The organism is Dyella choica, assembly GCF_003977665.1.
In the GTDB taxonomy this organism is placed as follows: domain Bacteria; phylum Pseudomonadota; class Gammaproteobacteria; order Xanthomonadales; family Rhodanobacteraceae; genus Dyella_B; species Dyella_B choica.
The window spans coordinates 56,534-97,723 of sequence record NZ_RYYV01000018.1 but is presented as its reverse complement, the minus strand read 5'-3'; the positions used below and the strand labels follow the sequence as shown (position 1 = coordinate 97,723).

The 41,190-nt window shown below is 61.9% G+C and carries 38 protein-coding genes (1 of these 38 running past the window's edge); 18 read left to right on the top strand and 20 right to left on the bottom strand.

What is annotated here, in order from left to right:
- Together EKH80_RS24245 and EKH80_RS19050 are read right to left on the bottom strand one after the other, a co-directional pair.
- Positions 1 to 234, bottom strand: a 234-nt coding sequence (locus EKH80_RS24245) for a helix-turn-helix domain-containing protein (RefSeq protein WP_268991923.1), incomplete at its 3' end; no start/stop codon positions are given.
- Positions 235 to 430: 196 nt separating this feature from the next.
- On the bottom strand, positions 431 to 1,813 hold the full coding sequence (locus EKH80_RS19050) for an L-serine ammonia-lyase (protein ID WP_126686376.1): 1,383 nt from the start codon (positions 1,811 to 1,813) through the stop codon (positions 431 to 433).
- 76 nt (positions 1,814 to 1,889) lie between these two features.
- On the opposite strand from EKH80_RS19050, the gene EKH80_RS19045 reads away from it, so the two are divergent.
- A complete protein-coding gene (locus EKH80_RS19045) occupies positions 1,890 to 2,120 on the top strand; it encodes a glutaredoxin family protein (protein WP_126686375.1) in 231 nt (76 codons plus the stop codon).
- Positions 2,121 to 2,159: 39 nt separating this feature from the next.
- Here EKH80_RS19045 and EKH80_RS19040 read toward each other — a convergent pair whose 3' ends face one another.
- The 3 genes from EKH80_RS19040 to EKH80_RS19030 are packed head-to-tail and all read right to left on the bottom strand — an operon-like array spanning position 2,160 to position 3,975.
- Positions 2,160 to 2,714, bottom strand: coding sequence for a YceI family protein (locus EKH80_RS19040; RefSeq protein WP_230473822.1), 555 nt, complete (start codon positions 2,712 to 2,714; stop codon positions 2,160 to 2,162).
- A complete protein-coding gene (locus tag EKH80_RS19035) occupies positions 2,711 to 3,292 on the bottom strand; it encodes a cytochrome b (protein ID WP_126686374.1) in 582 nt (193 codons plus the stop codon). Before EKH80_RS19035 ends, EKH80_RS19040 begins: the two co-directional genes overlap by 4 nt.
- On the bottom strand, positions 3,289 to 3,975 hold the full coding sequence (locus tag EKH80_RS19030; protein ID WP_230473821.1) for a YceI family protein: 687 nt from the start codon (positions 3,973 to 3,975) through the stop codon (positions 3,289 to 3,291). Before EKH80_RS19030 ends, EKH80_RS19035 begins: the two co-directional genes overlap by 4 nt.
- A 100-nt stretch (positions 3,976 to 4,075) precedes the next feature.
- Here EKH80_RS19030 and EKH80_RS19025 point away from each other — a divergent pair, with 100 nt between their 5' ends.
- Positions 4,076 to 7,687 carry a hybrid sensor histidine kinase/response regulator gene (locus tag EKH80_RS19025; RefSeq protein WP_230473819.1) on the top strand — a complete coding sequence of 1,204 codons (3,612 nt, stop codon included), beginning with the start codon at positions 4,076 to 4,078 and terminating at the stop codon, positions 7,685 to 7,687.
- Between the two features lie 65 nt (positions 7,688 to 7,752).
- Here the strand turns inward: EKH80_RS19025 and EKH80_RS19020 are convergent, their stop codons facing one another.
- Together EKH80_RS19020 and EKH80_RS19015 are read right to left on the bottom strand one after the other, a co-directional pair.
- The gene (locus EKH80_RS19020) at positions 7,753 to 8,175 is read right to left on the bottom strand and encodes a DNA polymerase III subunit chi (protein WP_126686373.1); all 423 of its coding nucleotides are present in this window, start codon (positions 8,173 to 8,175) and stop codon (positions 7,753 to 7,755) included.
- 62 nt (positions 8,176 to 8,237) lie between these two features.
- Positions 8,238 to 9,728: a leucyl aminopeptidase gene (locus EKH80_RS19015; RefSeq protein WP_126686372.1), complete on the bottom strand. Its 1,491-nt coding sequence runs from the start codon at positions 9,726 to 9,728 to the stop codon at positions 8,238 to 8,240.
- A 97-nt stretch (positions 9,729 to 9,825) separates the two neighbouring features.
- On the opposite strand from EKH80_RS19015, the gene lptF reads away from it, so the two are divergent.
- From lptF to EKH80_RS19000, 3 genes are read left to right on the top strand one after another with little or no spacing between them, the layout of a single operon-like run.
- Complete coding sequence (lptF, locus tag EKH80_RS19010; RefSeq protein WP_126686371.1) at positions 9,826 to 10,929, top strand: LPS export ABC transporter permease LptF; 1,104 nt, start codon at positions 9,826 to 9,828, stop codon at positions 10,927 to 10,929.
- On the top strand, positions 10,929 to 12,032 hold the full coding sequence (gene lptG / locus EKH80_RS19005; protein WP_126686370.1) for an LPS export ABC transporter permease LptG: 1,104 nt from the start codon (positions 10,929 to 10,931) through the stop codon (positions 12,030 to 12,032). Before lptF ends, lptG begins: the two co-directional genes overlap by 1 nt.
- A 1-nt stretch (position 12,033) precedes the next feature.
- Positions 12,034 to 12,480, top strand: coding sequence for a putative toxin-antitoxin system toxin component, PIN family (locus tag EKH80_RS19000; protein WP_126686369.1), 447 nt, complete (start codon positions 12,034 to 12,036; stop codon positions 12,478 to 12,480).
- Positions 12,481 to 12,584: 104 nt separating this feature from the next.
- On the opposite strand, the gene EKH80_RS18995 is transcribed toward EKH80_RS19000, so the two are convergent.
- Entirely contained in the window at positions 12,585 to 13,256 is a 672-nt protein-coding gene (locus EKH80_RS18995) for a hypothetical protein (RefSeq protein WP_126686368.1), read from the bottom strand.
- Between the two features lie 412 nt (positions 13,257 to 13,668).
- Between EKH80_RS18995 and ltaE the strand changes: the two genes are divergently transcribed.
- Positions 13,669 to 14,682: a low-specificity L-threonine aldolase gene (ltaE, locus tag EKH80_RS18990; protein WP_126686367.1), complete on the top strand. Its 1,014-nt coding sequence runs from the start codon at positions 13,669 to 13,671 to the stop codon at positions 14,680 to 14,682.
- Positions 14,683 to 14,782: 100 nt separating this feature from the next.
- On the opposite strand, the gene EKH80_RS18985 is transcribed toward ltaE, so the two are convergent.
- Both EKH80_RS18985 and EKH80_RS18980 read right to left on the bottom strand, forming a co-directional pair.
- The gene (locus EKH80_RS18985) at positions 14,783 to 16,054 is read right to left on the bottom strand and encodes a polyhydroxyalkanoate depolymerase (RefSeq protein WP_126686366.1); all 1,272 of its coding nucleotides are present in this window, start codon (positions 16,052 to 16,054) and stop codon (positions 14,783 to 14,785) included.
- Between the two features lie 136 nt (positions 16,055 to 16,190).
- Positions 16,191 to 16,667 carry an RDD family protein gene (locus EKH80_RS18980; protein WP_126686365.1) on the bottom strand — a complete coding sequence of 159 codons (477 nt, stop codon included), beginning with the start codon at positions 16,665 to 16,667 and terminating at the stop codon, positions 16,191 to 16,193.
- Positions 16,668 to 16,768: 101 nt separating this feature from the next.
- On the opposite strand from EKH80_RS18980, the gene xerD reads away from it, so the two are divergent.
- From xerD to EKH80_RS18945, 7 genes are all read left to right on the top strand, one after another.
- On the top strand, positions 16,769 to 17,692 hold the full coding sequence (gene xerD / locus EKH80_RS18975) for a site-specific tyrosine recombinase XerD (RefSeq protein ID WP_126686364.1): 924 nt from the start codon (positions 16,769 to 16,771) through the stop codon (positions 17,690 to 17,692).
- Positions 17,693 to 17,798: 106 nt separating this feature from the next.
- A complete protein-coding gene (locus tag EKH80_RS18970; protein ID WP_126686363.1) occupies positions 17,799 to 18,578 on the top strand; it encodes a disulfide isomerase DsbC N-terminal domain-containing protein in 780 nt (259 codons plus the stop codon).
- Between the two features lie 166 nt (positions 18,579 to 18,744).
- Positions 18,745 to 22,605, top strand: coding sequence for a phosphoribosylformylglycinamidine synthase (purL, locus tag EKH80_RS18965; RefSeq protein WP_126686362.1), 3,861 nt, complete (start codon positions 18,745 to 18,747; stop codon positions 22,603 to 22,605).
- Positions 22,563 to 23,348 carry a hypothetical protein gene (locus EKH80_RS18960; RefSeq protein ID WP_126686361.1) on the top strand — a complete coding sequence of 262 codons (786 nt, stop codon included), beginning with the start codon at positions 22,563 to 22,565 and terminating at the stop codon, positions 23,346 to 23,348. The genes purL and EKH80_RS18960 overlap by 43 nt, the downstream gene beginning before the upstream one ends.
- A gap of 120 nt (positions 23,349 to 23,468) precedes the next feature.
- Positions 23,469 to 24,335 carry a glycosyltransferase family 2 protein gene (locus EKH80_RS18955; protein WP_126686360.1) on the top strand — a complete coding sequence of 289 codons (867 nt, stop codon included), beginning with the start codon at positions 23,469 to 23,471 and terminating at the stop codon, positions 24,333 to 24,335.
- On the top strand, positions 24,332 to 25,228 hold the full coding sequence (locus EKH80_RS18950) for a DMT family transporter (protein WP_268991922.1): 897 nt from the start codon (positions 24,332 to 24,334) through the stop codon (positions 25,226 to 25,228). The genes EKH80_RS18955 and EKH80_RS18950 overlap by 4 nt, the downstream gene beginning before the upstream one ends.
- Before the next feature lie 340 nt (positions 25,229 to 25,568).
- On the top strand, positions 25,569 to 26,171 hold the full coding sequence (locus tag EKH80_RS18945; RefSeq protein WP_126686359.1) for a hypothetical protein: 603 nt from the start codon (positions 25,569 to 25,571) through the stop codon (positions 26,169 to 26,171).
- Positions 26,172 to 26,209: 38 nt separating this feature from the next.
- Here EKH80_RS18945 and EKH80_RS18940 read toward each other — a convergent pair whose 3' ends face one another.
- The 4 genes from EKH80_RS18940 to EKH80_RS18925 all read right to left on the bottom strand — a co-directional run bounded on the left by EKH80_RS18940 (position 26,210) and on the right by EKH80_RS18925 (position 29,771).
- A complete protein-coding gene (locus tag EKH80_RS18940; RefSeq protein ID WP_126686358.1) occupies positions 26,210 to 26,692 on the bottom strand; it encodes a DUF2127 domain-containing protein in 483 nt (160 codons plus the stop codon).
- Between the two features lie 210 nt (positions 26,693 to 26,902).
- Positions 26,903 to 27,388 carry a DUF2127 domain-containing protein gene (locus tag EKH80_RS18935; protein WP_126686357.1) on the bottom strand — a complete coding sequence of 162 codons (486 nt, stop codon included), beginning with the start codon at positions 27,386 to 27,388 and terminating at the stop codon, positions 26,903 to 26,905.
- A gap of 121 nt (positions 27,389 to 27,509) precedes the next feature.
- Complete coding sequence (locus EKH80_RS18930; protein WP_126686356.1) at positions 27,510 to 27,698, bottom strand: YbdD/YjiX family protein; 189 nt, start codon at positions 27,696 to 27,698, stop codon at positions 27,510 to 27,512.
- 3 nt (positions 27,699 to 27,701) lie between these two features.
- Positions 27,702 to 29,771, bottom strand: coding sequence for a carbon starvation CstA family protein (locus EKH80_RS18925; RefSeq protein WP_126686355.1), 2,070 nt, complete (start codon positions 29,769 to 29,771; stop codon positions 27,702 to 27,704).
- Between the two features lie 194 nt (positions 29,772 to 29,965).
- On the opposite strand from EKH80_RS18925, the gene def reads away from it, so the two are divergent.
- Entirely contained in the window at positions 29,966 to 30,505 is a 540-nt protein-coding gene (gene def / locus EKH80_RS18920) for a peptide deformylase (protein WP_126686354.1), read from the top strand.
- A 117-nt stretch (positions 30,506 to 30,622) separates the two neighbouring features.
- Here def and EKH80_RS18915 read toward each other — a convergent pair whose 3' ends face one another.
- The 5 genes from EKH80_RS18915 to ettA all read right to left on the bottom strand — a co-directional run bounded on the left by EKH80_RS18915 (position 30,623) and on the right by ettA (position 37,362).
- On the bottom strand, positions 30,623 to 31,453 hold the full coding sequence (locus tag EKH80_RS18915) for an undecaprenyl-diphosphate phosphatase (RefSeq protein WP_126686353.1): 831 nt from the start codon (positions 31,451 to 31,453) through the stop codon (positions 30,623 to 30,625).
- Between the two features lie 223 nt (positions 31,454 to 31,676).
- Entirely contained in the window at positions 31,677 to 33,629 is a 1,953-nt protein-coding gene (locus tag EKH80_RS18910; protein ID WP_230473817.1) for a S1 family peptidase, read from the bottom strand.
- A gap of 184 nt (positions 33,630 to 33,813) precedes the next feature.
- A complete protein-coding gene (locus tag EKH80_RS18905; RefSeq protein WP_126686351.1) occupies positions 33,814 to 34,779 on the bottom strand; it encodes an MBL fold metallo-hydrolase in 966 nt (321 codons plus the stop codon).
- 37 nt (positions 34,780 to 34,816) lie between these two features.
- Positions 34,817 to 35,635: an orotidine-5'-phosphate decarboxylase gene (gene pyrF, locus EKH80_RS18900; protein ID WP_126686350.1), complete on the bottom strand. Its 819-nt coding sequence runs from the start codon at positions 35,633 to 35,635 to the stop codon at positions 34,817 to 34,819.
- 65 nt (positions 35,636 to 35,700) lie between these two features.
- Positions 35,701 to 37,362, bottom strand: coding sequence for an energy-dependent translational throttle protein EttA (ettA, locus tag EKH80_RS18895; protein ID WP_126686349.1), 1,662 nt, complete (start codon positions 37,360 to 37,362; stop codon positions 35,701 to 35,703).
- A 215-nt stretch (positions 37,363 to 37,577) separates the two neighbouring features.
- Here ettA and EKH80_RS18890 point away from each other — a divergent pair, with 215 nt between their 5' ends.
- From EKH80_RS18890 to nrdR, 4 genes are all read left to right on the top strand, one after another.
- The gene (locus EKH80_RS18890; protein ID WP_230473816.1) at positions 37,578 to 38,453 is read left to right on the top strand and encodes a DUF817 domain-containing protein; all 876 of its coding nucleotides are present in this window, start codon (positions 37,578 to 37,580) and stop codon (positions 38,451 to 38,453) included.
- 239 nt (positions 38,454 to 38,692) lie between these two features.
- A complete protein-coding gene (gene glyA, locus EKH80_RS18885) occupies positions 38,693 to 39,946 on the top strand; it encodes a serine hydroxymethyltransferase (RefSeq protein ID WP_126686348.1) in 1,254 nt (417 codons plus the stop codon).
- Positions 39,947 to 40,123: 177 nt separating this feature from the next.
- Entirely contained in the window at positions 40,124 to 40,399 is a 276-nt protein-coding gene (locus EKH80_RS24470; protein WP_158628882.1) for a four helix bundle protein, read from the top strand.
- A gap of 4 nt (positions 40,400 to 40,403) precedes the next feature.
- The gene (gene nrdR, locus EKH80_RS18875; protein ID WP_126686346.1) at positions 40,404 to 40,940 is read left to right on the top strand and encodes a transcriptional regulator NrdR; all 537 of its coding nucleotides are present in this window, start codon (positions 40,404 to 40,406) and stop codon (positions 40,938 to 40,940) included.
- Between the two features lie 47 nt (positions 40,941 to 40,987).
- Here nrdR and cysK read toward each other — a convergent pair whose 3' ends face one another.
- Positions 40,988 to 41,190 carry the final stretch of a cysteine synthase A gene (cysK, locus tag EKH80_RS18870; protein ID WP_126686345.1) on the bottom strand. Its footprint extends 772 nt past the window's final position, so the window shows 203 of its 975 coding nt (coding positions 773-975); its start codon lies beyond the right edge, outside the window; it ends in the stop codon at positions 40,988 to 40,990.

Sequence of the window (41,190 nt, the reverse complement as noted above, 5' to 3'; positions counted from 1 at the left end):
GTGCAGGCGCCGTGCCCGCCGGCCCGCTCGGCCGGCATCATAGCCACCGGCGATCCGCGGGCGACCCATCGGGCCGCACGTCTGAGGCGCCTTATAGCCGTTGCGGCGCAGCTCCCGCGTAATGGTGCTGGGCGAGCGTCCCAGCGCCCGCGCGATCGCCCTGCCACTGGCGTGATGAAGCTTCATCGCCATAATCGTGCCGCGTTCTTCGGCATTCAGGTGCTCATACTGCACGCCCATGGCCTTCTCCACTCCAGTGATGCACTTGAGTTTAGAATCCGCCGTTACTTTTCTTTGGGCCAGCAAAGAAAAGTGACTCGGGCGCCTACGGCGTCCGAAAGCGCCGCAGGCAATGCGGCCATCTGCTAAATGCAGCAACAGTGCGGGAACGAAAAACGGGGGGCTGTTGGGGGTGCATCCCCAACCCGCCTCAGCATTCGATGACGTTGACCGCCAACCCGCCCCGCGACGTTTCTTTGTATTTGTCCTTCATATCGAGCCCCGTGTCGCGCATCGTCTTGATCACCTTGTCAAGCGATACGCGGTGCTTGCCGTCGCTCTTGAGCGCCATGCGGCTGGCATTGATGGCTTTGACGGCGCCCATGGCATTGCGTTCGATGCAGGGAATTTGCACCAAGCCGCCGATGGGGTCACAAGTGAGGCCGAGGTTGTGTTCCATGCCGATCTCGGCGGCGTTTTCGATCTGATGGATCGTACCGCCGAGCGCGGCGGTCAGGCCGCCGGCGGCCATCGAGCAGGCGACGCCCACTTCGCCCTGGCATCCGACTTCCGCGCCGGAGATCGATGCATTCTCCTTGTAGAGGATGCCGATGGCCGCCGCCGTGAGCAGAAAATCAACCACGCCGTGTTCGTCGGACTTGGGACAGAAGCGATGGTAGTAATGCAGCACGGCCGGCACGATGCCCGCCGCGCCGTTGGTGGGGGCCGTAACTACGCGTCCACCTGCGGCGTTTTCCTCATTCACCGCCAGCGCGTAGAGATTCACCCAGTCGAGGATGGTGAGCGGATCCTTGAGCGAAGCCTCGGGCTGGTTGCGCAGTTCCGTCGCCATGGCGGGGGCGCGGCGCGCCACCTTGAGTCCGCCGGGTAAGGTGCCCGGCGAGCGCAGTCCGCGCTCTACGCAACCCTGCATGGTCTTCCAGATATTCAGCAGGCCGGCGCGCACTTCCGCCTCCGTACGCCACACCTTTTCGTTTTCCATCATCAGCTGGGCGATGCTTATGCCGTGCTGCTCGCACAACGCCAGCAGATGTTCGCCCGTGTGGAAAGGGTAGGGTTGTTCGGTGGTGTCGGCGACGATGCGGTCTTCCGCCGCCTCGTCGTGGTTGACCACGAAACCTCCGCCTACGGAGTAGTAATCGCGTGTGGCCAATTCATGGCCTTCCGCATCATAGGCAGTGAAGCGCATGCCGTTGGTGTGAAACGGCAATTTCTGGCGCTTGTTGAACACCAGGTCGCGCTTTTCGTCGAACTCGACCTCAAGCTTGCCTAGCACGCGCAGGCGGTACGTGGTACGGACTCGCTTGAGGATATCGGGAATCCGATCGGGATCGACCGTATCCGGATGCTCACCCTCGAAGCCGAGAATGACGGCCTTGTCGGTACCATGTCCCCGGCCGGTCATCGCCAGTGATCCGTACAGCTCCGCCCGCACGCGTGTGACGCGGTCCAATACGCCCTTTTCCTCCAGCCAGCGCTCGGAAAAACGCGCGGCAGCCCGCATGGGGCCTACGGTATGGGAAGAAGAGGGGCCAATGCCGACCTTGAAGATATCGAAAGCGCTGACAGCCATGGGCACGCTGCGGAGACGGGGATGAACCAGCTATTCTACGCGGGCGTTACCGCCGGAGCATTCTGCAAGCACACGTATGGCCGATTTCGTGCTTTATCAACGCGATTACTGTCACCTGTGCGACCTCGCGCTGGCGGTGCTGGCCCAGGCGCGCGTGCCGGATTTCGACACTGTGTGGGTCGAGGACAGCGAGGAGCTGGAGGATCGCTATGGTACCCGCGTGCCGGTGCTGTGCGATGCGCGCGACGGACGGGAACTGGACTGGCCGTTCGATGCCCAGACGATAGCCCGCTGGATAGCCGGGTGACGTAGGTCGGGTTGCAGTCCAACCTGCGCCGGTTTCTGCTTATTTTGCGCTCAACACCAGGTGCGCCGTGACCTTCACGTCCGGCCCGATCACCGAGGTATCCGCGTACTGTCCCCCTCCGACGCTGAAGTCCAGGCGCTTCACCGTGCCGTTGACGTCCAGCGTGGCACCCTTGCCCTGCGGCTTGAATGCTACGTTCAAGCTCACCGGCTTGGTCACGCCGCGCAGCGTCAGCATGCCGTCGGCAACCACCTGGCTGCCTTGTTGACGGATTGCGGTCGTGAAGAAGTGCGCCTGGGGGTACTTCGCTACGTTGAAGAAATCCTGCCCGGGCAGCGCGCTGTCGCGATCGTTGTCACCGGTCTTGGCGCTGGCAAGATCAACCATCACGTCGAACCTGGATGCAGCGAGGTTGGCCGGGTCATAGCTGATCGCCGCCGTCCATTGGTTGAAGCGGCCATCGAAGTTGCTGCCCTGGAAGTTGCTGGTGAAACCCAGAGTGCTGCCCGACTGCACCTTGTAGTCGGCAGCGCTGGCGATGCACGGTGCGGCCAATGCAAGCAGCACGGCAAGGGAATGAATGCGGATTTTCATGTGAGCTCTCCTGAAGTTGTCTTGCCTTGACGCAAGCGTGCAAACGGCAGCATGCGCCGCAATACGTTGTCCTGATCGAAGAAATGATGTTTAAGGGCGCCGCCGACATGCCCGACTAGCACTAGCAGCAGCAAATAGAACAGCCATTCATGAACTTCGCCCGCGACTTGCGAGAGATCGTCGTTCTTCGCCGCCAATGCAGGCAGATTGAACCATTTGAACCATTGCAACGGATAGCCATGCAGGGAATTGAACAGCCAGCCGCTCAGCGGCAAGGCAAGAATGAACCCATACAGCAGTACGTGCGTGGCGTGCGCGACGATGCGCTGCCAGCGCGGCATGGGTTCGTCCGGCGGCGCACCGTCATACAGGCGCCAAGCCAGGCGCAGCGCGAACAACGCCAGGATCGTCAGCCCGATCGATTTGTGCAGGGCGTAGATGCTGATCTTGCTCATCGAGGGTGACATGTCGGTCATCAGCAGGCCCCACACGCCGTTGCCGAGTATCCCCAGGCCCACGATCCAATGAAACAACTTGGCGACCGATCCCCAGCGGCGGCCGTCAGTACGCAAACTCATGGATGCTCCTTGTTGTCGTCGCTCGAACTGTCGCGAATGCCTTCGAGTTCCAGCCAGACCGCGACGCCATGACCCACGGCATTGGGAAAGCCGCTGATGCCGAACGCCGTGCGATCGAGCATGGCCGTGGCCGAAAAGCCGGCTACCGTGTGCAGTCCGAAAATGGTCTTACCGATGCGATTGACGCGGAACGGAATGTCGATCAGTTGGCTCACGCCGTGCAAGGTGAGCGTGCCGTGCAGCACACCGTGCGTGTCGTCCTTGCGTTCCACCGAGGTACTGGCGAAATGCGCGGTCGGATAGGTCTTGCAGTCGAGCAGCGAGGTTTTGCAGGCTGCCTCGTTCCAGCGGGCGTCGCCCATGTCCAGGTCGCGCATATCGATATCCAGCTCCGTGCCGGATTTGGACCAGTCGTCCGGGTCGAAACGCAGCGAGCCCTGGGCGATATGCAACCGTCCCAACGGACGCGAGAAACCATCATGGTCGATGTTGAAGACAATCTGGCTGTGCACCGTGTCGTAGCGATAACTGTTCGACGCCGCAAGCGCGGATTGCGCGGCCAGGCAGCCAAAACATGACGTCAGCAGCAGATTGGCAGGCCGGCGAAGGTTCATGCTGGGAGTCTGGCGGAAACCCGGTGGTTCTGCCAGCGCGCTGACAGAAACGGATTGTTGCGTTGCCATGAACAGCACGTGCGGGAGCCAGATGGATTTGGCATGATCTCCTCTTGCGGGGCTTTGGATAGGGTGGCAGCTCCGTTTGACGTGCCTGAGGGGCCCACTAGTGTCGGTTTTCATGTTGGGACTGGCCTTCCTGCTGGGTGCTGTTGCGCCCGGCGGCGCTGTGCCGGTGGCATCCGCGACGAACGCGCCGGTACCGAAGGGGGCGATTCATGCGCCCGAGGCTGCGCCGTTGCCCACGCCCCAGTTTCGGCGCTATGGCATGCCCGATGGGCTGCCCAGCAGCGCCGTGTACGCCGTTGCCCAGGACCACGATGGCGCCATGTGGTTCGGTACGAAAGGCGGTATTGCCCGCTTCGATGGCCTGTCCTTTCACGTCTTTCGCCATATCGAAAACAACCCTGACTCGCTTTACGAAAACGAGATTTCGACGCTGTTCGTCGACCGGCAGGGCATCGTCTGGGCCGGCGGGCTGGGGCCTGGCCTGAACCGCTACGATCCGGCTACGGGCAAGTTCACCCATTGGGGGCACGATCCGGGCAATCCGCAGAGCCTGGCGCACGATCATGTGTGGGAGATTACGCAAACGCCGGATGGTTCGATCTGGATAGGTACCGGCGAAGGTCTGGATCGCATGCGGCCGGACGGCCAGGGCTTCGAGCATGTGACCAATCCATTGATCGGCCTGTACCCGAGCGATTTCGGCATTGTCTACGCGCTGTATACCGACTCCAAGGGACGCCTGTGGGTCAGCTCCGATCGTGGAGTGTTTCGTCGCGATCTGGATGGCAGTTTCGTGCGCATCAAATCTGCCGATCCGAATCAGCCTATGGATGCCTGGCGTATCGAAGGCAACGGCGACGAGGTGCGCATTGCAACCGGGCAGGGCCTGTTGGTGGTGGGGCCCGACGACGTGGCACGTTTGTTCGGTGCACCGACCATCCCACACCAGACCAATGTGATGACCAGCACGCGTGACGCTGCCGGCCATCTCTGGATCGGCACGCAGCGCGGCATGTACCTGCAGATGAGCGCGGATGCGCCGGTCGTCCAACTGGTCAACCAGCCGCTGTTGCATGGCAATCTGCCCGGCACCTGGGTGTGGCGAACACTGGTGGACCGCGAAGGCGGGCTATGGGTAGCCACGTTCGATGGCGGCGTGGCCTATCTCGCGCCCGGATGGAACCGCTTCAGCCGCTACACCCACGTTCCCGACGATCCAGCCAGCCTGCGCGATTCGGTGGCCACCAGCATGGCGCGCGGACGCGATGGCCGGCATGTGTGGGTAGGCGAGCGCGATGGTCGCATCGATCGACTGGATCCGGTGACCGGCAAGGTCGAGCACACCCTCGACGGATTGAGCGAGCGCGTGCTTGGCATGACCGAAGATTTCCGCCAACGCTTGTGGATCATTCCGCAAGGCGCGTTGTATCGATACGACTACGTGCATGGCCGGCTCGACCAGGTCGATCCGCAACGCAGCGTGCTCGATCATCCGCTGGAGGTCGAACCTGGTCCTGACGGCCTGATGTACACGCGCACTTTCGGCCACGGCATTTTCCGCATCGATCCGGACACGTTGGCCGTGTCTCAAGTGGCGATGGACAAGCCGAACGAAAAGGTGATGTGGGGCAGCCAGATGACGGTCTACAAGGGCACGTTCTGGTATGCCAGCGACGGCGGCCTGATGTGGTTCGATCGCGCGAGCGACCGTTTCGTGATGGTACCGGGCGTTCCCACTGGCAAAGCCATCGATGCCTTCGACTTCGATCGGACCGGCATCTGGGTGGCGACCGAGGATGGCCTTTCGCATTATCGCCTCGACGGCCGGCGTCTGGTGCTGGAGCGTACGGTGGATGCCGAGCATGGCTGGCCGTCCTTGCGCGCCACGGACCTGGATGTCGACTGCCTCGGCCGGATCTGGATTTTCAGCATCGAGGGCTTGTGGCGCTACGATCCCGTTCGGGGCAGTTTCTATCACGTCGGCCTGCAGAACGGCCTGGCGAACGGCGAGTTCGATCGCGGCTATGCGCTGTTGCCCAGTGGTTATCTGTATGCCGCCACAAACGGTGGCGTGGTCGGGTTCGATCCGGACAAAGTGGATCCGCCGCCGGTACCGTCAGCGTTATCGGTGACGCAAATTACCGTGCAGCGCAGGGGCGTGACACGCAACCTGCCATTGACGCCGCAGCCGATCCGCGTCAGCTGGCGCGATAGCCAGTTGCACATCCAGGCCAGGCTGTTCTCCTACATCAATCCTGCGGCCAATCAGTACCGGTTCCGTCTCAACGGTTTCGATGGCGACTGGGTGGATCGCGATAATCACGGCGAGCGCGAATTCACCGGGCTCGGTAGCGGCGACTATACGCTGGATGTCATGGCGCGCAGTTCGGAAGGGCAGTGGGTGCAGCTGGCCGAGCCGTTGCGCATCACCGTGCAGGCGCCACCGTGGCTGCGCTGGTGGGCGTGGCTGCTTTACGTGGCCGTCACTGTGGCCTTGGGTTTCCTAGTGCTGCTCGCTTGGCGTCGCCGGCTGGCGCATCGCCGCCGCATCCAGTTCGCCGAGCAGCGGCACCAAATTGCCGAACAGGCCAGTGCTGCGAAGAGCCGCTTCCTGGCCACGCTGAGCCACGAAATCCGCACGCCGATGACCGGCATGATGGGCATGTCCGAACTGCTGCTGGCTACGCCCTTGAACGATACGCAGCGCGAGTACGCCGAATCCATGCAGCGTTCGAGCAACCTGCTGCTCAAGTTGCTGAACGATGCATTGGACCTGGCGCGCATCGAAGCCGGCAAACTGGTGCTTGATCCGGCACCGTTCGAATTGCGGCCGATGCTGCAGGACGTCGTACGCTTGCAAAAAGGCGCGGCCCAAGCCAAAGGCCTGGTGCTTGAGCTGCACGTCAGCGAAGACGTGCCGGCCTTGCTGGTGGGCGATGGGCTGCGCATTCGCCAAGTACTGTTCAATCTCGTCAATAATGCGGTGAAGTTCACCGAGCGCGGCGGCATTCGCATCGATGTCGCCTGGACGGATGGTTCCATGTCGCTGGATGTGAGCGATACCGGCCCCGGCATCTCCGAAACCAGCCGTGTGCGACTGTTCCGCCGCTTCGAGCAGGACGAAGGTCCTCAGCGCAGCATCGGCAGCGGATTGGGGCTGGCGATCTGCAATGAATTGGTCGGCCTGATGGGCGGCCGCATGACGCTGGAGTCGATGCTGGGCAAAGGCAGTACCTTCCGTGTGCGCCTACCCTTGCAAATTGCTGAGGAAACGGCGCAAGACGAGATGGGCCGCGTCAGCCGCCTATGCTCGTTGAACGTGCTGCTGGTGGACGGTGACGTCACGGCAGCCGATGCTGTTCGCGACCTGCTGGAGCGGCAGGGACACCACGTGCGTCATGCGAACCACGGCCTGAACGCCCTGGCGGAGCTGGCGCTGGAGCCGTGCGATGTGATGCTGCTCGAATTGGATCTGCCGGGCATCGACGGATTCCAAGTCGCGCAATTGATACGGCGCGGTGAAGTCGTCGGCGGACATGTACCGATCGTTGCCATGACTACGCGTGGTGGCGAGGAGGAAATGGCGCACGTACGTCAGGTGGGTATTGACGCATTTCTGCACAAATCATCGATCGATGCGGAACTGGCAGCCGCCATCCAGGAAGCCATGACCGCACGGGCTGCTGTGTCGAAGGAAATGAATCTGGCGTAATCCTGGCGACGGTATGCCCATCTCACGGCATGATGGCCATACTGCGCGGAAACGGCTTGGCCAAATTACATGTCGAATTTGTTGACTTCGAAGCCAAGCCGCTGATATTCGCGCCAGCGCAGGCGTGATCCCTCGCGTTCGGCAGGGTCCGCCGCCACCACTTCCAGCACGCGCTCGCCGTAGCTGTGCGGGCATTGTTCACGCAGATTGATGATGAGCGGGCGCGCAGGCGCATCGACCCCGGGCGGCGCGATCAGCACGGCAGTGTGCCCGTCGTCATCGTCGCCGGCGAGCTGGTGCGGAATGTAGGCGTCTTCGTCGAACGACCACAGTAGCTCGTCCAGTTCTTCGGCCTGCTCGAAATCGCGGGTAAGAACGAGCGTGGGCTGCTGCGTGGCGAATGCCTTGCGCGCCAGTTCGCATACCAGCAACAACGGGCGCTCGCTGAAGCGCGGCTTGGCGATGAGATAGAAGTCGGCGCGGGGCATCGTCGTCAATGGCGAGTGGGAAGAGGGAGCAGGAAGGTCCGGTTCCTGTTCCCGGGCAGGTATCAGCCGGCGCGATCGATCAGCCATTGCGCCAGCAGGGGTACCGGACGTCCCGTGGCGAGGCCCTTGCGGCCTTCATCCCACGCGGTGCCGGCGATATCCAGATGCGCCCAGCGCTGGCCTTCGGTGAAGCGGGCGAGGAAGCAGCCGGCAGTGATGGCGCCGGCGTTCTTTCCGCCGATGTTGGCGACATCGGCAAAACCGGATTCGAGCTGGACCTGATAGTCGTCCCACAGCGGCAGGCGCCAGGCGCGATCAAGCGAGGTTTCACCGGCGCTCAACAGCTCTTCGGCCAGGTCGTCGTGCTTGCTCATCAGGCCGCTGGCATGCTTGCCCAGCGCAATTACACAGGCCCCGGTCAGGGTGGCTGCGTCGATCAGTACCTTGGGCTGAAAGGTTTGCGCCGTGTAGGTAAGTGCATCGCACAGGATCAAGCGGCCTTCGGCATCGGTGTTGAGCACTTCGATGGTGAGTCCGGACAGGCTGGTGAGCACGTCGCTCGGGCGATAGCTGTCACCGTCGGGCATGTTTTCCACCGCCGGCACGACGCAAACCAGATTGAGCCTGAGGCCCAGCTTGACGGCCGAAACAAATGCTCCGAGCACGCCGGCCGCGCCACCCATGTCGAACTTCATTTCTTCCATGCCCGGGCCCGGCTTGAGGCTGATGCCGCCGGTGTCGAAGGTGATGCCTTTGCCGACCATGGCGTAGGGCTTCTCGTCCGCGCCGCCGTTGTATTCGAGCACGATCAGCTTGGGGCGGTTGGCGGAGCCGCGGCCGACGGCAAGCAGCGAACCGAAACCGAACCGCTCCATTTCCTCGTGGTCAAGCACCTTGCAGCTCACGTGGCGTTCGGCATGGGCCTGGGCGAACTTCAATGCCTGCTCGGCGAGGTAGGCCGGGTTGCAGATGTTCGGCGGCAGGTTCGCCAGTTCGCGCGCAAAGCGCACTCCCTCGGCGATGGCGGCGGCCTGGTCGATGCCGGCCTGGGCCTGCGCATCGGCGCCGAAGGAGACGCTGCGCAGCTCCGGCTGGCCGTTCTTCTCGCGCGGCTTGAAGCTGGCTGTGTAGCGATAGGCAGCGTAATCGAAGGCCAGCGCAGCCGTGCGTATGCGCCACACGGAGTCGCGGCCGGGCACGTCGGCTTCGGCCAGGAAGGACACGGCGCTGTCGATCGGCAGGCGGGTAAGCGCGCGCGCCGCTTCCAGGTTCACTTTCTGGTAACGCGCGGCATCGAAGCCCTTCTGCCCACCAAGGCCCACCACCAGCACGCGCTTGGCCTGCACTCCTTCCGGCGCGAACAGGACCGTGGAGCTGCCTGCCTTGCCGGTGATGTCACCGCTTTCAACCTGGCGCTTGATCGCACCGCCGGCGGCGCCGTCCACGCGCGCCGCGGCGCTGGTTAGCAGCCCGTTTTCGTAGACGCCGACCACCACACAAGGGGTGTCGGCGGTTTCGGGGGCAGTGGAGGCAAGGCTGAATTGAAGCGTCATCGTCATTTCCTGCGGGGAGACCGGCACGCACCGAACCGGCTAGACTACGGGTTTGCCTCCCAGGACGGGCGAGGCACGGAACCCATAATTCTATCGCATGCTGAGCATCCTAGACCGGTATTTCCTGCGCGAGCTGGGTACGACCATCGGCGCCACAGTCATCGTGCTGCTGGTGATCATGGCCGGCACTACCTTCGCGCACGTGCTCGAACAGGTGGCCAAGGGCAGTTTCCCGGCCAGTGTGATGTTCCAGGTGCTGGGCCTGAACATGGTCGATACCCTGTCCAGCATGCTGCCGCTGGCCGGCTTCCTGGGCGTGTTGCAGACCTTCGGACGGATGTATCGCGAAAGTGAAATGCACGTGCTTGCCTCCTCCGGCATGGGCATGGGCGGATTGCTGCGGCCGATGGGCATCGTCGCGGTGATCATGCTGGCGTTGGTCAGTGCGGTGTCGATGTGGCTGGGGCCGCTATCGGCTCGGACTTCCGACAGTCTGGTCCAGGCGGCCAATCGCTCGATCATCGCCGCCGGCCTCGATGCCGGCCGTTTCACTGAGTTGCCTGGCAAGGGCGGCATCATTCTGGTTGACACGTTGAGCCGTGACGGGCAGCGCCTCGGCCGCACCTTCATCGCAGCCGAGCGCACCAACAAGGACGGTAGCCGGGTGATGAAGATGGTCACCGGCCAAAAGGGGAATCTGTATTCCAGCAGCGATAACAGCAACCGCTACCTGGCGCTGGAAGACGGCTGGCAGTATGAAATCCCGCTGGGTGCCGACAATTGGCGTCGCATGCAATACGAGCGCAATGACAGCGCGCTCTCGGCAATCCAGTCCGAAGATGAAGCAGACCCGATCCATAACCTCGACATGGTCGACCTGATGCACAACACCACCCCGGATGCGCGCGCCGAATTCGCATGGCGCACCGTGGTACCGTTGATGACACTGGCGCTGCTGATGCTGGCCATGCCGCTGTCGCGGCAGACGCCGCGTGAGCCGCGTTACGGCCGCATGTTGATCGCCGTGCTCGGTTTCTTCCTGTATTACAACCTGCTGGAGTTGTGCCGTGGCCAGCTAGCCAAGGGGCACTGGCATCACGCAACTCCGCTGTGGCTGCTCAGCTTCGCGCTGCTTGCGGCGTCCGCCTGGAGCTTCCGCAATCAATACGCAGCGCGCGCCCCGCGCAAGGCGAGGGCCTGATGGCAAGCTTGCGCGTCAAGCGCGTGGACTGGCTGATCGGCACCACGGTGTTCGGTTCGATGCTGATGGTGTGGCTGGTGCTGGTGGGCCTGGATGCGATGATCCAGTTCGGCCGCCAGCTGCATTTCATCGGGCGTAACGGCTACACGCTCAGCAATGCGATCTTCTATGTCGTAGTGACGATTCCGCGCCGCATGTACGAGATGTTCGGTTTTGCGGCATTGATCGGTGGCCTGATGGGTCTCGGCAGCCTGGCCTCCACCGGCGAATTGACGGCATTGCGTGCAGCGGGCATGTCACGCTTGCGCATCGGCATATCGGCAGCGGGTGTGGTGGCGGTCCTGGTGGCGGGTGTGGTGGTGATGGGTGAAACCATCGGTCCGTGGGGCGACCAGCAGGCGCAGGCATTGACGTTGCGCTTACGCTCGGGTGGCAGCCTTGGGCTTACCAGTAGTGGCCTATGGGCGCGCGATGGTGACCGCTTCATCAATGCAAAAAACAGGACGCTGAGCAATGCGGGGGACCATTCCCACGTGCAGCTGATGGATGTGCGAGTTTTCACCTTGACCCCCGATGGCCGGCAATTGGCCCGTTTCGACCAGGCCAACACGGCCGAACACGTCGGCAAGGAATGGGTGCTGGATCGTGTGCGCAGCACCGTCCTGGACGATAAGGGCGTGCACAGCAGCACTTCGGCCAACGAACACTGGGATTCCAAGCTCGACCCGGAAATTCTGCAGCAGTCGCTGATCCAGCCGCAGTATCTGGCGATGCGCGACCTGCAGCACATCATCACGTACAAGCAGAAGAACGGCGAGAACGCCCGCCCGTACGAAATGCCGTTTTGGGGGCGCGTGATGTATCCGATCAACTCGCTGGTGCTGGTATTGTGCGTCATGCCGTTTGCCTTCGGCGCGCTGCGCTCAGGCGGATTGGGCAAGCGCATCTTCATCGGCATCATCATCGCCCTCTGCTGGCATTTTGCGCAGGTGGCCATCGTCAACTTCAGCACGGTCTACGGCGCTCCCCCGCTAGTGGCAAACGTACTGCCGGTGCTGCTGCTGATGTTCATTGCGTGGTTCTATTTCCGCAAGCATGCGTGATATGGCAGGCGCGCCGCGGTTCGTGCCCGATACCAATGTTTGCCTGGATTTGTTCGTGTTCGATGATCCGCAGTGCATGTCACTGCTTGCGGCGGTAGATGCGGGCGAAGTTGAACTGGTCACGCGCGACGATTGCCGGGCCGAATGGCTGGCAGTGTTGGAGTATCCGCAACTGAAGCTGGATGAGCCGCAGCGCATGCGGGCGATCGAGCTTTTCGGCCGATACGTACTTTGCATGCCATGGCCGGCTGGGGGCGCGGGCAGCTTCGCGAAGCTGCCTCGTTGTCGCGATCGTGACGATCAGAAATTCCTTGAGCTTGCGCTGCAAGCACGCGCCGCAGCCTTGCTTACTCGAGACGACGAGTTGCTGTATTTGGCCAGGCGTACGCTGCGCGATGGCTTGTTCGCCATCCTGCGGCCGGCGCTTTGGCGGCTCGCGATCCCGTAGATTGGGGTGCAGGCCCTGACATATCCTCATGTTTTTCATACCACCACAGCGGTACATGGCCGCTGTGATGGCCCGTTGGCTGCTTGCCGAAGAGTTACTACTGTCTATGCGGGAGTGACTTTGGTTATTTCCACTTCGCTAACATCATTTGCGCCGCGTAGGAATGTAATCGTCCACTTAGACCCGTCTGCGTTGGTGGCGACACATTTAACGCTTGTATGGTCGTAACCGAGGATGGAGCCGTCGAGATAAGTACAAGTTTGACCGCCAAACCACCAATTGTTGGTGGCGCCGGCATGACCTTGGGCCAGGGCTATCCCGGGCAGCGTGAAGGTGCCCTGTTGCAACTGCAGGGTAAGAGTGCCGATGAAAGCGAAATTCAGTTGATCGGCGCCGTGACCAAAGGTGTTTTGGTTCGCATGAATTTTGTCGTTGAACCACGCCGCAACCTGCGATGAGCCTTTTCTTCCCACGGAAAACGTAGTGGAAAGAGTGGGTATCATGGGGCCCTCTTCAGGCCGGCTTTCACCTGGGACCAAGTCATTGTACAAGCCTTTATAGATCTTCCCGTTTGGATCTTGGCCGCTCGTCACTGAAAAATCTTCGACCTCGTAATGACTCCCGACAGAAAGGCTAATGCCTGGCTGTGTTATGGCGGAAAAAGTCACTTTGTTATCGTGATAGGTCATGGCCATGACGTCGACGCAATGCAATGAGAGCATCGCGGTTAGCGCCAGGCAGGTCGATTTAAAAGGTGCGACGTTTTTAGGCTGCATGGTGAACTCCTAAATGGTTATCTAGTTATTGATGACGGAGCGACCTGGATGGTTGCGTGATGCGTCATTCACAATCATTCGCAAGTAAAAGTGAAGATCGCACGCTATCCATCTTCAATTGAATTTGTTATGTAGATATTTCTTTTTTTCCGTCTTTTTTTACAATTTCTTGCAAGAAGGCTTGCCCGCGTCTATTTTTATTGCGCCCGATGGAATTTGCGTTTGACGATTTACTGCGTCCGGCCAGACGTGTGTTGTGCGATGGCCTGTTCGCGATCTTGCCGCCGGCGTTGTGGTGGGAGGCGATAGGCCCATAAGTTGGGTTAGCGCGGAGTGACCTGACGTGGCATTGTTGGGTTGTCTACGGATCAAGCCCGGGGCAAGCCAGCCTACGTATCCAAAGAGGTGAGTCGTGAATTGGGTCGATTTGCGCAGCGATACCGTTACACGTCCCACACGCGCCATGCGCGAAGCCATGCTCGACGCCGAGGTAGGCGATGATGTCTACGGCGAAGACCCTACCGTCAATGCGCTGCAACAGCGCCTTGCCGGCGATCTCGGTTTCGAGGCGGGCCTGTTTGTCCCATCTGGCACGCAGTCGAACCTGCTCGCACTGATGTCCCATTGTGAGCGCGGCGATGAATACATCGTCGGCGCCGACGCACACACCTATAAATTCGAAGGTGGCGGCGCAGCGGTGCTGGGCTCGATTCAGCCACAGCCGATCGCGCATGACGCCGATGGCACGCTGGCGCTGGACAAGGTGGCGGCGGCGATCAAGCCGATCGATCCGCATTTCGCTCGCACACGCCTGTTGGCGCTGGAAAACACCTGGCATGGCCGTGTGCTGCCGCTGGATTATCTGCGCGCGGCCGGTGAGTTCGCCCGCCATCGCGGGCTTGCCCTGCACCTGGATGGCGCACGGCTCTATAACGCCGCAGTGGCTGGTGGAGTGCCGGCGAGGGCAATTGCGCAGCACTTCGACAGCGTTTCGGTGTGCTTGTCCAAAGGGCTGGGAGCGCCGGTGGGATCGGTGCTGGTGGGGTCTGCGGCATTGATCGACAAGGCGCGACGCTGGCGCAAGGTGGCCGGCGGTGGTTGGCGCCAGGCTGGTCTACTGGCGGCGGCGTGCCTGTATGCGCTGGACCACCAAGTGGCGCGCCTGGCGGACGATCACGCGCTGGCCGCGCGACTTGCCGGCGGCCTGGGTGGGATTACCGGCATCAAGTTGCTTGGACAGCACACCAACATGGTGTTCATCGACGTGCCTGGCGAGCGCCTGCGCGAACTGGATGCGCATCTGCGCGCTGCGTCGATACGCATAAGCATCGGCTATTTGCCGACCTTGCGGCTGGTGACGCATTTGGACGTGGATGATGCCGGTGTGGAACGCACCATTGATGCCTTCAAGTCGTTCTTTGCGTAGGCTGGGATAACCATCCCGGCATCGCGCGGCGTGCACGCATGGCAATGCTGGGTTTGGCAACCCAGCCTACGATGGTTGTCCCGGCCTGCGCGCGCGCATTTCAGGCGCGTTTGGTGGATACCAGCGCCATGTCCGAGCGGCGAATGAAGTCGCGCACCTGCGGGTAGACCACTTCACGCCAGCGGCGGCCGCTGAAAATGCCGTAGTGGCCGGCTCCTTCGACGACGCGATGCGCGCGGCGCGAAGTCGGAATGCCGGTGCACAGATCGTGCGCCGCTTCGGTCTGGCCGATGCCGGAGATATCGTCCAGTTCGCCCTCGATGGTGAGCAGGCTGGTGCGCTTGATGGCGGAAGGATCCACGCGTTCACCGTTCACTTCCCACAAGCCGCGCGGCAGCAGGAATTGCTGGAACACGGTGTTGATGGTGTCCAGGTAATACTCCGCCGGCATATCGAGCACCGCGTTGTATTCGTCGTAGAACTTCCGATGCGCTTCGGCGTCGTCCAGGTCGCCGCGCAGCAGGTTGAGATAGAAATCCCAGTGCGAACTCAGGTGGCGGCCAGGATTCATCGCCACGAAACCGGCGTGCTGCAGGAAGCCCGGATAGACCTCGCGACCGTGGCCGGGATAGTTGGTCGGCACGGTGTGGATCACATTGCCGCGAAACCAACTCAGCGGCTGCTGCGTGGCCAGGTTGTTGACACTGGTAGGGCTGCGGCGAGGATCGATCGGGCCGCCCATCATCGTCATGCTGCGCGGTGTGGCTTCGCCGCGCGCTGCCATCAGCGAAATGGCGGCGAGCACCGGCACCGTCGGCTGGCACACCGAGATCACATGCAGCGATTCGGCGCCGATGTGTCGGATGAACTTCTCGATGGTCGCGACGTAGTCATCCAGATGGAACGCGCCCATCGAGGCAGGGACCATGCGTGCATCGATCCAGTCGGTGATGTACACCTTGTGATCGAGCAGCAATGAGCGCGCGGTGTCGCGCAGCAGGGTCGCATGATGGCCGGACAATGGCGCCACCACCAACACGACCGGCTCGGACTTCATCTTCTCAATGGTTTCCGGATCGTCGCTGAAACGCTTGAAGCGGCGCAACTGGCAGAAGGGCGTCTCCAGATCGATCCGTTCGATGATGGCGATCTCGTTACCCTGCGGGTTGGTGATGCTGTGGATGTCGAACGTCGGCTTTTCGTAGTCCTTGCCCAGGCGATGGATCAACTCATAACCCGCTGCCATGCGCTGCGCACCCGGCAACTGGGCCAGGGGGCTGCTCGGGTCGGTGAGCATGCGGGCGCTGGCTTCGGCGTAGTGGCTCAAGGGGCCGAGGAAGGCGCGTTGCCATTCGTGGAGCTGATAAAGCATGATGAGCGTGGGGCGGCGGCTAAAGTCATATGATAGCCGTTTAGAGGTCGCAATGCTGCATTGCGACAGGTCTATTTTACTTTGTATATCAATGGATTGCGGATTCGTGTGTCTCACGGGCACGGCGACGGCGAATTCAGCCAGTCCTGTGTACCTCGGAACCGGCCAGCAGATCGTGCACTGCGCGGTGGCGGGGATCGATGAGCGCCACCGCGAACCATGCCGACCAGGCTGCGGCCACGGTCCACAGCGCCGCTCGCAGACCCAGGGAAGGTGCCAGCAACAGCAACAGCAGGGGTATGGCGGCGGCAGCCAGCCGCAGCAGCGCCTGTTTCAGCGTCAGCCTCGCGCCACCGTTGCCTGCTATGCGAATACGCCACGGGCGCATGCCTAGCGTCTGACCACCGCGCAGCCAGGAAACCAGAAAGTAGGCCGCTACGACGAAGCCTTGCAGCGGCTGGTACCACCAGGCGATGTGCACCTGCGTACCGGTGGTGATCAGTCGGCCGTGCGTGGCGAGCTGGCAGATCAATCCCACCACCATCACGATCGCCAGTATCGCCACCAAGTCATAAAGCAGGGCGAACAGCCGACGCCAAAGCGGGCAGGTCATTGTGTTCGTTTGCGTCATGGGATCGGCCATCGATTCCGTAGTTTGGCTGAGCAAGGGCATCACGCTTGCACATCGTGTACATAACACCCAGCATCGTGGGCATGAAACAGAGCACGAGTAAAGTGGCCACAGTGACGACCGAAGCGGACGAGCGGGAAATTGCCGCGTTCCTTGAGCGCGTCTGGTCCGAAGATGGCCTGGCAGAGCGCACGCTGCAGGCCTATCGCCAGGACCTTGAAGCATTGTCCCGCTGGCTGGCGGCTGGTGGACGGACCCTGCGCACGGCACGGCGTGAAGACATCTCCGCTTTTCACGGTTCGCAACCGGTGGCGGTGCGTTCCATGGCGCGCCGTCAATCGGCTTTCCGCCGCTTCTATGCATCGATGGCGCGCGACGAGCCAGGCTTCGAAGACCCCACGTTGTTGATCGAACGCCCCAGGACGCCGCGCAGCCTGCCCAAGGCGCTGGCCGAACGTGAGATCGAAGGCTTGTTGCATGCGCCGGATGTGTCCACCACGCTAGGCCAACGTGACCGCGCCATGCTCGAATTGATGTATGCCTCGGGCCTGCGTGTTTCCGAACTGGTGGAGCTGCCGCTAGCCGCGCTGAACACCCGCCAGGGAGTGCTGCGCGTCACCGGCAAGGGCGGCAAGGATCGGCTGGTGCCGGTCGGCGAGGTGGCGCTGGAATACATCCAGTCCTACCTCGCCCAGGCGCGCCCCACGTTGGCCAAAGGCCGGCAGCCATCGGCGCTGTTTCTGAGCAAACGCGGCGAAGGCATGACACGGCAGATGTTCTGGACCCTGGTGAAGCGTCATGCCATGGCCGTGGGCATCAACAGCAAGCGCATTTCGCCGCATGTGCTGCGCCATTCTTTCGCCACGCACCTGTTGAACCACGGGGCCGATCTGCGCGCCCTGCAGATGCTGCTGGGGCATAGCGCGTTGAGCACCACGCAGATTTACACGCTGGTCGCCAAGGAGGGCTTGAAACGCCTGCACGCCCAGCATCATCCGCGAGGCTAGCGGCGAATCATGCAGGCGGAGATGAGATAACTCTCTGCAGCCAGTTACGGGTGATGTGTGATACTTGGCGCCTTTCCGTCACGTCGCCGCTCGGCTAAGAGGTTGTATGTCCAAGAAGTTCTGGGTGCTGTGCATGAGCGTGCTGACGATGCATGTAGGCGTGGCAATGGCGCAGGCCGCTGTTTCCACGCCTCCGGCCGTGGACACGCCCGAAGGCTTGGTGCGCCAGACACTGTCGCGGCTTGTGCCCAAGGCGAAGATCGAACAGATCGCGCCGTCGCCACTGCCGGGCTTCTATCAGGTGATCGCGTCCGGGCATCTGGTCTACATCAGCGGCGACGGCAAATACGTGCTGAACGGCGAGCTGATCGATGCCGCCGAGGGCCGCAGCCTCACCGAGAGCGCCTGGGCCACCTATCGCAAGTCGGAACTGGCCAAGGTACCGGTATCGGACCGCATCGTGTTCGGGCCGTCGAATCCCAAGTACACGGTCACTGTATTCACCGATGTGACCTGCCCGTATTGCCGCGTGCTGCATGAGCAGATCAAGGCGCTCAACAAGGAGGGCATCGCCGTGCAGTACCTGGCCTGGCCGCGGTCTGGCGTCACCGGGGAGGACGGTCAGCCGACCTCAACGTACAAGGAAATGGTGTCGATCTGGTGCGCCGCCGACCGCAACGATGCCTTTACCGAAGCAAAGCGGGGACGCGAGCCGAAGTCCGCCGATTGCAAGAATCCGGTCAAGGATCAGTTCGATCTGGGACTGCGCCTGGGCGTAACCGGTACACCCTCCGTGTATGCCGAGGACGGCAGCCTGATCGGCGGCTACCTGTCGCCGCAGCAGATGCTTCAGGCCGTACAGGAACATGCCGCGAAAGGCGGCTGATTCCCCGCCGGGGAGCGGGCTGGGATGTTGATCCCGACTCCCCACGCGGCGTCCTGATGCCGGGATTTCATCCTGCCTACCCGTACCAACCGCATCGCGCCGCGCAGAGAGACGCGGCGCTCAGGTACAATACGCCGCTCCATCGCTTAGCGCCTTTTCCCCCGCAATGATCGCACTCGACGGGCAGAGCGCCCTCTCGCTTTTTCGCCTGGAACGTCTCAATGCCCGCCTGGATGCCTTGCATCGTGGCGCCCGCGTGCAGGCGTGCTGGTTTGTTTACTACGTTGATGCGGCGGCCGAGCCTGAGGGAGAACAGCGCAAGCGCTTGCTGGAGGCGCTGGAAGCCAAGGACAGCAAGCCGGAACCGGCTTCGCTGTGGGTGGTGCCGCGCCTGGGCACCATTTCTCCCTGGTCGAGCAAGGCCACCGACATCCTCCACGATTGCGGCTTCGACGTGCGCCGCGTGGAACGCGGTACGGCCTACCAGGTAAGTGGCTTGCCGGCCGCCGACCATCCAGGCCATGCCCAGCTGCTTGCCGTTTTGCACGACCCGATGACGCAATCGGTGCTGACCTGCCAGGAACAGGCGCAAGGCCTGTTCCTGGCAGGTCAGCCCGGCGATCTGGTGCATGTCGAACTGGACTCCGATCCGCGTGCCGCATTGACCCGGGCCAATACCGACCTGGGGCTGGCCCTGGCCGACGACGAGATCGATTACCTCGCCGCGCGTTATGCCGAACTCGGCCGCGATCCGACCGATGCCGAGCTCTTCATGTTTGCGCAGGCCAATTCCGAGCACTGCCGCCACAAGGTGTTCAACGCCAGTTGGACGCTGGATGGCGAAGCGCAGGAGAAAAGCCTGTTCGCGATGATCAAGAACACGCATCAGCATTCGCCTGCCTACACGCTTTCTGCGTACAAGGACAACGCGGCCGTGATTGAGGGCCACGCCGGCAAGCGTTTCGTCTGCGGCACCGACGGCGTATGGCGGGCAAGCGAAGAGCGCATCGAATTCGCGATCAAGGTGGAAACGCACAACCATCCCACCGCGATCGCGCCATGGCCTGGCGCGGCCACCGGCGCTGGTGGCGAAATACGCGATGAAGGCGCCACCGGCCGCGGTGCCAAGCCGAAGGCCGGCCTCGCCGGCTTCTCCGTGTCCGACCTGCGCATTCCCGGCCATTCGCAACCATGGGAAGTGGAGCGGCCGTTGCCGCCACGCATGGCCAGCGCATTCGAGATCATGCGTGATGGTCCGCTCGGCGCCGCCGCGTTCAACAACGAGTTCGGCCGCCCTTGTCTGGGCGGCTACTTTCGTACCTATGAGCATGAAACCGGCGAAGCCGGCGTGCGGCGCGGTTACGACAAGCCGATCATGATCGCCGGTGGTCTTGCCAACATGCGCAGCGACCATGTGCAGAAGCGCGAACTGCAGCCGGGCCATGCGGTGATCGTGCTCGGCGGTCCGGCCATGCTGATCGGCTTGGGCGGCGGCGCGGCTTCGTCGATGGCGTCCGGCGCATCCAGTGCGGAACTCGACTTCGCTTCGGTACAGCGCGACAACGCGGAAATGGAGCGGCGCTGCCAGCAGGTGATCGACAGCTGCTGGGCGCTCGGCGAACACAATCCCATCGTCAGCATCCACGACGTCGGTGCGGGCGGCTTGTCCAATGCCATTCCCGAATTGCTCAACGATGCGGGTGTGGGTGGCGAGATCGACCTTTCGAAAGTGCCATGTGACGACCCCTCGCTGTCGCCCATGCAGGTGTGGAGCAATGAATCGCAAGAGCGTTACGTGCTGGCGATTGCGCAGGAACATCTGCCGCAGTTCGAAGCATTCTGCGTGCGCGAGCGCTGCCCGTATGCCGTTGTCGGCATTGCTACCGAAGAACGCGTGCTGCGCGTGACCCATCCGCGCCGCGAGCTCACGGTGATCGATCTGCCGATGGACGTGCTGTTCGGCAAGCCGCCGCGCATGCATCGCGACGCCAGGCACATCAAGCCTCGCATCGATCTGATTCCGGACCTCAGCGGCATCGGAATGGACGAAGCGTTGATGCGCGTGCTGCGCCTGCCTACCGTCGGCAGCAAGAGCTTTCTCATCACCATCGGCGATCGCACGGTCGGTGGCTTGTGCGCACGCGATCCGATGGTCGGGCCTTGGCAGGTACCGGTCGCCGATTGCGCAGTGACGTTGGTGGATTTCGACGGCTACCGTGGCGAAGCGATGGCGATGGCCGAGCGTGCGCCTGTGGCTGTGCTCAACAGCGCGGCAGCGGCGCGACTGGCGGTGGGAGAATCCATCACCAACCTGGCCGCGGCACCGATCGACCACTTGGGCGAACTGCGCCTGTCCGCGAACTGGATGGCGGCGGTCAATCATCCGGGCGAAGACGCTGCCCTGTTCGATGCGGTGAAAGCCGTCGGCATGGAGCTGTGTCCGCAACTGGATATCTCCATTCCGGTCGGCAAGGATTCGCTCTCCATGCAGACTGTGTGGCAAGACGGTGATACGCCACAGCGCACGGTTGCGCCTGTATCGCTGGTGATCACAGGTTTTGCGCGAGTTGGCGACGTGCGGCGAACGCTTACGCCGCAGCTGCGGCTGGACCACGGCGATTCCGATCTGTGGCTGGTCGATCTGGGTGCCGGCCGAGGCCGGCTCGGCGGTTCCGCCCTCACGCAAGTGTTCAATCGCGGTGGCGGCATGCCGCCGGACCTGGACGACGCCAAGCGCCTGCGGGCGCTGTTCGACCTGGTGCAGGAAGCCAACCGCGAACGCTTGCTGCTGGCTTATCACGACCGCTCCGATGGCGGCGTGATCGTGACCCTGCTGGAAATGGCCTTCGCCGGCCGCTGCGGCCTGGAAATCACGCTGGACGGCTGGGCCGAAGCAACGCTGCGCGCGCTGTTCAACGAAGAATTGGGCGCGGTGTTGCAAGTGGCCACGGCCAATCGCGAGGCGTTCGAATCGCTGCTGGTCAAGTATGGCCTAGCCGGCATGAGCAATCGCATCGGCCGTCCGAAAGAGAAGCTCGGCATCAAGCTGTTCCTCAACAAGGACACGTTGTTCAAATGGAATTGGACACAGCTTTTCAAGGCGTGGAACGAAACCAGCCACGCGATGCAACGCTTGCGCGACAACCCGGTCAGCGCAGATGCGGAACTGGAGTGGCGCATCGACGATGCCGATGCGGGCATCAGTCCGAGGCTCACGTTCGATCCGGCCGAAGACATCGCCGCCCCCTACATCAGGCAGGGGGCAAAACCTCGTGTGGCTATCCTGCGCGAGCAAGGCGTGAACGGGCAGGTTGAAATGGCTGCGGCGTTTACCCGCGCCGGCTTCGAGGCGGTGGATGTGCACATGTCCGACCTTGCCAGCGGCCGCATCAAGCTGGGGGATTTCCGTGGCTTTGCGGCATGCGGCGGTTTTTCCTTCGGCGACGTGCTCGGCGCGGGGCGTGGCTGGGCAGCATCCATTCTCTACAATGACATGCTTCGCGCACAGTTCAGCGCGTTCTTTGCCGACGCGAGCAAGTTCGCGCTGGGCGTGTGCAATGGTTGCCAGATGTTGAGCCAGTTGAAGGACATCATTCCAGGCGCGCAGCACTGGCCGAAGTTCCTGCGCAATGCTTCCGAGCAATACGAAGCACGCCTGGCCACGCTCGAACTGCTGGATTCGCCCAGCCTGTTCTTCAAGGGCATGGCAGGCTCGCGCATTCCGGCGGTGGTCGCGCACGGCGAAGGACGGGTGAGTTTTCCGGCTTCGTGCAGTCCCTCCAAGGCGGGCGGAGCGGCACGCTTCGTGGACAACCGCGGCAAGCCCACCGAACACTACCCGCTCAACCCCAATGGCTCGCCAGGCGGCCTTGCCGGCTTCACCGCCGCAGATGGGCGCGTGACGATCCTCATGCCTCATCCGGAGCGGGTATTCCGCAGCGTGCAAATGAGCTGGCATCCGGATACCTGGGGCGAGGATTCGCCGTGGATGCGCATGTTCCGCAACGCAAGGGTGTGGTGCGGCTGAGGCTTGCCGGGCCTGGACGCCGATGGCCGGCCTGGTTGCCGGTCGTCGCCTGGACACTTTTGCTAGCGTGGATGCCATGGTGGGCCGGTTTGCCGTTGCTCCTGGTGCTGGCCGCCGTCCAGCTCATGCAACTGCCCCGCTTGCAGCGTCACAACGGCATGTTCCGGCGGGCGTTGCGGTGGGGGTTCGCCGGCGCGCTGATCGCGGGCTTTGGCGCATTCGACAACCATGGGCTTGGCCTTACCTTGACCGCGGTCGCGGCACTGGCCGGCTTTTCGCTGCTCGTACTGCTCGAATCCTGGCAGGACCACAAGCCGCAACGCAGCGCGGCCATCGCGGCGGCCTCGCCGGAATGGAGCGAGCTGGCGCTGGCGCCGATCGGCCCCTCCGGCACGCTCATCGAGCTGCAAGCGCCTCGTTGGATCGCGCTGGATGGTACTGCGACGAATATCCCTGAAGATGTGGCCATGACCGATGCGTGTAGCTGCAGGGTAGGGGCTGTAACAAGCATCGAAAACGTTGAGCCACGGGTTTCGGTGGCTCCGGACCGGCGCTGGCTCGCATGGCCGATGGAGGCATGGCGTGGCGTAGTGCTGTACGATCGTGCCCACGACAAGCAGTATCGGTTGCGCGGCTGGCAACTGTACGGCTGGCAGGCTGGCGAAGCCTGGCTCAGTCGCAATGAGGAACAGCCGCCCTTGGCGTTGTCGCATGTATTGGAGCAGGATCAGCGCAACGAGTGATGCAATGTGGTTTAGCGCTGCCTGATCTTGTTTCGTTGGAATGACGCTGTGCCCGGAATCATCCGTTACGAGTGACCTGGATTGTTCGTACGATCGGAAACCTCCCAACACCGTTCAGCCATGCCCGCCCTCGACCCGACACGACTGCAGCTAAGCGTCATCATCGTCTCCGCCGACAGCGGCCCGAGCTTGCGTGACTGCGTGAAGGGTGTGCTGGCATGCACGACCCCGCTCGAGCTGCTGCTGATCGACAACGCTTCGTCCGATAGCATCCCGCAGGCGATCGCCCGGGCACATGAAAGCGAACCGCGTCTGAGGGTGATGTACAACCATGCCAATCTCGGCTTTGGCCCAGCGGTGAATCGTGCTGCGGCGCAGGCGCACGGCGAGGTTTTGCTGATCCTCAATCCGGATTGCCTGATCGATCAGACAGCCTTGCAAAGGCTGCTGGAGGTGCTGGCGACGGAGCCCAAGGCGGGGCTGGTGGGCGCGGTGGTGTGCGACGCCCAAGGCATCCCAGATCCTGCATCGTTCCGTCGCGATCCCCTGCTGGGGCGCGCGCTAGCCACGCTGTTCAAGCGCCAGGGCGGCGTGAATGCGAAGGAGATTCCCGATCACGTGGTGGCGGCGGAAGCCGTTTCCGGCGCGGTGATGCTGATGCCGCTGCGCGTGTTCGAACTGCTGCACGGCTTTGACGAAAAGTATTTCCTGCATTGCGAAGACCTCGACCTGTGCCGTCGAGTACGCGATGCAGGATGGCGTGTGCTGCTCGCCGGGGACGTTCGCGTAACGCATGGCAAAGGCGGATCGAGCCGGCATCGTCCGGTGTTTGTGAGCTTGCACAAGCATCGCGGCATGTGGCGCTGGTTCCGCAAGTTCGACCCGGCGGCGCAGAAATTCTATGTCGCGCCGATCGTGTGGCTGGGCGTGTGGGCGCATTTCCTGCTGAAAATTCCCGGGCAACTGCTGCGAACGGCCGGTCGGTGAGCGGGGCTTCGCGCATCAACTTGCTGGCGACCTTCGGTCTGCTGGTGATGACCGCCGTGTGGGGCTCCACCTTCGTGCTGATCAAGGACGTGGTCGGTCGCATGCCGGTGGCGGATTTTCTGGCCGTGCGTTTCACCGTGGCCGCCGCAGCCATGTTTGTGCTGTTTCATCGTCATGTGGTGCGGTTGGAACGCAGGCAATTGTGGCGGGGATGCGCGCTGGGTGTGCTCTATGGCTGCGGGCAGATGTTGCAGACTCGGGGCCTGGCGCTGATTTCGCCCAGCGTCAGCGGCTTTGTGACCGGCATGTATGTGGTATTTACACCTTTACTCGCCACCATCTTATTGCGTCAACGTATGCCTGCGACGGTGTGGCTGGCGGTTGGCCTGGCAACGCTTGGCCTGGCGCTGCTCTCGCTCAATGGCTTTTCCGTGGACCTTGGCGTATGGCTGACGCTGGCTTCTGCGCTTCTGTATGGCTTGCACATTGTGGCACTGGGGCATTGGTCGCGAGCTGAGGAGGCCTTCGGCCTGTCTACCGTGCAGATGGCTGTGATCGCACTTGTCTGCCTGCTTGCCACGCTAGGACATGGCGGCCCCGTGCTGCCGCCCGATCGCGGCGCATGGATCGCCGTGCTGTACATGGCGCTGGTGGCTGGCGCGGGTGCGATGCTGATGCAGACCTGGGCACAGGCACACCTGCCTGCCTCGCGTGCCGCCATCGTTATGACCACGGAACCGGTTTTTGCTGCGGCCTTTGCGGTGGCGTTAGGCAGCGACGTGGTTACGTGGCGCATGTTGTGCGGCGGTGCCTTGGTGCTGGGGGCGATGTATCTGGTGGAGCTGACGCCGCGTCGACAGCCGCCGGCCGAAGCGATCCATCACGAGGTGTAAACGCCCGACCCGTTGGCAGGGGGGCATACCCAGGCATAGCCGTGCTCTATGCATGGGGACGTTGGAGTAGCACGTTACTCCCATCCGCGCCGGCATTGTTGCACCCGGACGTCCGTTATCTGCGGTGACGCTTATTGGGATAGGGAATGCGCGGGAAAAGCCTACATGCCTATTCGGAAACAACGGGTTTCCGTGCCTGAGTAAATTTGGAAATCTGGCATGGCTGGATGGGCGGCGCAAACCTGGCGAACTGGCTGACCGTCAGGTTCAAGCCAAATGTTTGTTTGACCGTCTCGCATTCCAGTGGACGAAATCCATTCCAAAAATACCAGGAAAAACCATGCCTATTTTTGCCAAAGCAATGGCTTGGACGTTGCTTGCCCTGCCGATTGTCCTGGTCAGTCCGAGTGCAATGGCATTTCGTATGAATTTAAGATTCGCTATGTCCCTGGATTCTTTAGCGCTACCTGGTACCAACAGTTCGATCCAGCTTGTTGGATATCAGCCATTGTGTGAGGGAGGCGGCGAGTACGAGGATCTTCCCGCTCCGATGCGCTTGATGCCTGGTACGTCAACCGTAAGCCCTGACTTGGATATGGGCATCGATGTGGAGGTCGGGCCGGACGTGAGCGGAGGTATTTTCTGCCTGATCTTTGAACTTGAACAGCCGGGAAGGCCGGTCGCAACAATACGCATGTATTTCAATTATGCGCTCCAGATGGCCCAGGCAAGCAGGTCGTTCGTTATCCATGAGGTGTCGCCGCGACTGAATGGTAACAATGGAGTTGCTCCACGCTTCGTGTTCGGCGCGCCGGTAGATCACCTTCCTTATGCCGGAATTTTTGCGGACGAAAATCACATTGAGTTTCCCCTGCCGATTATACGGATAGTGCCGCGCGTTCCCTTTGGCGTCATTTCAAATTTTCAGCTCTTGAGCCAGTAAGATCTGGATACATACAAACATTATTTGATCGCAAGGAGCTAGCTGCGCTTGTGTGGCTGCATCGCAATGCGGATCAGATAGATCACGATCACCACATTGCCGATCAGGGCGCCCAGCTTCAGCCAGTTGAATTTATGAAGCACCTCATACACTTCGACCGGGATCAACGAACCGGTGGCGATCACCGTGAACCATTCCGCCCAGTGCTTGCGTAGCCACAGGCCTATGCCTTCTGCCGCGAATATCGCTGCGTAGGCCAGTGCCACGATACCCACGGCCATGAACTTGCTGGGCCCCATTTCCTGCAACAATTCCACCAGGCGCCAGCGCATGCCACTGCTGTCCTGCAATGAAAGATGCTCCAGCGTGCGCATCAGACGCTCGAAGTTCTGTTCCTGATGCAGGCCGAACGCCACGAAGGCCACGAAGATCAGGCACACCGTTTTGATCACCTCGTAGATGGCGATCACGCGCAGGCCGAAGCTGTGGCGGGCCTCGATCTCGGATACGGGCTTGGTCATAGGGGGATGCCCAGGGCGATGGCTTGGGTGAAAGGGGAAAGTCTAACCGCAGGTAGCTACGATAAGGCCATGTCTTTGCATGGACACGGTCTTGGATTTCCAGTGTGGCGAATGACGCCAGTGGCGACGCGCTTACCCACCGCACGGCGTACGGCGGCCTGGTCCTGGCCGCGATGGACCTGATGGGATTGGCGTCGCGGCTGGGCGGAATCAAGGCCTGCGTCCGTGAGGCTGCATGGCGAGGCGGATCAAATAGATCACGATCACGACGTTGCCGATGAAAGCCCCCAGCTTTAGCCAGCCGAACTTGTGGAGCACCTCGTACGCCTCCACCGGAATCAGCGAACTGGTGGCGATCACAGTGAACCATTCCGCCCAATGCCTGCGCAGCCACAGGCCAATGCCTTCCGTCGCAAAGATCGCCGCATAGGCCAGCGCCACGATGCCGATGGCGATGAACTTGCTAGGTCCCCACTGCTGCAGCAATCCGACCAGGCGCCAGCGCATACCGCTGCTGTCCTGCAAAGGCAGGTGCTCCAGCGTGTGGACCAGCCGCTCGAAGTTCCGCTCCTGGTGCAGCCCGAACGCGACGAAGGCTACAAAGATCAGGCACGCGGATTTGATCGCCTTGTAGATGGCGATCATGCGCAGGCCGAAGCTGTGCCGGGCCTCGATTTCGGAAATGGGCTTCGTCATGGAGAAACACCCGGGGCCATGGCTCGGGTGATAAGGATCAGTTTAATTGCAGGCAAATACGACTAGGCCCTGTCCATATAAGGACAGGGCTTAGGAATTCCATGGTGACGAACGGCAGGGGTCAACAGCAGCGCCCGCCAGTGCCCTTGTAGCGTGCCGTCTGCCGCTCCCGAAAGAACTCGGCATAGGTGGGTATCTTGCGCTCCGGGTGGTGGCTGCGCAGATGGGCCACGTAGACGTCGTAATCCGGCACGCCGCAGCTCAGACGAGCGGTCTGTACCAGGCGTTGCCAAAGTTTCTGCAGCGTCATGGATCAGGTACTCCGGCTTGCCACGCTGGCCAGGGCGACACGCGGCGCTTCGCGTGCGGTGGGCACGTTGCTGCGCAGGGCATTCAAGATGGCATGGATGCTGAAACCGAGCATGGCCAGCACCAGCAGCATGAACACCGCTGTAAGCGTGGCGTCCACGCTGTTGTTGGTGATGATGCGCTGCATTTCATTCAGGGATTTGGCCGGCGCCAGCAGCTGGCCGCCTTGCAGGGCCTGTGTGTACTTCTGCGCAGCAGCGGTAAAGCTGATCGGGCCGACGAGTTTTTCGAAGCCGGCGACGAGCGTGCAAGTCACCAGCCACAATGCGGGTAGGCCCGGTACCCAGGCATAGCGCTCGCGTTTGAGCTTCACCGTGACCACGGTAGCAAGCATCAGCGCAATCGCCGCCAGCATCTGGTTGGCAATGCCGAACAATGGCCACAGGGTGTTGATGCCACCCAAAGGATCGACTGCACCCTGATACAGGAAGTAGCCCCACAAACCCACGCAGATGCTGGTGGCCAGCACGTTGCCGATCCAAGATTCGGTGTTCTTCAGTGGCGCGTACACCAGGCCGGCGATTTCCTGGATCATGAAGCGCCCTACGCGTGTACCGGCATCCACTGTGGTGAGGATGAACAGGGCTTCGAACAGGATCGCGTAGTGGTACCAGAAGGCGACCATGCCTTCGCCGGGCAGGATGTTGTGCAGCAGTTGCGCCATGCCTACCGCTAGCGTGGGTGCGCCGCCGGCGCGGCTGAGGATGCTGGTTTCGCCGATGTCCTTGGCGGTGCGCGCCAGCTCATCCGGCGTGACCACGAAGCCCCATTGGCTGATTACGCTGGCGGCATGTTCCGCCGTGTTGCCGATCACTGCCGAGGGCGAGTTCATCGCGAAATACACGCCTGGATGGAGCGAGGCTGCCGCGATCAAAGCCATGATCGCCACGAACGCTTCCATCAGCATGCCACCGTAGCCGACCATGCGTGCCTCGCCTTCGCTGGAAAGCAGCTTCGGCGTGGTGCCCGAGGCAATGATCGAATGCCAGCCCGACACCGAGCCGCAGGCAATGGTGATGAACAGGAATGGGAATAGCTGCCCCTGGAACACCGGGCCGGTCCCGTCGATGAAACGCGACACCGCCGGCATCTGCAGTTGCGGCGCGGCCAGGATGATGGCGATCGCCAGCAGCACGATGGTGCCGATCTTGAGGAAGGTGGAAAGATAGTCGCGTGGTGCCAGCAACAGCCATACGGGCAGCACCGAAGCAACGAAGCCGTAGCTGATCAACAGCCACGCCAGCGACCTGGCGTCGAAATCGAACAGGCTGGCCAGCTCCGGCGTTGCCGCTACATGCGCACCGTAGGCGATGGACGAGATCAATAACACCAGGCCGATCAGCGATACCTCCAGGATGCGCCCGGGGCGCAGCCAGCGCAGGTACACGCCCATCAGCAGCGCAATGGGAATGGTACAGGCCACCGAGAAAGTGCCCCATGGACTGTGGGTGAGCGCTTTGACCACCACCAGCGCAAGCACAGCCAACACGATCATCATCAGTGTCAGCAGGCCGAACATGGCCACTACCCCGGCCAGGGCGCCAAGCTCTTCACGCAACATATGGCCGAGCGAACGCGCATCGCGGCGCACCGACAGGCCCAGCACCATGAAATCTTGCACTGCACCACCCAGCACCACACCGAACAGTATCCATAAGGTGCCCGGCAGGTAGCCCATCTGCGCCGCCAACACTGGCCCTACCAGCGGGCCCGCACCGGCAATGGCAGCGAAATGGTGGCCGAAAACCACCCACTTGTCGGTCGGTACGTAGTCCAATCCATCGTTGTGCAGTACCGACGGGGGGGCACGGCTGGGATCCATCTGCAGCACGCGGTGTTCGATGAACTTGCCGTAGAAGCGGTAGCCGATCAGGAAGATCGCCACCGCCGCGGCCACCAGCCAGATGGCGTTGACCGGCTCGCCGCGGCGCAGGGCGATCACCGCCAGACAGGCGGCGCCGATGACGGCGATGACGGCCCATAGCAGCCGGCCCGCCAAGCTGGTCGGTCTCATTGCGCTGGTAGCCATAGGCTCCTCGGAATCGCCAAATTCGAGGTTAAGGGTCGTCCTGTCCGGGGCGGGGGTCAATAGCGGATTGGACGCGTTTTGATGACGAAAGCGTCGAGCTGCCGGGTCGGCTTGCATTCACGGCATGTCGCCTGCAGTTAGACTTTCGGGTATCCGGCAATTCCTGCTACGAGGTTGGCATGATTCGCGAGATTCTGAAGATGGGTGATCCGCGCCTTTTGCGTGTCGCTCCGCCCGTGCCCGACGACATGCTCGGCAGTGCCGAGCTCGATGCGCTGATCGCCGACATGTTCGAAACCATGCATGCGGCAGGCGGCGTCGGGCTTGCCGCGCCGCAGATCGGCGTGGATCTGCAACTGGCGATCTTCGGCTTCGAGCACGCTGACCGCTATCCGGATGCACCGCCGGTGCCGCAAACCATCCTGCTCAATCCCGTCATCACGCCGCTGTCGCAGGATATGGAGGAGGGCTGGGAAGGCTGCCTGTCGGTGCCGGGCCTGCGCGGTGCGGTAAACCGCTATTCGATGATCCGCTATGAAGGCATAGGTCCGAAGGGCGAGCGCATCGACCGCACGGCGCAAGGCTTCCATGCGCGCGTGGTACAGCACGAATGCGATCATTTGATCGGACGCCTGTACCCATCGCGCATGACCGATTTCAGCAAATTCGGATTTACCGAAGTGCTGTTTCCCGGCATGGACCTGAAAGCGGATGATTGAACGAAGGCGAGGGCAAACCGCAAAGCACGTAAGCTGGGAAGATAATCCCAGCATTGCGCAGGTTGCATGCATAGCAATGCTGGGGTTCGCACTCCAGCCTACGAATGCCGTCCCAGCCTAGGCGGGTTGAGGATGAAGCAGGAACCAGCTCAGGAACACTGCGCCAGCGATCACGCAGTACGTGCCGAACGACGCCAGTCGTCCGCGGCCTTCGAAGTAATGCATCAGAAAGCGCAAGCTGAGCCATGCTGCAACAGCCGTCAGTACGCCGCCGAGGAAGGCGTCACCCAGCTGATCCGGCGCCTTGAACAGCTTGGGAATTTCCAGTAGTCCCGCCGCCAGAATGATCGGCGTGCCGAGCAGGAAGGAGAATTCGGCGGCCTTTTCTTTGTCCAGGCCCGTGGCGGACCCGGCGATCATGGTGAGGCCACTGCGCGAAAAACCGGGAATCAAGGCGCCCACTTGCGCCAGCCCGATCAGGAACGCATGGCGAAAATGGAGTTTTTCCGGCGCCTTGTGCTGGCGAGTGCGCTCCAGTCGGTCGCCGAGCCACAGCAGCAATCCGTTGACGATCAGGGCCACGGCGGCGATGCGCAGATCCTTGAATACCAGTTCCAAACGCTTTTCCAGCAGCAGTCCCACCACGCACGCCGGAATCGTGCCGATGATCAGCGCCCACATCATGTGCCCTTCGTCGCTGTGGCGTCCGACCAGCGAGGCGAAGAAGCCACGTATCAGTGCGATCCAGCGCCGGCGGAAATAGCCGAGCAGCGCCACAGCCGTGCCCAGATGCAGGGCGACCAGAAAGGGAATCAGCTGCGGTGCGTGCTTGTCGATGTGCACCCCGAACAGCGCCGGCACCAGCAAGGTATGGCCAAGGCTGCTGACCGGAAAAAGCTCCGTTACACCTTGCAGCACGCTCAGGAAAGTCAGGAACCACAAACTCACGCGTCAATCCTTATGGGGGTGGAAGCAATCTTGGACAGCTTGCTCGCTGCATAAACTATTGGCCCGTCATTATCGGGCATGAAGATGAGGGGAGCGCGAAGTGGAAGCTGGGGACAGTCGAGTAGGCTGGGATGGCAATCCCAGCTTCCCGTCCCCAACCCGAATGCTGGGATTGTCATCCCAGCCTACGCAATGTCGGGCTTTGCCGGAATAACGTCAGTCGTCAATGCGTCTTCAGCTTGAACTGCTGCGTCAGCAGCTTAAGCTTCGCCTTCATCGCTTCAGGTTTATGCGTTCCCTGCGTCCCGTAGAAGGCGGTGTACAGTTCAGCCGGCGCATCGCTGGCAGGTGGATCGATCACCGAGGCCACATCCATCTCATCGCCGTCGTTATAAGGCACGCCATCATACGGATGCTGTTTGTGCAGCAGCTTGCCCCAGGCCTCTTTGAAATTGTCATCCAGATCGGGGCTGGGCGCGATGTGCCGCTTGGCGCTGATGCGATCGGGATCGGTGCTGTTGAGGCGGACCTGGATCACGCCGGGCTGCAGCGCGAACTTGCCATGGTCCTGGTAGTAGCCCACGCCCATGAAAAGCATGTTGTCCGGCGCTATCGGTTGCAGCGTGGACGGGTAGTCGAAGCTGATGTTGCCGGCGTCATAGCTGAAGTGTTTGCCGTAGTCGAAGCCGATGTGCGCGTCCCTCAGCACTTCAGGCAGCAGCGACGAATCGGCGAGGAACTCTTTCCATTGGGCGAGTGTGCCGCCGTAGTCCACGTTGAAGAAATCGGTAAGCGCCTTCATGTCGGCCAGACTGTCGTGCGTGCCCATGGACGAATTCATGCGCATCATGATCGCCAGGCCATCCGGCACCGGCAGGGCAAACACCTCCATTTGGCCGTTGATATAGGGCAGCGACCAAACGAATACTTTCCAGTGGCGCAGCCAGTTGTCCGTGTAGGTCGTGCTGCTTGCGGGATTGCCCAGCGACGTGATCTTGATCTTCTCGGGGCCGACTTCGCGCGTCCAGTAGCCGGTCTTCAGGATCAAATCCATCATCTGCTTGGGATCGTTGTAGAAGGTCGCCACCTTCATGTCGTCGGGGCGGCGCAGATGGATCAGGAAATTATGACCGACGTAACCGCTGGCTACGTAGCCGTTGCCACTTAGCGGAACACGGTTGAGCTCGCGCCCTGTGTAGGACCACTGCCCGCTGCGATTGCGCACGATCAGTTCGGGAAACAGGCTCAGCTCCGGCGTGTCGTGCAGGATGTGGTTGGAACCGGCACCGTGCGGGAACAAATCGTTGCCCTGTTGCTGCAGCAGCTTTTTCAGTTGTTCGTCGCCCTGGGCGTAGAGCAGTTTCATGTAAGCGGCGCTGAAATCGGCGTAGCTCACCGGCAACGGGAACTGCGCCTTGAATGTGCTGGTCTGGGTGTCCTCCATCACATCAAGCTGATAGGTGATGCGCTTGTCCATCACCGCCATATTGTCCGGCGCACCCAGCACCACGCCGATGGGCAAGGCGTAGTTGAGATTTTCGTTGGGCGACTTCATCAGCACCACGCCGATGACCTTGCCGTTCTGGTCGAGCAGCGGGCCGCCGCTGTTGCCAGGCGACGCGGCGGCGGAGAAGCGCATCCATTTCCAGCGGCCGTTCTCGTCCTCCGGGGTATCCGAGGTGTATAAGCCGTCGCGAATCACCACGCCGGTGCCCAGCGCGTTGCCCACCGCATACACCACGCTGTTCAACGCAGCCTTGGTGTCGGTTGCCAGTGCGGCGTTGCCTTGCGGCTGCTCCTTCAGCGAGAACATCACGAAGTCCTGCTGCAGCGAGAATTTCTCGACCTTGTCGATGGCGTACACATGGCCGTTGGCGTCGCGCAGCGCCGGCGCACCGGTGAGATCGCCAACTGCCGCCAACAGCACGTGGCCGGCGGTGACGTAATGGTTATGGCCAATCGCAAAAGCAGTGCCCACGGAAAAATATTTGTCGGTGCGCTCCTGGTACGGCAGTAAATCGAGCGGCAGCGGCTTTTCGTAGCTGAGAGGGTCGTTGTCCGCCCTGGGGATCACCACTTCGAAGGTCGCCGCGTTGATTTTTGCGACCAGCGATGGGTCGGGGCTGGCGGCGTTAGCAAATTGCGCCGGCCCGAGCATCAGCACGGCCAGCCACATCGTCCACCCTGCCCGCCGCAAAAAAACGCAAATTCTTGAACCCATGGCCTGCTCGTTCAGTGTCCGCATACGTTCCCTCTGGAGGATTCCCGATCGGCACAGGGCCGATTTCCGCTCCTGATACTGACACAGCGCCTTTGCACGGGGGAGGGCAGAAAGCTTGGGAGCGGAAAGATCCGGACTATCAGAGTTCCATCAGGTCGCGTCCGACGATCAGCCGCCCCCTGAAATAGGGGGCAACGGCGTCGCGCCATACCTCGTCGGTAAGACTGGGATCGCCGCCCGGCACGAAGTGGTTGAGCACGAGCGTCTTCACGCCGGCTTCAGTGGCTACGCGCCCCACTTGTTCGGTGCTGCTGTGGCTGGCAAGCAAGTGTTCGCGCAGGCGCGCGGCATTCGGTTCGCTGGCGATCAGCTTGTCCAGGGCGGGCAGGTACATCACTTCATGCACCAGCACGTCCGCGCCATGGGCGAGTTTGACCAGGTTTTCGCAAGGGCGCGTGTCGCCGGAAAAAACGATGGACCGGTCCGGACAATCGAAGCGGTAGGCCAAGGCGGGCGATACCGGCGGATGCTGCACCAGGGCGGCAGTCACCTTGACGCGCTCGTCTTGCATGACCCGCCCACCCTGGCTGAGTTCATGCGGTACGATCAGCGGCGCCAGCGGGGGGCGCCCCTCGTCAGCGATCCGGGTGCGGATGTCGTACTCATTCATCTCAAGGAACAGCCGCGTCATCTCAACCAGCGGTGGCGGCCCCCAGGTGTCGACCCGCGTGTGCAGCTTGGCGGCCCACGCCAGCCACAGCAGGTTGCCGTAGTCGGCGTTGTGGTCCGAATGCTGATGCGTAATGAAGACCTGGCGAATGGCGGCCAGATCCAGGCCCGCCTTCGCCATCTGGCGAGCTACGCCGTTGCCGCAATCGATCACGTAGATGAAACCGTCGACTACAATCGCATTGGCCGGTGCGCAACGTCCCGGTTTGGGCGTGGGTCCGCCAGCTGTGCCAAGCAGAAACAGGCGCGAGCGTGAAGCGGGTGCGGCGCGGAGTCTGCGAGGCCGTGTTCCTAGCGCAGCAACACCCAATGACAAGCCCGCTACTTGCAGCCAGCGACGCCGTTCCTGGTCGGTTTCACGATCGAAGTTCGGCATGGATGCACGTTCCTCGAAAGGAAAGGATTCGAAGGGATCAACCCTGCCGATAGTGATTGATGCTGTCGCGCAGGTCGAGGGTCGCTTTGCGTGCAGCCTCGGCGAAATCCTCGCCGCTGCCCGCGTAGAGAATCGCACGGGAGGAATTGATCATCAGCCCGGTGCCCTCTGCGGTACGGCCATGGCGCACCACGGCTTGCACGTCACCACCCTGTGCGCCGATACCCGGTACCAGCAACGGGATGTCTCCGATCAGTGCGCGTACTTCGGCCAATTGCTCCGGGTAGGTGGCGCCGGTCACCAGGGCACAATTGCCGAGCGTGTTCCATTCCTGCGCTATCAGGCGGGCCACGTGCTGGTACAGAGGCTTGCCGCCGACGTCGAGGTCCTGCAGATCGGCCGCGCCGGGGTTGGAGGTATGGCAGAGCAGGATCACGCCCTTGTCGGCACGATCGAGGAACGGCTGCGCGGAATCCCGGCCGAGATAGGGATTGAGCGTCACCGCATCGGCGCTATAGCGCTCGAAAGCTTCCGTAACGTAGTGCTGCGCAGTGCTGCCGATATCGCCGCGCTTGGCGTCGAGGATCACCGGCACGCCGGGATGTTTGGCGTGGATGTGCGCGATCAGGTGTTCCAGCGCGTCTTCCGCGCGCAGGGCTGCGAAATGGGCGATTTGCGGCTTGTACGAGCAGACCAGGTCGGCGGTGGCGTCGACGATGGCGCGGCAGAATTCGAACACCTCGTCGGGACGACCCTTGAGGTGTGCGGGAAATTTGGCGGGTTCGGGATCGAGGCCGACGCAGACCAGGGAGTTGTTGCGGGTCCATGCGGCTTGCAGGGAGGGCATGAAATGCATCGAATCTCTCCGGGGGTCTTGCCTGAGTGAGCCCCTCTCCCGAAAGGAGAGGGGCTGCGCGTGCGTTAAGCCAGCTTCTTGTACTTCACGCGATGCGGCTTCGCAGCTTCGTCACCGAGGCGACGCTTCTTGTCCGCTTCGTATTCGTTGTAGTTGCCGGGGAAGAATTCCACGTGCGAGTCGCCTTCGAACGCGATGATGTGCGTGGCGATACGGTCAAGGAACCACCGGTCATGCGAAATCACCATGGCGCAGCCCGGGAACTCCAGCAACGCGTCTTCCAGTGCGCGCAAGGTTTCGATATCCAGGTCGTTCGACGGTTCGTCCAGCAGCAGCACGTTGCCGCCCTGTAACAGCGTCTTGGCCATGTGCAGGCGGCCACGTTCACCGCCGGACAGATTGCCGACGATTTTCTGCTGATCGGTGCCCTTGAAGTTGAAGCGGCCGATATAGGCGCGCGACTGGATTTCGAAGTTGCCGATGGTGAGGATGTCCGATCCGCCGGAGACTTCCTGCCACACGTTGTTTTTCGCATCGAGCGCGCCGCGCGACTGGTCGACATAGGCGAGCTTGACGGTATGGCCGATCTTTACTTCGCCGTTGTCGGGCTTCTCTACGCCGGTGATGAGCTTCATCAACGTGGATTTGCCCGCACCGTTCGGACCAATCACGCCCACGATCGCGCCCGGCGGCACTTTGAACGACAAATCGTCGATCAGCAGGCGATCGCCGAACGACTTGGTGACGCTCTTGAATTCGATCACTTCCTGGCCCAGGCGCTCGCCCGGCGGAATGAAGATTTCATTGGTTTCGTTGCGGCGCTGGTATTCGACCGCGTTCAATTCCTCGAACCGGTTCAAGCGCGCCTTGCCCTTGGACTGACGGCCCTTGGCCGCCGAGCGCACCCACTCCAGTTCCTTTTCGATGGCCTTCTGGCGGGATTTCTCCTGCTGCGCTTCCTGCTTCAGGCGTTGATCCTTCTGCTCCAGCCACTCGGTGTAGTTGCCTTTCCACGGGATGCCGCGGCCGCGGTCGAGCTCCAGGATCCACTCGGCGGCGTTGTCGAGGAAGTAGCGATCGTGGGTGACGGCCACCACGGTGCCCGGGTAGTCCTGCAGGAAGTGCTCCAGCCACTCCACCGATTCGGCGTCCAGGTGGTTGGTGGGCTCGTCCAGCAGCAGCATGTCCGGCTTGGACAACAGCAGGCGGCACAGCGCCACGCGGCGCTTCTCGCCACCGGATAGCGGCCCGATCTTGGCGTCCCATGCCGGCAGGCGCAGCGCATCGGCGGCGACTTCCAGTTGGCGCTCCAGCGCATGCGCGTCGTTTACGGCAAGGATGTTTTCCAACTGCTGCTGCTCGGCGGCCAGCTTGTCGAAATCGGCGCCTTCTTCGGCGTAGGCGGCATAAACCTCGTCCAGTCGCTTCTGCGCATCGAAGATCACCGACACGCCTTCTTCCACCGCCTGGCGCACGGTCTTCTCCGCATCCAGCTCCGGCTCCTGCGCCAGATAGCCGACCTTGATGCCCGGCTGCGGACGGGCTTCGCCCTGGAAGTCCTTGTCGACGCCGGCCATGATGCGCAGCACGGTGGACTTGCCCGCGCCGTTCAGGCCCAGCAGGCCGATCTTGGCGCCCGGGAAGAAGCTCAGCGAAATGTCCTTGATGATCTGGCGCTTCGGGGGGACGATCTTGCTGACCCCGTTCATGGTGTAGATGTATTGCATGCTGGCTCCGTTGGCGTGCGCGTGGCCGCCTGCGTGGACAGACGACGCGCAAGGGCGTGATGGGCGTAGGTATTAAGCCGGTAAGTATAGCGGCTTATGGGGAAGCGCCGGTGACAGGGGGGGGCGGCTCCCGCCGTCTTATTGAGAGCCGTTGGTCACGCGTTCGCCACTTTTCGCGGCCGCGAGGCCACACCTTGCCGCCAGGCTGTCGGGTCATGTGGATCAGACGAATGGCGGGCGCTGCCCGCATCAACCCCTTGGGCGTGTTGCTGGCCTGGGACGAGCAGGCCGGCGATTGGGCGCGGATGCGCGGCCGTGGCGCCATCGTCCTGCACGAATTCATTTGCTTCGGCGTGAAGCAGGCTGCTGCCTGCCTGTTCGGCGGCAGCATGGTGCTGCTGCTCGGGCTCAGCTGGGCGTTCTATCCGCCGCATGCGGCGCTGGCACGCTATGACTTCCTCACGCTGGCCGCGCTGGTGATCCAGTGCGTATTGCTTGGCACCCGGCTGGAAACCGTCGAGGAGGCGAAAGTCATCCTGCTGTTCCACCTGGTGGGTACGGCGATGGAGGTGTTCAAGACCTCGGCCGGTTCGTGGATCTATCCGGAGCCGTCATGGTTGCGTCTTGGCGGCGTGCCGTTGTTCAGCGGCTTCATGTATGCGTCGGTGGGCAGCTATATCGCGCGGGCGTGGCGGCTGTTCGATTTCCGATTCACGCGACATCCGCAGTTCGCGGCAACGGTGTGGCTGGCAGTCGCGATCTACGCGAATTTCTTTACGCATCATTTCCTGCCCGATATGCGTTATGCCTTGTTTGCCGCCGTGGCGTTGCTGTTCGGGCGCACCTGGGTGCATTTTCGCATTCGCCACGTGCATCGGCGCATGCCGCTGCTGTTGGGGTTCACGCTGGTCGCGATGTTCATCTGGCTTGCCGAGAACATCGGTACTTTTACCGCGGCGTGGCGCTATCCGACGCAGCGCCATGGCTGGCAAATGGTGCCGGTATCGAAGCTGGGCGCATGGCTATTGTTGATGATCATCAGCTACGTGATGGTCAGTGCGGTGGCGAAACCGCGTGGGCAGGATGGGTAGGCTGGGATTTGCGCCCGAGGCCTATGCTTGATCCTTCTGACCAATGGGCACGATTCGACGCCAAGCATGCGCAGAATGGTCGATGGCAATTCGATTTATTGATATAAAACAATAATATACGTATCGATTGCGGGTGGCGCGAAAGCGCATGCTCCAGTCATCCCACGGTGGCCGCGGGGCCCCCCGACCATTACACTTTCAAGTCTTACCCCGTCCCACGCCACCCCAACGAGGCTCGAATGTTCCCGAAGCAGCAAACGATTGCCGGCTATGATGATGAGCTGGCCAAGGCCATTGCCGATGAAGCCCGCCGCCAGGAGGACCACGTCGAGCTGATCGCTTCGGAAAACTACGCCAGCCCGCGAGTGCTGGAGGCCCAGGGCTCGGTGCTCACCAACAAATATGCCGAAGGCTATCCGGGCAAGCGCTATTACGGCGGTTGCGAATACGTGGACGTGGCCGAGCGCCTGGCCATCGAGCGCTTGAAGCAGCTATTCGGCGCAACTTACGCGAACGTGCAGCCGCACTCCGGTTCGCAGGCCAACCAGGCGGTGTACTTCGCGCTGATCAATCCAGGCGACACCATCCTAGGCATGAGTCTGGCGCATGGCGGCCACCTCACCCACGGCGCCAAGGTGAACCTTTCGGGCAAGATCTACAACGCCGTGCAGTACGGCGTGAACGAAAACGGCCTGGTCGACTATGACGAAGTCGAGCGCCTGGCGCTCGAGCACAAGCCGAAGATGATCGTGGCCGGCTTCAGCGCTTATTCGCAGGTCATGGACTGGGCACGCTTCCGTGCCATCGCCGACAAGGTGGGCGCATACCTGTTCGTGGACATGGCGCACGTTGCCGGCCTGATTGCCGCCGGCGTGTATCCCAGCCCGCTGCCGCACGCGCACGTGGTTACGTCCACCACGCACAAGACGCTGCGCGGCCCGCGCGGCGGCATCGTGCTGGCCAAGGATCCGGGCGAAGAGATCGAGAAGAAGCTGCAATCCATCGTGTTCCCCGGCATCCAGGGCGGTCCGCTGATGCATGTGATCGCCGCCAAGGCGGTGGCGTTCAAGGAGGCGTTGGAGCCGTCCTTCAGGGACTACCAGGCACAGGTGGTGAAGAACGCCAAGGCCATGGCCAGGACGCTGATCGAGCGCGGCTACAAGGTGGTCTCCGGCGGTACTGAAAACCACCTGATGCTGGTCGACCTGATCGGTCGCGAAGTCACCGGCAAGGATGCCGAAGCTGCGCTGGGCAAGGCGCACATCACCGTCAACAAGAACGCCGTGCCGAACGACCCGCGTTCGCCCTTCGTCACCTCAGGCTTGCGAGTGGGTACGCCAGCGATCACCACGCGTGGTTACCAGGAAGCCGATGTGGTCGAGCTTACCCATTGGATTTGCGACGTGCTGGACGCACCTGGCGATGAAGGCGTGATCAAGGCCACGCGCGAGAAAGTCACCGCGCAATGCAAGAAGTTCCCCGTTTACGTCTGAGTAAGCGCGGAAAACCGAGAACAGCGAATAACGAACAGGGACGTTCCTGGTGGTTACAGATGACTGGAGTTGCGGCTCTGGCAAGCTGCGAGGAGCTCGGCTGAGCTGGTGTATGCCGTGACTTGCAAATGACCAGCGGAGGATCGTTTTGGATTGTTCTCGCCGTTACGAAGAGTCGTGGTTTTCGTTGCTTCTTGTCTTGCCGAAGGAAATGCGCGAGGCCCTATCAAAGACTATGTGAGGATTTTGTCCATGCCCGCAGGGACGCTCGCCGGAGTAGAAGCCCAGGCGCTCTTGGCATGTCGTCTTGGCTATTTCGATGATGCGGATGGCACAAAACCTCGGATGGCTATACATTCGTCAACGCGCTCAATACAGGCCTTGAAGAAAGCGTTGGTTCGCTGGCAGGAAACACCATGCTCACCGTTCCCTGCTCACCGTTCCCCGCACTAAACCCATGCATTGCCCTTTCTGCCAGCATGAAGACACCCGCGTGATCGATTCACGCCTCGCCGACGACGGCGCCACTGTGCGTCGCCGTCGCGAGTGTCCGCAGTGCGGCGAGCGCTTCAATACGTTCGAAACGGCCGAGTTGAAACTACCGGCGATCGTGAAGAGCGGCGAGCGGCGTGAGAGTTTTGACGAGCGCAAGCTGCGCACCAGCTTTGAGCGGGCGCTGCAGAAAAGGCCGGTGGCAAGTCATGATGTGGATGCCGCGGTGCGCGCGGTGATCGATGATTTGCGCAGGAGCGGCGAGCGCGAAGTGCCCTCACGCTACGTGGGCGAGCTGGTGATGCGCGAGTTGAAAAAGCTCGATCAAGTGGCCTACGTGCGTTTTGCTTCCGTCTATCGCAAGTTCGAAGACGTGCATGCGTTTCGCGAAGAGATCGAGAAGCTGGAGCGCGATTTGCCGGGCTTGGAGAATTTGCAGCTGTCGTTGCTGGGAGAAGCCGGAGCGGCGGCCGCAGCGAAGCGGGGGCATCGCAAGAGCTGAGCGCAGCGACCGTCATACCCGCTTTTGCGGGCATGACGGCCATCGGATCAAGCTACGTTTTGCTGGATAGCCAGGCTCTCCAGCCATGCCTCATCCGATCCTTCCTCAACGCCTTCGAAGAGGAAGGTCGACAGATACCGCTCACCCGTATCCGGCAACATCGCCAGGATCACGCTGCCGTGCTCGGCCTTTTCCGCATACTGGAGTGCGGCGGCCAATGTCGCCCCGGCAGAAATTCCGACAAAAATAC

Bases quoted from the DNA above. Each gene is read 5' to 3' on its own strand.
- EKH80_RS19050 (WP_126686376.1), bottom strand. From the start codon at position 1,813: ATGGCTGTCAGCGCTTTCGATATCTTCAAGGTCGGCATTGGCCCCTCT.
- EKH80_RS19045 (WP_126686375.1), top strand. From the start codon at position 1,890: ATGGCCGATTTCGTGCTTTATCAACGCGATTACTGTCACCTGTGCGAC.
- EKH80_RS19040 (WP_230473822.1), bottom strand. From the start codon at position 2,714: ATGAAAATCCGCATTCATTCCCTTGCCGTGCTGCTTGCATTGGCCGCA.
- EKH80_RS19035 (WP_126686374.1), bottom strand. From the start codon at position 3,292: ATGAGTTTGCGTACTGACGGCCGCCGCTGGGGATCGGTCGCCAAGTTG.
- EKH80_RS19030 (WP_230473821.1), bottom strand. From the start codon at position 3,975: ATGGCAACGCAACAATCCGTTTCTGTCAGCGCGCTGGCAGAACCACCG.
- EKH80_RS19020 (WP_126686373.1), bottom strand. From the start codon at position 8,175: ATGCCCCGCGCCGACTTCTATCTCATCGCCAAGCCGCGCTTCAGCGAG.
- EKH80_RS19015 (WP_126686372.1), bottom strand. From the start codon at position 9,728: ATGACGCTTCAATTCAGCCTTGCCTCCACTGCCCCCGAAACCGCCGAC.
- lptF (WP_126686371.1), top strand. From the start codon at position 9,826: ATGCTGAGCATCCTAGACCGGTATTTCCTGCGCGAGCTGGGTACGACC.
- lptG (WP_126686370.1), top strand. From the start codon at position 10,929: ATGGCAAGCTTGCGCGTCAAGCGCGTGGACTGGCTGATCGGCACCACG.
- EKH80_RS19000 (WP_126686369.1), top strand. From the start codon at position 12,034: ATGGCAGGCGCGCCGCGGTTCGTGCCCGATACCAATGTTTGCCTGGAT.
- EKH80_RS18995 (WP_126686368.1), bottom strand. From the start codon at position 13,256: ATGCAGCCTAAAAACGTCGCACCTTTTAAATCGACCTGCCTGGCGCTA.
- EKH80_RS18985 (WP_126686366.1), bottom strand. From the start codon at position 16,054: ATGCTTTATCAGCTCCACGAATGGCAACGCGCCTTCCTCGGCCCCTTG.
- EKH80_RS18980 (WP_126686365.1), bottom strand. From the start codon at position 16,667: ATGACCTGCCCGCTTTGGCGTCGGCTGTTCGCCCTGCTTTATGACTTG.
- xerD (WP_126686364.1), top strand. From the start codon at position 16,769: ATGAAACAGAGCACGAGTAAAGTGGCCACAGTGACGACCGAAGCGGAC.
- EKH80_RS18970 (WP_126686363.1), top strand. From the start codon at position 17,799: ATGTCCAAGAAGTTCTGGGTGCTGTGCATGAGCGTGCTGACGATGCAT.
- purL (WP_126686362.1), top strand. From the start codon at position 18,745: ATGATCGCACTCGACGGGCAGAGCGCCCTCTCGCTTTTTCGCCTGGAA.
- EKH80_RS18955 (WP_126686360.1), top strand. From the start codon at position 23,469: ATGCCCGCCCTCGACCCGACACGACTGCAGCTAAGCGTCATCATCGTC.
- EKH80_RS18945 (WP_126686359.1), top strand. From the start codon at position 25,569: ATGCCTATTTTTGCCAAAGCAATGGCTTGGACGTTGCTTGCCCTGCCG.
- EKH80_RS18940 (WP_126686358.1), bottom strand. From the start codon at position 26,692: ATGACCAAGCCCGTATCCGAGATCGAGGCCCGCCACAGCTTCGGCCTG.
- EKH80_RS18935 (WP_126686357.1), bottom strand. From the start codon at position 27,388: ATGACGAAGCCCATTTCCGAAATCGAGGCCCGGCACAGCTTCGGCCTG.
- EKH80_RS18930 (WP_126686356.1), bottom strand. From the start codon at position 27,698: ATGACGCTGCAGAAACTTTGGCAACGCCTGGTACAGACCGCTCGTCTG.
- EKH80_RS18925 (WP_126686355.1), bottom strand. From the start codon at position 29,771: ATGAGACCGACCAGCTTGGCGGGCCGGCTGCTATGGGCCGTCATCGCC.
- def (WP_126686354.1), top strand. From the start codon at position 29,966: ATGATTCGCGAGATTCTGAAGATGGGTGATCCGCGCCTTTTGCGTGTC.
- EKH80_RS18910 (WP_230473817.1), bottom strand. From the start codon at position 33,629: ATGTGGCTGGCCGTGCTGATGCTCGGGCCGGCGCAATTTGCTAACGCC.
- EKH80_RS18905 (WP_126686351.1), bottom strand. From the start codon at position 34,779: ATGCCGAACTTCGATCGTGAAACCGACCAGGAACGGCGTCGCTGGCTG.
- pyrF (WP_126686350.1), bottom strand. From the start codon at position 35,635: ATGCATTTCATGCCCTCCCTGCAAGCCGCATGGACCCGCAACAACTCC.
- ettA (WP_126686349.1), bottom strand. From the start codon at position 37,362: ATGCAATACATCTACACCATGAACGGGGTCAGCAAGATCGTCCCCCCG.
- EKH80_RS18890 (WP_230473816.1), top strand. From the start codon at position 37,578: ATGTGGATCAGACGAATGGCGGGCGCTGCCCGCATCAACCCCTTGGGC.
- glyA (WP_126686348.1), top strand. From the start codon at position 38,693: ATGTTCCCGAAGCAGCAAACGATTGCCGGCTATGATGATGAGCTGGCC.
- nrdR (WP_126686346.1), top strand. From the start codon at position 40,404: ATGCATTGCCCTTTCTGCCAGCATGAAGACACCCGCGTGATCGATTCA.